52 protein-coding genes and 1 tRNA gene (1 of these 53 cut by a window edge) are annotated in these 57274 nt (G+C 68.5%); 31 read left to right on the top strand and 22 right to left on the bottom strand.

All coding sequences use genetic code 11. The features are described 5' to 3' along the window. Nucleotides 1–220, top strand: partial view of an aldehyde dehydrogenase family protein gene (locus V7053_RS01345; protein ID WP_334170459.1) — the 3' portion only. Its footprint begins 1301 nt before the window's first position; 220 of the gene's 1521 nt are visible here — the last part of the coding sequence; the start codon falls outside the window, past its left edge; its stop codon occupies nt 218–220. A gap of 53 nt (nt 221–273) precedes the next feature. On the opposite strand, the gene V7053_RS01340 is transcribed toward V7053_RS01345, so the two are convergent. The 3 genes from V7053_RS01340 to purU all read right to left on the bottom strand — a co-directional run bounded on the left by V7053_RS01340 (nt 274) and on the right by purU (nt 4678). Continuing rightward, nucleotides 274–1098, bottom strand: a complete 825-nt coding sequence (locus V7053_RS01340) for an IclR family transcriptional regulator (protein WP_334170458.1) — start codon at nt 1096–1098, stop codon at nt 274–276. A gap of 116 nt (nt 1099–1214) precedes the next feature. After that, complete coding sequence (locus tag V7053_RS01335) at nt 1215–3713, bottom strand: GcvT family protein (protein WP_334170457.1); 2499 nt, start codon at nt 3711–3713, stop codon at nt 1215–1217. Nucleotides 3714–3742: 29 nt separating this feature from the next. Next, nucleotides 3743–4678 carry a formyltetrahydrofolate deformylase gene (gene purU / locus V7053_RS01330; RefSeq protein WP_334170456.1) on the bottom strand — a complete coding sequence of 312 codons (936 nt, stop codon included), beginning with the start codon at nt 4676–4678 and terminating at the stop codon, nt 3743–3745. Nucleotides 4679–4793: 115 nt separating this feature from the next. Between purU and V7053_RS01325 the strand changes: the two genes are divergently transcribed. After that, nucleotides 4794–5483: a GntR family transcriptional regulator gene (locus tag V7053_RS01325; RefSeq protein WP_334170455.1), complete on the top strand. Its 690-nt coding sequence runs from the start codon at nt 4794–4796 to the stop codon at nt 5481–5483. A gap of 23 nt (nt 5484–5506) precedes the next feature. Next, a complete protein-coding gene (locus tag V7053_RS01320; RefSeq protein ID WP_334170454.1) occupies nt 5507–7810 on the top strand; it encodes an FdhF/YdeP family oxidoreductase in 2304 nt (767 codons plus the stop codon). On the opposite strand, the gene V7053_RS01315 is transcribed toward V7053_RS01320, so the two are convergent. Beyond that, nucleotides 7782–9095, bottom strand: coding sequence for a helix-turn-helix transcriptional regulator (locus V7053_RS01315; RefSeq protein WP_334170453.1), 1314 nt, complete (start codon nt 9093–9095; stop codon nt 7782–7784). The genes V7053_RS01320 and V7053_RS01315 overlap by 29 nt on opposite strands. Before the next feature lie 96 nt (nt 9096–9191). Between V7053_RS01315 and hxlB the strand changes: the two genes are divergently transcribed. The 3 genes from hxlB (at nt 9192) to V7053_RS01300 (ending at nt 11580) form a co-directional block, all read left to right on the top strand. Beyond that, nucleotides 9192–9788, top strand: a complete 597-nt coding sequence (gene hxlB / locus V7053_RS01310; protein ID WP_334170452.1) for a 6-phospho-3-hexuloisomerase — start codon at nt 9192–9194, stop codon at nt 9786–9788. Nucleotides 9789–9848: 60 nt separating this feature from the next. After that, a complete protein-coding gene (hxlA, locus tag V7053_RS01305) occupies nt 9849–10472 on the top strand; it encodes a 3-hexulose-6-phosphate synthase (RefSeq protein WP_334170451.1) in 624 nt (207 codons plus the stop codon). A 148-nt stretch (nt 10473–10620) separates the two neighbouring features. Beyond that, nucleotides 10621–11580 (top strand): serine/threonine-protein kinase, encoded by a 960-nt coding sequence (locus tag V7053_RS01300; RefSeq protein ID WP_334170450.1) that lies wholly within the window; start codon nt 10621–10623, stop codon nt 11578–11580. Between the two features lie 21 nt (nt 11581–11601). On the opposite strand, the gene V7053_RS01295 is transcribed toward V7053_RS01300, so the two are convergent. Continuing rightward, the gene (locus V7053_RS01295) at nt 11602–12279 is read right to left on the bottom strand and encodes an HAD family hydrolase (RefSeq protein WP_334170449.1); all 678 of its coding nucleotides are present in this window, start codon (nt 12277–12279) and stop codon (nt 11602–11604) included. 103 nt (nt 12280–12382) lie between these two features. Here V7053_RS01295 and V7053_RS01290 point away from each other — a divergent pair, with 103 nt between their 5' ends. After that, nucleotides 12383–12769, top strand: coding sequence for a hypothetical protein (locus tag V7053_RS01290; protein ID WP_334170448.1), 387 nt, complete (start codon nt 12383–12385; stop codon nt 12767–12769). A 13-nt stretch (nt 12770–12782) separates the two neighbouring features. Here V7053_RS01290 and V7053_RS01285 read toward each other — a convergent pair whose 3' ends face one another. From V7053_RS01285 to V7053_RS01275, 3 genes are read right to left on the bottom strand one after another with little or no spacing between them, the layout of a single operon-like run. Then, the gene (locus V7053_RS01285; RefSeq protein WP_334170447.1) at nt 12783–14462 is read right to left on the bottom strand and encodes an MFS transporter; all 1680 of its coding nucleotides are present in this window, start codon (nt 14460–14462) and stop codon (nt 12783–12785) included. Then, complete coding sequence (locus V7053_RS01280) at nt 14459–14938, bottom strand: MarR family winged helix-turn-helix transcriptional regulator (protein ID WP_334170446.1); 480 nt, start codon at nt 14936–14938, stop codon at nt 14459–14461. Before V7053_RS01280 ends, V7053_RS01285 begins: the two co-directional genes overlap by 4 nt. A 41-nt stretch (nt 14939–14979) precedes the next feature. Beyond that, nucleotides 14980–16290, bottom strand: a complete 1311-nt coding sequence (locus tag V7053_RS01275) for an MFS transporter (RefSeq protein ID WP_334170445.1) — start codon at nt 16288–16290, stop codon at nt 14980–14982. A gap of 133 nt (nt 16291–16423) precedes the next feature. Between V7053_RS01275 and V7053_RS01270 the strand changes: the two genes are divergently transcribed. Beyond that, on the top strand, nt 16424–17542 hold the full coding sequence (locus tag V7053_RS01270; RefSeq protein WP_334170444.1) for an FUSC family protein: 1119 nt from the start codon (nt 16424–16426) through the stop codon (nt 17540–17542). Between the two features lie 31 nt (nt 17543–17573). Here V7053_RS01270 and V7053_RS01265 read toward each other — a convergent pair whose 3' ends face one another. The 4 genes from V7053_RS01265 to V7053_RS01250 all read right to left on the bottom strand — a co-directional run bounded on the left by V7053_RS01265 (nt 17574) and on the right by V7053_RS01250 (nt 19146). Beyond that, a complete protein-coding gene (locus tag V7053_RS01265) occupies nt 17574–17906 on the bottom strand; it encodes a hypothetical protein (RefSeq protein ID WP_334170443.1) in 333 nt (110 codons plus the stop codon). A gap of 211 nt (nt 17907–18117) precedes the next feature. Beyond that, on the bottom strand, nt 18118–18318 hold the full coding sequence (locus V7053_RS01260; protein WP_231567841.1) for a hypothetical protein: 201 nt from the start codon (nt 18316–18318) through the stop codon (nt 18118–18120). Nucleotides 18319–18415: 97 nt separating this feature from the next. Beyond that, entirely contained in the window at nt 18416–18808 is a 393-nt protein-coding gene (locus tag V7053_RS01255; protein ID WP_334170442.1) for a helicase associated domain-containing protein, read from the bottom strand. After that, a complete protein-coding gene (locus V7053_RS01250) occupies nt 18808–19146 on the bottom strand; it encodes a helicase associated domain-containing protein (protein ID WP_334170441.1) in 339 nt (112 codons plus the stop codon). The genes V7053_RS01255 and V7053_RS01250 overlap by 1 nt, the downstream gene beginning before the upstream one ends. Before the next feature lie 70 nt (nt 19147–19216). On the opposite strand from V7053_RS01250, the gene V7053_RS01245 reads away from it, so the two are divergent. The 4 genes from V7053_RS01245 (at nt 19217) to V7053_RS01230 (ending at nt 23362) form a co-directional block, all read left to right on the top strand. Further along, the gene (locus V7053_RS01245) at nt 19217–20185 is read left to right on the top strand and encodes a magnesium transporter CorA family protein (protein WP_334170440.1); all 969 of its coding nucleotides are present in this window, start codon (nt 19217–19219) and stop codon (nt 20183–20185) included. Between the two features lie 91 nt (nt 20186–20276). Then, nucleotides 20277–20438, top strand: coding sequence for a hypothetical protein (locus tag V7053_RS01240; RefSeq protein ID WP_334170439.1), 162 nt, complete (start codon nt 20277–20279; stop codon nt 20436–20438). 33 nt (nt 20439–20471) lie between these two features. Continuing rightward, a complete protein-coding gene (locus V7053_RS01235) occupies nt 20472–21632 on the top strand; it encodes a permease (RefSeq protein WP_334170438.1) in 1161 nt (386 codons plus the stop codon). Nucleotides 21633–21643: 11 nt separating this feature from the next. Next, on the top strand, nt 21644–23362 hold the full coding sequence (locus tag V7053_RS01230) for an LssY C-terminal domain-containing protein (RefSeq protein ID WP_334170437.1): 1719 nt from the start codon (nt 21644–21646) through the stop codon (nt 23360–23362). On the opposite strand, the gene V7053_RS01225 is transcribed toward V7053_RS01230, so the two are convergent. Together V7053_RS01225 and V7053_RS01220 are read right to left on the bottom strand one after the other, a co-directional pair. Then, nucleotides 23356–23598, bottom strand: coding sequence for a hypothetical protein (locus V7053_RS01225; RefSeq protein ID WP_334170436.1), 243 nt, complete (start codon nt 23596–23598; stop codon nt 23356–23358). The two genes, V7053_RS01230 and V7053_RS01225, sit on opposite strands and share 7 nt — an antisense overlap. A 65-nt stretch (nt 23599–23663) precedes the next feature. Continuing rightward, nucleotides 23664–24674, bottom strand: a complete 1011-nt coding sequence (locus tag V7053_RS01220) for an adenosine deaminase (RefSeq protein WP_334170435.1) — start codon at nt 24672–24674, stop codon at nt 23664–23666. A 425-nt stretch (nt 24675–25099) separates the two neighbouring features. On the opposite strand from V7053_RS01220, the gene V7053_RS01215 reads away from it, so the two are divergent. Both V7053_RS01215 and V7053_RS01210 read left to right on the top strand, forming a co-directional pair. Further along, complete coding sequence (locus V7053_RS01215; RefSeq protein ID WP_334170434.1) at nt 25100–25405, top strand: hypothetical protein; 306 nt, start codon at nt 25100–25102, stop codon at nt 25403–25405. A 181-nt stretch (nt 25406–25586) separates the two neighbouring features. Beyond that, nucleotides 25587–26984 carry an MFS transporter gene (locus tag V7053_RS01210; RefSeq protein WP_334170433.1) on the top strand — a complete coding sequence of 466 codons (1398 nt, stop codon included), beginning with the start codon at nt 25587–25589 and terminating at the stop codon, nt 26982–26984. Between the two features lie 96 nt (nt 26985–27080). On the opposite strand, the gene V7053_RS01205 is transcribed toward V7053_RS01210, so the two are convergent. After that, nucleotides 27081–27156 (bottom strand) — tRNA-Thr (locus V7053_RS01205). Between the two features lie 77 nt (nt 27157–27233). Continuing rightward, nucleotides 27234–27503 carry a hypothetical protein gene (locus V7053_RS01200; protein WP_334170432.1) on the bottom strand — a complete coding sequence of 90 codons (270 nt, stop codon included), beginning with the start codon at nt 27501–27503 and terminating at the stop codon, nt 27234–27236. 253 nt (nt 27504–27756) lie between these two features. Here V7053_RS01200 and V7053_RS01195 point away from each other — a divergent pair, with 253 nt between their 5' ends. Continuing rightward, entirely contained in the window at nt 27757–28473 is a 717-nt protein-coding gene (locus V7053_RS01195) for an HAD-IA family hydrolase (protein WP_334170462.1), read from the top strand. Between the two features lie 13 nt (nt 28474–28486). Here V7053_RS01195 and V7053_RS01190 read toward each other — a convergent pair whose 3' ends face one another. The 3 genes from V7053_RS01190 to tmk are packed head-to-tail and all read right to left on the bottom strand — an operon-like array spanning nt 28487 to nt 31819. Beyond that, on the bottom strand, nt 28487–30043 hold the full coding sequence (locus tag V7053_RS01190) for an alpha/beta hydrolase (protein WP_334170431.1): 1557 nt from the start codon (nt 30041–30043) through the stop codon (nt 28487–28489). A 13-nt stretch (nt 30044–30056) separates the two neighbouring features. Continuing rightward, entirely contained in the window at nt 30057–31199 is a 1143-nt protein-coding gene (locus tag V7053_RS01185) for a DNA polymerase III subunit delta' (protein ID WP_334170430.1), read from the bottom strand. Then, nucleotides 31196–31819 carry a dTMP kinase gene (tmk, locus tag V7053_RS01180; RefSeq protein ID WP_334170461.1) on the bottom strand — a complete coding sequence of 208 codons (624 nt, stop codon included), beginning with the start codon at nt 31817–31819 and terminating at the stop codon, nt 31196–31198. The genes V7053_RS01185 and tmk overlap by 4 nt, the downstream gene beginning before the upstream one ends. Nucleotides 31820–31938: 119 nt before the next feature. Here tmk and V7053_RS01175 point away from each other — a divergent pair, with 119 nt between their 5' ends. The 4 genes from V7053_RS01175 to V7053_RS01160 all read left to right on the top strand — a co-directional run bounded on the left by V7053_RS01175 (nt 31939) and on the right by V7053_RS01160 (nt 35163). Next, nucleotides 31939–33135: a trans-sulfuration enzyme family protein gene (locus tag V7053_RS01175; RefSeq protein WP_334170429.1), complete on the top strand. Its 1197-nt coding sequence runs from the start codon at nt 31939–31941 to the stop codon at nt 33133–33135. Nucleotides 33136–33194: 59 nt separating this feature from the next. Continuing rightward, a complete protein-coding gene (locus tag V7053_RS01170; protein ID WP_334170428.1) occupies nt 33195–33503 on the top strand; it encodes a DUF2516 family protein in 309 nt (102 codons plus the stop codon). Nucleotides 33504–33526: 23 nt separating this feature from the next. Next, on the top strand, nt 33527–34345 hold the full coding sequence (locus V7053_RS01165; RefSeq protein WP_334170427.1) for a class I SAM-dependent methyltransferase: 819 nt from the start codon (nt 33527–33529) through the stop codon (nt 34343–34345). A gap of 71 nt (nt 34346–34416) precedes the next feature. Next, nucleotides 34417–35163, top strand: coding sequence for a phosphoglyceromutase (locus V7053_RS01160; RefSeq protein ID WP_334170426.1), 747 nt, complete (start codon nt 34417–34419; stop codon nt 35161–35163). 135 nt (nt 35164–35298) lie between these two features. Here the strand turns inward: V7053_RS01160 and phoU are convergent, their stop codons facing one another. After that, a complete protein-coding gene (phoU, locus tag V7053_RS01155; protein WP_334170425.1) occupies nt 35299–35958 on the bottom strand; it encodes a phosphate signaling complex protein PhoU in 660 nt (219 codons plus the stop codon). A gap of 172 nt (nt 35959–36130) precedes the next feature. Here phoU and V7053_RS01150 point away from each other — a divergent pair, with 172 nt between their 5' ends. Continuing rightward, entirely contained in the window at nt 36131–37402 is a 1272-nt protein-coding gene (locus V7053_RS01150) for a sensor histidine kinase (protein WP_334170424.1), read from the top strand. Beyond that, nucleotides 37399–38079: a response regulator transcription factor gene (locus V7053_RS01145; RefSeq protein ID WP_334170423.1), complete on the top strand. Its 681-nt coding sequence runs from the start codon at nt 37399–37401 to the stop codon at nt 38077–38079. The genes V7053_RS01150 and V7053_RS01145 overlap by 4 nt, the downstream gene beginning before the upstream one ends. A 123-nt stretch (nt 38080–38202) precedes the next feature. On the opposite strand, the gene V7053_RS01140 is transcribed toward V7053_RS01145, so the two are convergent. Beyond that, nucleotides 38203–38793 (bottom strand): hypothetical protein, encoded by a 591-nt coding sequence (locus V7053_RS01140; RefSeq protein WP_334170422.1) that lies wholly within the window; start codon nt 38791–38793, stop codon nt 38203–38205. 248 nt (nt 38794–39041) lie between these two features. On the opposite strand from V7053_RS01140, the gene V7053_RS01135 reads away from it, so the two are divergent. From V7053_RS01135 to glgX, 7 genes are all read left to right on the top strand, one after another. Then, on the top strand, nt 39042–39524 hold the full coding sequence (locus V7053_RS01135; protein ID WP_043124850.1) for a CarD family transcriptional regulator: 483 nt from the start codon (nt 39042–39044) through the stop codon (nt 39522–39524). Nucleotides 39525–39601: 77 nt separating this feature from the next. Beyond that, the gene (gene ispD, locus V7053_RS01130; protein ID WP_334170421.1) at nt 39602–40453 is read left to right on the top strand and encodes a 2-C-methyl-D-erythritol 4-phosphate cytidylyltransferase; all 852 of its coding nucleotides are present in this window, start codon (nt 39602–39604) and stop codon (nt 40451–40453) included. Continuing rightward, nucleotides 40450–40971, top strand: a complete 522-nt coding sequence (gene ispF / locus V7053_RS01125) for a 2-C-methyl-D-erythritol 2,4-cyclodiphosphate synthase (protein ID WP_334170420.1) — start codon at nt 40450–40452, stop codon at nt 40969–40971. Before ispD ends, ispF begins: the two co-directional genes overlap by 4 nt. Continuing rightward, complete coding sequence (gene cysS / locus V7053_RS01120) at nt 40968–42482, top strand: cysteine--tRNA ligase (protein ID WP_334170419.1); 1515 nt, start codon at nt 40968–40970, stop codon at nt 42480–42482. The genes ispF and cysS overlap by 4 nt, the downstream gene beginning before the upstream one ends. Continuing rightward, the gene (rlmB, locus tag V7053_RS01115; protein ID WP_334170418.1) at nt 42483–43481 is read left to right on the top strand and encodes a 23S rRNA (guanosine(2251)-2'-O)-methyltransferase RlmB; all 999 of its coding nucleotides are present in this window, start codon (nt 42483–42485) and stop codon (nt 43479–43481) included. A gap of 5 nt (nt 43482–43486) precedes the next feature. Further along, nucleotides 43487–44281, top strand: a complete 795-nt coding sequence (locus V7053_RS01110) for a carbon-nitrogen hydrolase family protein (protein ID WP_334170460.1) — start codon at nt 43487–43489, stop codon at nt 44279–44281. A 57-nt stretch (nt 44282–44338) separates the two neighbouring features. After that, entirely contained in the window at nt 44339–46489 is a 2151-nt protein-coding gene (glgX, locus tag V7053_RS01105; RefSeq protein ID WP_443022478.1) for a glycogen debranching protein GlgX, read from the top strand. A gap of 4 nt (nt 46490–46493) precedes the next feature. Here the strand turns inward: glgX and glgP are convergent, their stop codons facing one another. After that, the gene (gene glgP / locus V7053_RS01100; protein ID WP_334170416.1) at nt 46494–49112 is read right to left on the bottom strand and encodes an alpha-glucan family phosphorylase; all 2619 of its coding nucleotides are present in this window, start codon (nt 49110–49112) and stop codon (nt 46494–46496) included. 216 nt (nt 49113–49328) lie between these two features. Here glgP and V7053_RS01095 point away from each other — a divergent pair, with 216 nt between their 5' ends. The 3 genes from V7053_RS01095 to glgB all read left to right on the top strand — a co-directional run bounded on the left by V7053_RS01095 (nt 49329) and on the right by glgB (nt 56982). Then, nucleotides 49329–51356 (top strand): alpha-1,4-glucan--maltose-1-phosphate maltosyltransferase, encoded by a 2028-nt coding sequence (locus V7053_RS01095; protein ID WP_334170415.1) that lies wholly within the window; start codon nt 49329–49331, stop codon nt 51354–51356. A 98-nt stretch (nt 51357–51454) separates the two neighbouring features. After that, the gene (gene treS, locus V7053_RS01090) at nt 51455–53260 is read left to right on the top strand and encodes a maltose alpha-D-glucosyltransferase (RefSeq protein ID WP_334170414.1); all 1806 of its coding nucleotides are present in this window, start codon (nt 51455–51457) and stop codon (nt 53258–53260) included. Beyond that, nucleotides 53257–56982 carry a 1,4-alpha-glucan branching protein GlgB gene (glgB, locus tag V7053_RS01085; RefSeq protein WP_334170413.1) on the top strand — a complete coding sequence of 1242 codons (3726 nt, stop codon included), beginning with the start codon at nt 53257–53259 and terminating at the stop codon, nt 56980–56982. The genes treS and glgB overlap by 4 nt, the downstream gene beginning before the upstream one ends. Nucleotides 56983–57274 lie beyond the last annotated feature (292 nt).

Below are 57274 nucleotides of genomic sequence, written 5' to 3'. Positions count from 1 at the left end.
GGACGCCTCGAAGGCGCAGCGGGTCGCCGGAGCAATGCGCCACGGCACGGTCTGGATCAACGACTACCACCCCTACGTCCCCCAGGCCGAGTGGGGCGGGTTCGGCAAATCGGGAATCGGGCGCGAGCTGGGCCGGGCGGGCTTGGACGAATACCGCGAGGCGAAGCACATCTGGCAGAACATCGCCCCCGCGCCGAGCGGGTGGTTCGGCGCGGGCTAGGCCGATCCTGTCAGGCCGATACTTCTAGGCCAATACGCTGGCGGCCCGGCGGCTCACGAGCGATCGTGAGCGGCCGGGCCGCCCATGCGTTCCGTGATCTCCTCGCCCGCGGCGATGACGGACTTGACGACGTCGTCCGCCAGGGGGTCGAAGCGGAAGGCCGGCCCGGAGAGGCTCACGGCACCCACGACGTCGCCCATGTGCCCGAACACGGGCGCGGCGATCGCGTTGAGACCGTCTTCGAGCTCGCCCCGCGTCGTGGCGTAGCCCCTCTCGACGATGCCGGGGAGCTCCCGCTCAAGCTGCTGCCGCTCGAGCGTGCGGGGCGTGAAGCCCTTGAGATTGGCCCTGTCGAGCAGTTCGTCCCGTTCGCTCGCGTGCAGGTAGGCGAGGAAGACCTTCCCGCTCGACGTGGCATGCAGGGGCGTGAGGTTGCCGATCCAGTCGTACGTCGCGAGATTCGCGGCGCCCATCGCCTGATCCACGTTGACGGCGTAGACGTCGCGGCGCACGGCCAGGTTCACCGTCTCGCCGTACTGCTGGGCGAGGTCTTCGAGCACGGGCCGGGCCGTGTGGACGAGGCTCAGGCGGCGGGGGATTGAGCTCGCGACGCGGAGGAGCCCGACACCGAGCTGGTACTTGCCGCGCCGGCTGCTCTGCTGGACAAATCCGTGCGTCTCAAGCGCGCCGAGGATCCGGGACGCCGTCGACTTGTGGACGCCCATGCGCTCCGCCACGTCACCCACGGCGGCGCTTCCCTCCTTGGCGAGGATCTCGAGGGCCTGGACGACGCGCTCTACCGCCTGGACGCCGTTGGCGGAACGTCCCTCGTCGGGCTGAACCTCGTCTGGCTCGTCGGACACGGATGTGTTCCCCATGGCCCGATTCTGCCAGAACGATGGTGTAAATGAGGGCGAGATCACATCTGGTTCGCCAGAAGAGGAACGGCCCAGCCCCTTTCGCAGGGACTGGGCCGCTCGTGTCCTGGACTTGCTCAGCCGCGAAGACGCTTCATCTCGGGATCGTAGAGTGGCTCCGGGGTCACCGTCGCGCGGATCCGGCTGCCGAAGTAGGCGATCTCGACGGCGTCGCCCTCGGCGACGTGGCTCGGGAGGTAGGCGTAGGCGATCGGCTTGCCGACCGTGTAGCCGTAGGCGGCGCTCGTGACATAGCCGACCGGCTCGTCCTTGTAGAACACCGGCTCCTTGCCCAGCACCATGGACCGCCCGTCGTCGACCGTCAGGCAGCGAAGCCGCCGTGGCGAGCCGTCCTCCGAGAAGCCCTCGAGCGCGGCCTTGCCCACGAAGTCGTCCTTTGAGAGCTTCACGGCGAAGGAGAGCCCAGCCTCGAACGGGTCGTGTTCCGTGGTCATGTCGGTGCCCCACGAGCGGTAGCCCTTCTCGAGGCGGAGGGCGCTGAACGCAGCGCGGCCGGCGGCGATGATGCCGTGCGGCTGGCCGGCCGCCCACAGCACGTCCCACAGGCGCTGGCCGTTGTCCGCGCTCGTGTAGATCTCCCACCCGAGCTCGCCGACGTAGGAGAGCCGCATGACGGTCACGGGCACGCCGCCGATCGTGGCGTGCTTCGCGCGGAAGTAGCGCAGGCCGTCGTTCGTGAAGTCGTCGTCGCTGATCGCTGAGACGACCTCGCGGGCGAGCGGCCCCCACAGCCCGATGCAGCACGTGCCGCCGGTGATGTCCCGCACCTGGGCCCACTGCGCGGGGTCCTCGGCCCGTTGGCGGCGGGCCTCCCGCGTGAAGTAGGCGAGGTCGATGTTGCCGTTGGCGCCGACCTGGAACGTCTCCTCGTCGAGCCGCGCGACCGTGATGTCGCTGCGGATGCCGCCGTGCTCGTCGAGGAGGAGGCAGTACGTGACCGCTCCCGGCTTCTTCGACACGTCGCCGGTCGTGAGCCGCTGCAGGAGGGTGACGGCGCCCGGGCCCGAGACTTCGAGGCGCTTGAGGGGCGTCATGTCGTACATGGCGACGGCGGTGCGCGTCTTCCACGCCTCGGCCGCGGCGATGGGCGAGCTGTACTGGGCGGACCAGGCGTCCCGGGGCGCCGGCTGCCACTCGGCCGGCAGCTCGTCGAGGAGGTGCGCGTTCGACTCGAACCAGTACGGGCGCTCCCAGCCGGCTCCTTCAAGGAAGTAGGCGCCGAGCTCGCGGTGGCGCGCGTTGAAGGGGCTCACCCGCAGATTGCGCGGGGACTCCTTGGGCTGGAGCGGGTGCAGGACGTCGTAGATCTCGACGAAGTTCTGCTGCGAGGTCTCGCTCACGTAGGCGCGGGACAGCTGGACGTCCTCGAAGCGGGCGACGTCGCACTCGCCGAGGTCGATCTGCGAGCGTCCGTCCGTGAGCAGTTCTGCGACGGCGCGGGCGACGCCGGCCGAGTGGGTCACCCACACGGCCTCGGCGACGTAGAACCCGTCAAGGTCCCTGTGCTGCCCCACGATCGGGCCGCCGTCGGGCGTGAACGAGAAGATGCCGTTGAAGCCATCCTCGATCTCGGCCTCGCGGAGGGCCGGGAGGATCTCCTTCGAGTCCTCCCAGGACGGGGCGAAGTCCTCGGGTGTGAAGTCGAGGCGAGAGGGCATGCTGTGCTCATCGACGTGCTTCGGCGTGAGGCCGAGGTCGGCGGCGACAACCGGCATGGGGCGGTGGGCGTAGGAACCGATCCCATAACGCTCGCCGTGCTCGCGGTAGTACAGGTCGCGGTCCTGATGGCGCAGGATCGGCAGGCCAGCGCCATTCGGGAGTTCGTTGCGGCCCTTGAGCGCGGGGACGGGCCCTGTCTTGACGTACTGGTGCGCCAGCGGGAGCAGCGGGATCGACATCCCGACCATCGCCCCGACCTCGACGCCCCAGAAGCCCGCGCAGGAGACGACGATGTCCGCGGGGATCACGCCGTCGGGCGTCTCCACCCCCGTGACGCGACCGCCCGAGCGCTCGATGCCTGTCACCGGGGTCGAGCCCCGGTAGACGACACCGGCCTCGCGGGTGCGCTCGATGAGCAGCTGGACGCAACGCGCCGCGAGGGCGAGGCCGTCGCTCGGGATGTGGAGGCCGCCGAGCACGATCTCCTCGTTGAGGAACGGGTAGATCCGCTTGCACTCGGCAGCGTCGACGAGGCGCGCCTCGACGCCCCACGACTGCGCGTAGCCGAGCTTGCGCTTGAGGTCCTCATAACGAGACGGCGTCGTTGCCACCTCGAGGCCGCCGACCTGGTTGAAGCAGTTCTCGCCGTCCTTGGCGAGGCCGAGGAGCTTCTCAACCGTGTACTTGGCGAAGAGCGTCATCGTCTTCGACGCGTTCGTCTGGAAGACGAGGCCGGGGGCATGGGAGGTTGATCCGCCGGGCATCTCGAGCGGGCCCTGATCCACGACGGTGATGTTGTTCCACCCGCGGGAGACCAGTTCGTCCGCGAGGTTGGTGCCGACGATGCCGGCGCCGATGATGACTACCTTCTGGGACAGGGCTTGGGATGAAGTCATTGGTGGTTCCTTTGCTCTGGGGCGGGAGGTCAGCGGAAGACGACGGTGCTGGCGCCGTCGAGGAGGACTCGGTGTTCGCAATGCCAGCGGACGGCGCGCGAGAGGGCGAGGCACTCGGCATCCTGACCGACGGTGGCGAGGTCCTGTGGGTGGTGCGTGTGGTCCACCCGGATGACCTCCTGCTCGATGATCGGCCCCTCGTCGAGGTCGGCGGTGACGTAGTGGGCCGTCGCGCCGACGAGCTTGACGCCCCGCGCGTAGGCCTGGTGGTAGGGCTTAGCCCCCTTGAAGCCGGGCAGGAACGAGTGGTGGATGTTGATCGCCCGGCCCTCGAGGGAGGAGGTCAGCTCGTCCGAGAGGATCTGCATGTAGCGAGCCAAGACCACGAGATCGATCCCGTGTTCCTCCACGAGGGCCAGGAGGCGGGCCTCGGCCTCTCCCTTCGTGGAGGGCGTGACGGGGATATGCACGAACGGCAGGCCGGCTGCCTCGGCCATGGGGCGCAGGTCTTCGTGATTCGAGACCACGAGGGCGATGTCGCCGCCGAGGGTGCCCGCGCGCCAGCGGAAGATCAGGTCGTTGAGGCAATGGCCGAACTTGGACACCATGACGAGCATCCGGAGCTTCGTCTCGTCATGGAACGAATAGCTCATCTCGAAGTGGTCCGCGGTCGCGCGGAACTCGGCGGTGAGTTCGTCGGCGTCGACCGGGCTGCCCATCGTTGAATCGCCTGAGAACGCGGTCCGGAGGAAGAAGCTCGCGCGCTCGCGGTCGTCGAACTGCTGGTGCTCGACGATGTCGAAGCCGTGCTCGTACAGGAAGCTCGTGACGGCTTGGACGATGCCCGGACGCTCGGGGCACGAAAGGGTCAGGACAGACATGCGCCCGGGCTCCCGGCCTTTCCCTCGGAGGGGCGACGAAGCAGCGGTCTCGGCCAGTGGGGTGGCGGTCTCACTAGTGGTCATCGGAACTCCTGGTAGGAAGAGTCATATTCTTCTGATACAACTCTGATATATTAGAGATGTGACTCAGGTTATACTGCCTTCGACGGGCAGGTCAACCAGAAAAGGAGAGCGGCGCATGGCCCAGCCAATCGACATCGACCCGCATGAGCGGCCCTCCCTCGCCGAGATCGCGTACCGCGTGGTCCAGGACCGTCTTCTCACTCTTGAGATCCGTCCCGGTGACCCGATCAATGACGAGGCTTTGGCGAGGGAGCTCGGTTGCGGGCGCACTCCCGTCCGCGAAGCGCTCAAACGCCTCGAGCTCGACCGCCTCGTGGTGACCTATCCCCGCCGAGGGACCTTCGCGACCCCGGTCGAGGTCACGGATCTCGCGTACATCTCGGAGATCCGGGCCCAGCTGGAACCGCTCGCCGCCACGCGGGCTGCCCGCCTGGCCTCGCCCGCCGCACGCAAGCAGCTTCTGTCCCTCATCCACAGGGTGCGGGAATTCGACGTCGTTTCGGCGACAGTCGCGGAGACGCTCGCGTTCGACGCCGCGATGCACCGGGCCATCTATGCTGCAGGAGGCAATCCTCACCTCGAGGATGCCCTCGTCCGGTATGACAACCTTGCGACGCGCATCTGGTGTCTCGTCATGGACAGGCTCCCGGGCCTTGCCGGCCATCTGCACGAGCACGTCGCGCTCCTGCAGGCGGTGGTCGACGGTGATGAGCGGCAGGCCGCGGAGCTCGCGCGCGAGCACGTCGAAGGGTTTGAGGTTGCCGTCCGCACGGCGCTCTTTGCCCCGCATGTTTCAGTTGTCTAGTTTGAACACGGAAGGATGGGCCTGTGTTTGCACAGAAGCCTGAAGCCGAGGACATCGACGAGGATGCCCTCGAGGTGCATGCACCCAAGACCGCTGCGGCGGGGGTGAAGGCCGTCACGGTGGCCCTGGAGCGGGGGTTCGCGCAGGCGGGGGTGGCCCGGACGGTGCGGGGGATGCTGCGGATCAACCAGCGGGACGGGTTCGACTGTCCCGGGTGCGCGTGGCCGGAGTCGATCACGGGGAAGCGGAAGCCGGCGGAGTTCTGCGAGAACGGCGCGAAGGCGATCGCGGAGGAGTCCACACTGCGCACGGTGGGCCCGGAGTTCTGGGCGCAGCATCCGGTCTCCGAGCTGGAGGCCAGGAGCGAGTTCTGGCTCGGGTCCCGGGGGCGGATCACGGAGCCGGTGGTGATCCGGCCGGGGGAGACGCACTATTCGCCGATCTCGTGGGGGGACGCGTTCGAGCTGATCGCCGAGCACGTCGGGGCCACGACCCCGGATCGGTGCGTGTTCTACACCTCGGGGCGGACGGCGAACGAGACCGCGTTCCTTTACCAGCTCTTCGCCCGCTCGCTCGGGACGAACAACCTCCCGGACTGCTCGAACATGTGCCACGAGTCCTCCGGATTCGCCCTCAACCCCACGATCGGGGTGGGAAAGGGCACCGTGTCCCTGGAGGACATCCACCATTCCGAGCTCGTGCTGGTGGTGGGGCAGAACCCGGGCACGAACCACCCGCGGATGCTCTCGGCGCTGGCCGAGTGCAAGGCCAACGGCGGGAAGGTCGTCGCGGTGAACCCGCTGCCGGAGGCCGGGCTGCTGAACTTCAAGGACCCGCAGACCGTCGCCGGGGTGGTCGGGGACGGGGTGGCGATTGCGGACGAGTTCCTCAAGATCCGGGTCGGCGGGGACCTGGCCCTGTTCCAGGCCCTGGGCCACCTGCTCCTGGCGGCGGAGGAGCGGGAGCCGGGCTCCGTCGTCGACCGCGCGTTCGTCGAGGCCCAGACGACAGGGTTCGCCGCCTACCGCGAGGCGCGCCGTAGCCTGGACTGGGCCGAGACCGAGGCCGCCACCGGGCTCACCCGGGCCGAGATCGAGACGGTCGCGGAGATGATGATCGCCTCGAAGGCCACGATCGTGTGCTGGGCGCTGGGGCTGACGCAGCAGCCGCACTCGGTGAACACGCTCAAGGAGATCGTGAACCTGCTGCTCGTGCAGGGGAACTTCGGCAAGCCCGGGGCCGGGGCGTGCCCGGTGCGCGGGCACTCCAACGTCCAGGGCGACCGGACGATGGGGATCTGGGAGAAGCCCACCGAGAAGTTCATCGCCGCCCTGGAGGCCGAGTTCGGGCTCCCGTTCCCCAGGGAGCACGGCTACGAGTCGGTGGAGACCCAGCACGCCCTGGAGGCCGGGGAGGTGGACGTGTTCGTCTCGATGGGCGGGAACTTCCTCTCGGCCGCCTCAGACACGGAGAACACCAGGGCCGGGCTGAAGCGCACCGGTCTGACCGTGCACGTCTCGACCAAGCCGAACCTCTCGCACGTCGCGCACGGGCGCACCTCGCTCATCCTGCCCACCCTGGGTCGGACCGACGTGGACGACAAGCACCCCGGCGGGCGGCAGTTCGTCTCGATCGAGGACTCCATGTCCGTGGTGCACTCCTCCCAGGGCCGGCTGCGCCCGGTCTCAGAGCACCTGCTGGCCGAGCCGGTCATCGTGGCCCGGATGGCCCAGGCAGTCCTGGGCGAGGACCACCCGGTCGACTGGCGCGCGATGGCCGAGGACTACGACGTGATCCGCGACCACATCTCCCGCGTCATCCCCGGCTTCGAGGACTACAACACCCGGGTGCGCGGCAAGGACGGCTTCGTCCTGCCCTCCCCGCCCCGGGACACCCGCACCTTCGCAACCGACATCGCCAAGGCCAGGTTCACGGTGTCCCCGCTGGAGTACCTCACGGTCCCGGAGGGCCACCTGATCCTGCAGACCCTGCGCTCCCACGACCAGTACAACACCACGATCTACGGCCTCGACGACCGCTACCGCGGCATCTCCAACGCCCGCAGGGTCGTCCTGGTCAACCCCGAGGACCTCGACGAGCTCGGCTTCGAGGACCGCGAGCTCGTGGACGTCGTATCGGTGTTCAACGGCGACAAGCGCCGCGCCGAGTCGTTCAGGCTCGTCGCCTACCCCACCGCGAAGGGCTGCGCCGCCGCCTACTACCCCGAGGCCAACGTCCTGGTCCACAAGGACCTCGTCGCCCGCGAATCCAACACCCCCGGCTACAAGGCCGTCACCATCAGATTCGAGAGGCGGTCCGAGGGCTAGCAGTCCGAGGGCTGGCAAGGGCGCTTGCCAGCGCGATGGCCTCGGCGCGCGAGGTCACGCCGAGTTTGCGGAAGATGTTCCGCAGGTGGAACTTGACAGTGTTCTCACTGATGTGGAGCGTCGCGGCAATCGCGCGGTTGCGCAGCCCGCTCACGAGCAGGTGGAGGATCTCCTCCTCGCGCTGCCCGAGGTGCCACTTCGCGGCCTCCGGGGAGGGCGGCGCAGGAGGGTCCAGGGGGAGGGAGATGAAGGCATCGGCTCCCCAGCCGGCCATCACCTCCGTGCGGAACCTGCCATCGAGGGCCTCCACGCGCTGCTCTACGCGCCTCAGGCTGTCTCCGCTGAGCGCGAGTTGACCCTGACCGTCGTCCCGGATGTTAACGAGCAGGTTCGTGCCGTCGCAGTCCCATTGAACGCGGATGCGGCTCACGCCGTCCTGCTCCACCATCGCGAGAACGAGGGCGCGCACGATCGCCCGGGCCGCGTGCGCCACTTCGCCGGGCAGCGCGCGGCCGTCGGCTGGCGGCTCAACGAACTGAAGACCGATTCCGCCGAACCGCTCGAGCGGGCGGAGATCGTCCCGGAGCCGTTCGAAGGCGCTCGCGACCGGCTCCTCGAGCAGCGAGGCGGTTCGCTCCGCGCTGGCCCGCAGGCGGACGAGGGCGGCGGCGGCGATATCGGTGGCGGCGCGCCGGGCGGAAGCGTCGGATTGGTGCGGCGAGCGCAGTGCGGAGAGCACGGATTCGAGCGTGGTGGAATGCTCGTCGGTGAGTTCCGCCGTCAGCCGGGCCCGCTCCGCGGAGGCAGCGCGGGATTCACGCAAGTACGACGGCGGTGCTTCCGCCACCTTGTCCCGGATCCGGACCGCGGCGAGGTGCCAGAGGCGGACGACGATGGGCAGCACCTGCTCATCCGTTTGGGTGGCCTGGAGCACGGGGTCCGTGAGCACGAGAAGCGCGTTCGTGGTGGATCGGAGCGCCATGACAGGGCGCGGCAGGCCGGCGATCTGCTCCGTTGCCCGATGGGGCGAGAGGTCAGGGAGGGGCGCGCGGATCCGTTCCAGCTCCTCGAGCGTCACCCGGCTGATGATCTCTTCGGCTCCGGCCTTCTTCTGGGGTCGGCCCGTGCAGTCCTCGGTGAAGATCACGAGCGACGTGCACCTGATGTAGGGGCTGAGGAGGCGGCGGAGCCGCTCGGCGATCTGGAGGAGCGGGGCATCCGCGAGCTCGGCGGCCGCGTCCAGGAGGGCGAGCGCCTCGCGACCTGTTGTCGGGCCGGTCGTCATCCCCTGAGGATACAGGCATGCCCCCACCTGAATGGGTAGGTCCGGCCGCCCTGGCGGGCGGTTCCCTCACCGTCTTCGGTGGCCGAGCCTTGAAGCATGAGCGTTGACATCGCATCCGGATCGGGCATCGCAAGCGCATCCGGAATCCACCAGAACCTTGGCCTCATCCAAAGCGAGGTCTTCGCCGCCGCGAATGCCCTCGACCGCGAGGAGTTGGCGGACATCGCCCGACTGGTCCGGGACGCGCCCCGTGTCTTCCTCGTCGGGGCGGGCCGGAGCGGACTGGTCCTCAGGATGGCGGCGATGCGCCTCATGCACCTCGGACTCGAGGTGCACGTCGTCGGGGACACGACGACCCCCGCGATCCGGTCCGGCGATCTCCTCATTGCTGCCTCCGGTTCCGGGACCACCGCGGGCGTTGTGAAGGCCGCGAGCACGGCTGCTGCGGTTGGCGCGCGCCTCGCCGTCTACACGACCGATCGGGACTCCCCCCTCGCGGCCCGGGCGGATGCCGTCGTCGTCATTCCCGCCGCACGCAAGACGGACCATGAGGGGACGGTCTCTCGCCAGTACTCCGGAAGCCTCTTCGAGCAGGTGCTGCTCCTCGCCTCTGAGGCCGTGTTCCAAAGCCTCTGGGACGCGGACGGCAGCCCGGCCGAGGAGCTGTGGCTCCGGCACGCCAACCTCGAATAGCCGTCTTCGGAACCCAAGCCACCCAGAAGACCGAAACCACTCAAAAGAGAAGAGACAAGAATGAAACTGCAGGTCGCCATGGATGTCCTGACCGTCGACGAGGCTCTGGCCTTGGCAGGCAAGGTCGCCGAACACGTGGACATCATCGAACTCGGCACGCCGCTCGTGAAGAACGCCGGCCTCTCCGCGGTTACGGCCGTCAAGCAGGCCCATCCGGACAAGGTCGTCTTCGCGGATCTCAAGACGATGGACGCGGGCGAGCTCGAAGCCGAGCTCGCCTTCGCTGCCGGAGCCGACCTCGTCTCGGTGCTCGGCAGTGCAGACGATTCCACCATTGCCGGGGCGGTCAAGGCGGCCCGAGCCCACAACAAGGGCGTTGTCGTGGACCTCATCGGCGTTGCCGACAAGGTCAAGCGCGCGAAGGAGGCCCGCGAGCTCGGCGCGAAGTACGTCGAGTTCCACGCGGGCCTGGACGAGCAGGCGAAGCCGGGGTACGACCTCAGCGTTCTCTTGACCGCCGGCGAGCGCGCCCGTGTGCCGTTCTCGGTCGCGGGGGGCATCAACGCGTCGACGATCGCCTCGGTCCAACGCTCGGGGGCCGACGTCGCCGTTGCAGGCGGTTCCATCTACGGGGCGGCCGATCCTGAGGCCGCCGCACGGGAGCTCAAGCAGGCGATCATCTGACCCCTCCCGGGGGACCCGATACTCTCTCCGGGACCCGATATTACCGCTCAGTTTCGCCGGCGCCACGCGGGGGTAGTGATGCAGGGAGACGCCTGACTACCCCGTGTGGCCGTCCGGCCGTCCGCAGGGGCGATGAAAGCGGGTAAGGGTGGCAAGACACGTGCGGGGCGCTGATTCGCTCGGCGCCGATTCACTCAGTGCCGATTCACTGGGCGGCAGGTACAGCCTGCTCGAGCGAATCGGCGTCGGCTCGATGGCGGTCGTCCACCGGGCCTTCGACGAGTTCCTCGAGCGTGAGGTCGCGGTGAAGCTCATCCACTCGACGGCCGTCACCGAGGCCGAACTGCGCCGCAGCGACATCGAGGTCAAGCTCCTCGCCCGGCTCAACCACCCGGGGCTTGTGACGCTGCTCGACGCCGGCACCGAGTGGACGTCCGACGGCGTGCCGCGCATCTTCCTCGTCATGGAGCTCGTCTCCGGCCCCGACCTCAGGGCGAGGCTCAAGGAGGGCCCGCTTCCACCTGCCCGCGTGGCCGAGATCGGCCACGACCTTGCCGAGGCGCTCGACTACATCCACGGAAGGGGTGTGGTGCATCGGGACGTCAAGCCCGCGAACATCCTCCTGCTCGACGATGCCGTCAAGGGGAGTGGCTCCCTCAAGGGGAATGGCTCTATCAAGGGAACGAGGGCTCACGCGAAGCTCACGGACTTCGGTATCGCGTGCATGACCGAGTCGGTCATGACCCTCGAAGACGCCGTCTCGGGGACCCCGGCCTATCTGAGCCCCGAGCAGGTGAGGGGGGAATCGGTGAGCCCCGCAAGCGATATCTACTCGCTCGGGCTCGTCATTCTGCAGTCCCTGACCGGAGAACTGGCCTTCCCCGGGGCGCCGCTCGAGAGTGCCGTCCGCCGCCTCACGCAAGGTCCCCCTATCCCTGAAACAGTCGATCCGCTCTGGCGCGAGCTCGTCCTCGGGATGACGGCCTTGGAGCCGTCCCAGCGCCTTACGGCCGCTGACGCGGCGGCGGCCCTCTACCGCCTGGCCGCGCTCGGCGCCGTCGGGGGCCTCGTGCCGTTGGACGTCCACTCGGCGATTCTGGCCACCTAGCCCTGCCGGGCGCGCGGTGAGCTAGGCGCCGAGGCGCCCCAAGGCGCTCGACGCGAAGGCCTCGAGGAGCTCGTCCGGACCCGCGTACACCTCTGCCGCACCAGCCTCCCGCAGCTCGCCCTCGCTGGTCCCACCGCACGTGACGCCGACCGTCGGGATGCCCAGCTTCGAGGCCGCGTAGACGTCCCAGACCGCGTCGCCCACGAAGACGGCGTCCTCGGCCCGAAGGCCGCCCGCGTCGAGCGCGGCGGCGAGGATGTCGGGCGCCGGCTTGCTCTCCTCTGCGTCCGAGGAGCTCGTGGCCGCTGCAATCGCCTCGTCGGCGTCAAGCGCCCTTCGCAGGACGCGGAGCTCTCGGTCCCGCGCGGAAGATGCGAGAACCACGGTGAGCCCCTCCTCCGCGCACCGCTTGAGGAGGGACCGCGCGCCGTCGAACGCTACGAGGGACGGCCAATACGTGCCGAACACGGCGTCATGGGTGGCCTTGAGCTCGTCGTCCTGGCTCTCGTCACGGCTTTCGCCCAGGAGATGGGCGACGAGCTTGTCGCCGCCCATGCCGACCGCGCGGTGGATCGCGGACATCGGGACGGTGTGCTCGAACTGGCGGAAGGCTTCCCACCAGGCGAGGGCGTGGAAGTAGCTCGAGTCCACGAGGGTGCCGTCGACGTCGAAGAGTACCCCTCGGGTGCGCGCGTCCATCGTTCCGCCTTTCGTCGTTTGCGGGGGTGATTGCCAGCCCCGCCCACCGGGGTAATGCTCCAGTGGCCCCACCTCAAACGCAACTGAACGCAAGGAGGATGTCATGGCAGAGCAGGAAAGCGGCGGCGTGCGCAAGGGGAGCGAAAGCTCGGACTCGCTCAAGTACTCGCAGGAGATCACCTCGCCCGAGGACAAGCCCGAGCGTGAGGGTCGCAGCCTCGTCACGACGAATCACGACGTGATCCGCCAATGGGCCGAGGCGCGCAACGGCTCGCCGGCCACCGTGGAGGGAACGGAGCACGGCGACCACCTCGGCGTCCTCCGGATCGACTTCGGCGCGAAGAACGACAAGCTGCGTCACCTCGACTGGGACGAGTGGTTCAAGACGTTCGACGAGCGCGGGCTCAACTTCATCTACCAAGAGCAGCGCAGCGACGGGAGCCAGTCGAATTTCTTCCAGCTTGAGAATCCCAACCGGGAAGACGCCTAGACCGGGAAGAGGCTCAGCCTTCGAGCGCAGCGTCCGGCGCCGCAACCAGGACGATTTCCGGGCGGGGCGACTCGGCCGAAAACGCCCAGCCGAGGCTCGGCTCAAGGTGGTTCGCCACGGCGCCCCGGGCAGAGTCGCGGAGCACGATGGCGCGTGCGCCCACGTCGGCGGCGTGCCGGGCGAGGGTCTCGGCCGCCGCCGCCCGGTCGCCGACGCTGTGAAGGACCAGGCCGCGGACCGCGAGCCCATCGCCCGCAAGCCGGTCGAGGTGAGCCGCCACGGCGGCGCGTGCCTCATCCTCGCTCTCGGGGGCGATCGCGAGCTCCTCGAGCACGTCGGTCTCCCGGACGTGCACGATCTCGAGGGGCGCACACTGGGCGCGGGCGAGCGCCGCAGCGTGCTCGACGATGGCGGCAGCGGCGGCGTTTGCGCTGACCGCGGCGACGACGGGCTGAGCGCCGTCGAGGGGCGGCCCGAGCGGCTCGAGGCTGGGCGTGACGAGTTCGGGCTGGGCCTCGCGCTCGGCCGCGGTGACCAGCCGGTGGCCTGCCGCGAGGACGGGGATCGCGAGGAGGAACGCCACGGCGCCGACGAGGAACGCAACGCTCTGGTTCGAGGCTTCGGCGATCTTGCCCGCGGCGAACGGGGCGAGGCCGCCGCCGATGAACCGGACGAAGCCGTAGGCGGACGAGGCGACCGAGCGGTCCACGGGGGCTACGAGCATGACGGCTTGGGTCGTGAGGGTGTTGTTGATGCCGATGAACGCGCCGCTCACAATCACGGCGACGATCACGACGGAGGGTGTTGCGACCCCGAACGCGATGACGGCCATGACGATGCCGAGGCAGAGCATGTTGGCGTAGAGCACAGGTGCTGTGCCGAAGCGTCGCTGCAGCCGCGGGGCGAAGACGACGGCGAACAGGGCCACGAGGACGCCCCAGCCGGTGAAGACGAGGCCGAGTTCGTGGGCATTGAGCTTCATCGGGTACGGCGCATAGCCGAGCATGGTGAAGAAGCCCCAGTTGTAGAGGAGTGCCATGAGGCCCATGATCAGCAGCCCGCGGTGGCGCAGCGCGAGCAGTGGGGCCGCGAGCGAGGTCTTCTTCGCCGGCTTGGGCTGCTTCGGCACGAACAGCAGCGTCGCGACGAGTGCGATGCCCATGAGCACGGCGACGCCGTAGAAGGGGCCGCGCCAGCTGATGCTGCCCAGTTCGCCTCCGAGAAGGGGACCGACGGCGATGCCGATGCCGAGCGCTGTCTCGTAGAGGATGATGGCGCCCGAGAAGCCGCCCTTGGCCGAGGCGACGATCACTGCGAGGCTCGTCGCGATGAACAGGGCGTTGCCGAGCCCCCAGCCGGCACGGAATCCGACGATTCCGCCGATGGAACCGGACGTGCCGGCGAGTGCCGCGAAGACGACGATGAGGAAGAGGCCCAGGACGAGGGTCAGCTTGGAGCCGATGCGGCTCGAGACCCAGCCGACGACGAGCATGGCGACGGCGGTCACCACGAGATAGCTCGTGAAGAGGAGGGAGACGTCGCTCGGGGTGGCGTGCAGGCTCGAGGCGAGGGCGGGCAGTATCGGGTCGACGAGGCCGATGCCCATGAAGGAGATGACGCAGGCGAAGGCGACCGCCCACACCGCGCCCGGCTGCTTGAACGGGTTGGTCTTCGTGCCGTGCTGGGCGCTCATCGCGTCGCTGTTCCTCTCGGGGGTAGGGACGGCTGCTGTGCTGCGGCCAATACGAGGCGTTCGAGGGCCGGAAGCGCGTTCTCGATCGCGCCGCGGTCAGCGGGGCCGAGGGTTTCGAGGAGCTCGTGGAGGTAGGCAGATCGCCGTGCGCGCCGCAGTGAGAGGATGTCCCGACCCCGTGCTGTCGTGGTGATCAGGACGCTGCGCCGGTCGTCGTCGGGCGTCTCCCGTTCCACGAGACCGTCGCTCTCCATCCGGCCCACGAGCTGGGTCATGGCGGGCTGGGAAACCCCCTCGGCGCGGGCGAGTTCGGTGATGCGCAGGGGGCCCTCGCTCTCGAGGCGCCCCAGGGCCGAGGCCATAGAGGGCGAGATGCCCCCGACGGACGCGACGGTGCGGAGGCTGCGTACGAGCTGCTCGATGATGCGGGAGAAGCGCTCGACCGAGCCGCCGAGCGCTGCCTGAGCTCCATCCATCATTCGGTTATAACATAAGCTGCTTATGAAAATGGGGCCCTCTACCGCGCGGCCCTCGCGTCCGCCCCGGCGCTGACGAACTCCTTGCCACGCGTCTCGGGACCGAAGGCGATGAGCACGGCGATGAAGATCGCGATGATCCCCGCCACGAGCGCCATCGCGAGCGCGTAGTTCCCTCCGGCCGACTGGGCGATGAGGGCCTGGATCGTCGCGTTCGCTGCCGCGATGACGTTGCCGACCTGGTAGACGAAACCGGGCAGGACGGCGCGCGTCCCCTCGGGCACGAGCTCATTGAGGTAGGCGGGGACGACGCCCCACGCCCCCTGGACCATGAACTGGATGAGGAACGCGCCGACGCCGAGGGCGATCGAACCCGTCGAGAAGGCCCACAGCGGGATGCAGGGGAGGGCGAGGAGCGCAAAGACGATGATGGTCCGCTTCCGCCCGAAGCGCTCGGAGAGCGAACCCGCGACGAGGCCACCGATGATCGCGGCAATGTTGTAGAAGACCGCGATGAGACTTACCGTCCCCGCGGTGAAGTGCTGCTGGACCGTGAGGAATGTCGGGTAGAGGTCCTGCGTCCCGTGGCTGAAGAAGTTGAAGCCGGCCATGAGGAACACGGCGAAGACCAGGACCGGCCAGTTCGCCGCGACCGCCGGCCAGAACGCCGGCTTGCGCTCGTCGGTGCCTGCTGTCCGGGAACCTGAGGCTGCCCGGGAACCGGAGGCGGTCTGCGCTGCGACGCGCGTCGCGGTCCAGACGGGCGATTCCTCGACCCGGAAGAAGATGTACGCGGCCAGGAGGATCGGGACGACGCCGATCGCAAACATCCCGCGCCACCCGACGGCGCCGATGAGCAGCCCGTAGATCACCGACGCAATGAGATAGCCAAGCGGATACCCGGCCTGGAAGACGCCCGAGACGAGCCCCCGAGAGCGGGTCGGGATGGACTCCATGGTGAGGGCGGAAGCGACGCCCCAGATGCCGCCCATCGCAACTCCATAGAGGACGCGCAACGCGAAGAACGTCTCGAAATTGGGGGAGAGCGCGGACGCCAGCTCGATGAGTGAGAACACGACGATGTTGATCACGAGGATCGGCTTGCGGCCGAACCGTTCGGCGAGCGGGCCGAAGACGAGCGCTCCGACCGGGCGGAGGATCAGGGTGAACGTGATGGCGAGCGTCGCTGTAACGATCGTGATGTGAAAGTCCTTCGCCATCGTCGACAGGACGAAGACGAGAACGAAGTAGTCGAACGCGTCGAGGGTCCAACTCCCCGCCCCAGCGAACAGCGCCTTGCGCTGAGCCGGGGTCCACGCGTCCTTGGGCTGGGTCCTGCTGCTGCTTGGCATCGGCTTGGCCTTCCTCCCCTTCTCCTCCCGACCTTTCCCACCTTCGCGCCGTTTCACACAGCTTGACGCCGGCAGCGCTCGACGGCGCGTCCCGACTTGCGCTGGCGGGGCGCCCCAATGCGAGTCTTGGGGGATGGCGGTCAGCAATCGGTCCCAAAGGCTCCGACCGGGGAGAGCCCTCGTCAAGGCTCGCGACACGGCGCTTTCCGGGCTGCGGAGGGCTGCTTCTCGAGGCCGGCTCGAACTCGCGGGGAAGACCGCCCTCGCGACGGGGCTCGCGTGGCTCGTCGGGCCGCTCATGCCGGGTCCTGCCGCCCACTACCCCTACTACGCGCCGCTCGGAGCGCTGGTCACGATGTACCCGACTGTGGCCGATTCCGCGCGGAAGGGACTCCAAAGCCTTCTGGGCCTCGGCCTGGGCATCGGCGTCGCCATGGCCGTTGCGGCGTTCACGAGCGCCAACGCGCTCGCGGTCGGGGCCGTCGTCGGCCTCGGCGTCCTCGTCGGCGGCCTCCCACGCATGGGGGCCGCGAGCGACTGGGTGCCCATGGCCGGGCTGTTCGTCCTGGTCATCGGCGGCCCGCGCGCCGATGCGTTCTCGGCCGCCTACCTGCTCCAGATGGTCGTCGGCGTCGCGATCGGCTTCGCCGTCAATTGGCTCATCCTGCCCCCGCTCCACTTCAAGGCCATCAGCTCGGCATTCTCCCGGCAGCGCCATGCGCTCGCGGGGCAGCTCGAGGACATGGCGGAGGCCATGAACGAGGCGTGGCCCCCGGACCACAGCGATTGGGCCCAGCGGGACGAGCAGCTGGCGCGGACCGCCGGTGAGGTCCGGCAGGCCGTGCACCGCGCCGAGGTGAGTGCGCGCGCCAACCCGCGGCGCCGTCGTCATCCGCGAGACCTCGGCGAGGACCTCAAGGACCTGCGCGCGATAGAACGCCTCACGTTCCAGGTGCAGGACATCACCGACGTGCTTGCGAGCGTCATCTGGGAGGAGCGCGCCGGGACCACCGTTCCCCCCGAGCTGACCCGAGAGCTCGGGGCCGCGCTGCGGGCGGCGGCGAGCGTCGTCCGGGCCTGGGGAGAGGACGACGTCGAAGGCCCCATCGAAGCGGCGCAGGAGGCCTTGGCTGTGCTCAGCACCGGGTTCGCCGACGTCATTTCGCGGGATGCCTCGGTCAATGCCACCGCGTCGGTGGCAATGAGCCTGCGCCGCACCGTCCAGATCGTGAGGACCCGCGCCGCACGCTGACGGCAGGTCGCCGACGGGGAGTGACCGGCCGCTACGAGGCGCGGGGCTGTGCTGTCGGCGGCTGAGGCCGGTACACCCGCGAGCGCCGCCGGGCGGTCGCCGCGACCAGATCGGGGACACTGATCTCTATGCCTTGCCACGGGTTCTGCGCGCTCGGCAGGACGAGCTCGGCGAGCGGCACGTCACGGCGTTGCGTCCGGCCCGTGCCGCAGACCCACAACACCTTGGCCCGTGCTTCATGGAGGGCGACGAGGTAGCCGTGGACCTCCGCCTTTCCCTTCCGGACGATGACCTTCCGGTTTCCGGCCATGGCAAGCGCCAGCTCGTCGGGGCTCGGACCGTTCGCATCGGTAGGTTCCACCACAGCACCCCCTGAGCAGAGGCTCCTACACAGGTACAGGATGGACCGTCCGCGGACCGGACGCCAGAGACCTTTTGGACCTGTTTCGGCCTGTGTCCGAGGCGAGCAAGACTCCACGGACAGGGGGGACCGAAGGGCTGCTCCGGCCCTTCGGTCCCCCCTGTCCGCTTGCGGGGTTGGCTGTCCGGTTGTGAGGTTGACCTGACGGCTGGCGTCAGAGCAGCTTCTTCTCCTCGAGTCTCAGGGCGATGCCGATCGCAAAGAACGTCGGCGCCCAGTGCCCAACGAAGATGCCCCATCTGTCGGACTGGGCGCGGTCGTGCCGGGGGTTGATCCGGCTGAAGGTCCAGGAGAGGACCGAAAGCCCGATGGACCCGAACCCCGCCATGTAGGCGTATTCGCTCTTCATTCCCATGTCATGCAGTTTCTCCAGCATGACACCTCACTCCCCACTGCCGGCCGTTTGAATCCGTGCTGGAGGTTTGAATCCGTGCCCGAGGTTTGAATCCGTATTACGCGGCCCTGCCGAATGCGGTCCTCCCGAAGGGACCCCTCACGGGCGAGGCGGCCACGCCCGAATCCCCGGGCGGCCCCTCGTCCTGGCTCTGCTGCCGCCAATCCCTCCCCAATGCGCGAGCGGCGAACGCGTCGAGGGCGTGCGGCAGTTCGCCCCGCGTCACAGCGTCGCGCTGGGCGGTGAACCATCGACCGAGCGTGGATTCGACCCAGTCTCCGGACGCCGCGTTCGGCATTCTGCCGTGGGCCTCGCGGAAGGCCTTCACGTGCTGGAGCATCGAAATGAAGGGCAGGTGCCGCTCGCTTCCGTTCCGCCGCCCCGGGCCGACGAGCTGGCGCTCGAGCTCCCTTCGGAGCCGTTCGCGGCCCCCCTCGTCGAGCGGGCCCATCACTTCGACCCGATCGAATCGACCGACCACTCGTGGCCGAGGACTTCCTCGAGCAGCGAGCGGCGCTGTTCGCACAGCGTCCCCCGTTGAGCGTGTCCTCGCTGCGCCTCAAGCCACCGGGCCAGACGCGCTTCCAAGGCGCCGGGGGCGCCCGGCGCCGGCTCCCTGCCCTCGGTTTTGCAGAAGTCCCTCAGGCTTTCAACGGCAGTGCGAAACAGCTCGTCGTTGGGCTGCTCCACCTCACGGACGTCGGTGATCTGGCGCGAAAGCTCCCGCCTCATGAACTCATCCACGAAATCCCCCCATCGTTTTACATGTCTGATGGCGGGATTATTCATGCTCAAGCTGGGAGTCGGCTGTCAGTTGGAGGCCAGCTGCGGCGGCCTGCTCCGCCGATAGGATTGCGGGATGGTTCGTTCCCGGCTGTACCGCGATGGAAAGCTCGAGCGAGAGAATCTCGCCCTCGGGGAGTTCGAAGGCCTCCTTGCCCAGGATGGCGTGACCGTGTGGATTGACTACGAGTCTCCCAGCGAGGAAGATCTCGGCGCCATGGAGACGATCTTCGGCCTTCACCCGCTCGCCATCGAGGACGCCGTCCACGATCATCAGCGCCCCAAACTCGACCGCTATCGGACGCACCTCTTCCTTGCCGCCTATGAAGCGGCCCTCGTTCCGGGCGGGAACGAGTTGACCGTGAGCGAAGTGAAGGCCTTCATCACGCGGAAGGCCCTTGTCACCGTGCACGGGGCGGATTTTGCCGTCGAACGCCTGACCGAGAAATGGGACCAGGAGAACGATCTCGCGGGCCATGGCGTGGCCTTCCTGCTCTGGGGGCTGGTCGACCTCCTCGTGGATGGCCATTTCGACGTCGTCCAGGACCTCGACGAGCGCATCGAAGGACTCGAGGAGGCCCTCTTCGACGACCACTCGTCCGATCATGACCTCCAGCGCCGTTCCTTCGAGCTGCGCAAGAGCCTCGTTCGCCTGCGCCGCATCGTGCTCCCCATGCGGGAGGTGCTCAACACCGTCCTGCGCCGGGACCTGGACATCGCGGACCAGTCGATGCAGCCGTTCTTCCAGGACGTGTACGACCACGTGCTGAGGGCCTCGGACTGGACCGAGTCTCTGCGCGATCTGGTCGGCAGCATCCTCGAGACCCACATCAGCATCCAGGGCAACCGGATGAACCTCGTGATGAAGAAGCTCACCAGCTGGGCGGCCATCATCGCGGTTCCCACGGCTGTGACCGGCTTCTTCGGGCAGAATGTCCCCTTCCTTGGGTTCCAGAGCACCCTCGGCCTGATCCTGTCTCTGAGCTTGATCGTGATCGGCGCATCCGGGCTGTACTGGCTCTTCCGGCGCAAGGAATGGATCTGAGCCGCGGGGTGTGCAACCGGCTTACCGTCCGGTAACATAGCTGGCTGTGGGTGACGGGGATCACACTTCTCGACGATGGATTGGGGCATCAATGGACGTGAGCACAATGCGCGAACTCGCGCTGCAGATCAGTGGGATCGACACGATCGTCGCCCTCTCCGCGGCATCCGGCACTGCGGCGGCGACGCCGTCTGCCGCAGCGTCTTCCGGCCCTGACGCCGATTCCCCGGCACCCCAGTCCCTGACACCCTAGGTCCCGCACGGAAGGGCGGTAGCGGCCACGAACGTGATTCATGCCATCCTGGATGCCCTGGCCATGGCCGGCTCCATGGCTTGGGAGATCCTCTGGCCGCTCGTCCTCGGCTTCGCGCTCTCCGGAATCGTCCAGGCCCTCGTTCGGCGCGAGAGAGTCACGGCCCTTCTCTCCGGAGACTCGCCGCGTGCCCTGGGTGCAGCCACGGCGCTCGGCGCGGCGTCGTCGTCGTGCTCCTATGCCGCCGTCGCGTTGGCGAGGTCGCTCTTCCGGAAGGGGGCGAGCTTCGCCTCGGCGATGGCGTTCGAGATCGCCTCGACGAACCTCGTGATCGAGCTCGGGCTCATCCTGGCCCTGCTGATGGGGTGGCAGTTCACCCTGGCCGAGTTCGTCGGCGGCCCGATCATGATCGTCCTGGTCGCACTGTTCTTCCGGCTCTGGATGCGCGGGAAGATCGTCGACGCCGCGCGGGCCCAGGCCGAGAAGGGCCTCGCCGGGTCCATGGAGGGCCACGCGGCAATGGACATGTCGGTTCACGGTGAAGAGGGCTTCTGGAAGCGGCTCTTCTCGCGGCAGGGCCTCGACGCGGTCGCGGCGTACTTCGTCATGGACTGGGCTTCCGTGTGGCGCGACATCGTCGGCGGCCTGCTGATAGCGGGGGCCTTCGCCGCGTGGGTTCCCTCAGCGTGGCTCCGAGCCTTCTTCGTGGAGGGGAACCCGCTCCTGGCCGCGCTGTGGGGGCCGCTCGTCGGGCCGCTCATCGCGATGGTGAGCTTCGTCTGCTCTGTGGGGAACGTCCCGCTCGCGGCGGTCCTGTGGAATGGCGGCATCAGCTTCGGTGGGGTCGCGAGCTTCATCTTCGCGGACCTGATCGTGATCCCGGTGATCCTGATCTACCGCAAGTACTACGGCCTTCGGGCGGCTCTCCGGGTCACCAGCACGTTCTATCTCGCGATGGTGCTGGCCGGCTACGCCGTCGAGGCCCTCTTCGCCCTCACTGGTCTGACCCCCACGAGCCGGAACGCCGCCGTCGTCGGAGCCTCCGTCTCCTGGAACTACACGACGTGGCTCAACGTCGTCTTCCTCGCCCTTGCCGCCGTCCTCCTCGTGCGATTCTTCGCCAACGGAGGCGCGGACATGCTCAAGATGATGGGCGGCGGACCGGACAGCTCTTCGGCCGAGCAGCGGCATTGAAGGGCCAGGGTATGGCAGCGAGACCAGAGGCGGGGCCCGAGGCGAGACCGAGGAGGAAGAGGGGCGCGGGCACGTACCTGTTGCTGGCCCTGGTCTCGCTCATCCTGCTCGTCGCCTGCTTCTATGCGGTCAGGACCCTGTCCCTCTTCGTCTCACCGATGCTGTTCCTCGCTGCCGTGTTCTTCGAGGTCACCTCCGTCACGCTGCTGGTCTTCTGGCTCCTCCGCGCCATGGCTGCGCCTTCCGAGGTGATCCGATCCCTCTCGGCTTCGGCTTGGGCCGGACTGGGCTCGAACCCCTACATCGTCAGAGTCCGCGAGTCCGATTCGCGGCTGGTCAGCTGGACCCGGGACCGTTTGAGGAGAGACCGGGCCAGCGGGCTTTGGCTCACTGCAACCGTGGTGGTCGCGTTGATCCCGTTCGTGAACTTCCTCGGGCTGTGCTGGACGGTGGCCACGCATGGATCCCTGACCCAAGTCGACGAACGGATCGCGAACCTCATGCCGATGGTCCGCACGCCGGGGGAGACGGAGTTCTTCTCGACCATCACCGCGCTCGCGAACTTCCAGACAGTGCTTGTCCTGACGGTCCTCGCCGTCGCGCTGCTGTGGTGGCGCCGGCAGCGCTTCTGTGCGGTCTTCTTCGTGGCGGCGGTCGCAGGCCAGGAACTGCTGGCCGCCATCGCGAAGGGTCTGATCGGGCGGCCACGCCCCGCCCTCTCGCTGGCCCTGCTCGACGAGGGTTCCTTCAGCTTCCCGAGCGGGCATGTCCTGCGCGCCGCTGTTGTCTTCGGTGTGGTCGCCTACCTCCTGTTCAGGGTCTATCGGACGACGGCGGCGAAGGCCTTGACTGCCATCGCTTACCTTCTCGTCGTTCTGCTGGTCGCCATGAGCCGCGTCTACCTCGGTGTCCACTACCTCACCGACGTCTGGGGCAGCATGCTGCTGGGAAGCTCGTTCGTCGTCGTCCTCGTTGGCGTGCTCGAGATCGCGGCACGCTACCCCGTGATCAGAGGGCGGCGACGGCGCAGCACCCCCGGCCGCAGGCTGCTGGCCGCACCTGCTGGGGCGGTGGTGTTCGCGGTGGTCGCCGCCCCGCTGCTGATCCACCCTCAGAGCCACCCCGTGCAGCAGCACACGCAGTCCTTGGCGGCCCTGGACGCGTCCTCCTTGGCGCGGCTGCCCATCTACAGCGAGACCCTCACCGGGGACAGGATGGAACCCGTCAGCTTCGTCTTCGTCGGTTCCGAGGACCAGCTTGTTCGGACGTTTGAATCCCATGGGTGGGACCGGGCGGACCCCTCCACGTTCGCCAATACCCTTCGGGCGTTCGCCGTGGGGTTCCAAGGAGGGCAGTACCCGACCGCCCCCGTGACCCCGTCCTTCCTGGCCTCCCAGCCCGAAGCGATCGCGTTCCAGAAGGCGACCGCGGCCCAATCCCTCCGCCAGCGCCACCACACCCGCATCTGGCGCACCGGCTACACGGCACCGGATGGTCGTCCCATCTGGGAGGCGACCGCGAGCTTCGATGACGGGATCGAATTCGCGGGGACGGCCAAACTGCCGACTCACCACATCGACCCCAACATCGATGCCGAACGCACCTACATCATCGGTTCTCTGGGGTACCCCGACAGGTTCTTGGCGCTGACCGGGCCCCAGATGGGCCACAACGCCAGCGGAGACGAGTTCTTCACCGACGGCAGGTCCGAGCTCGTCATTCTTCAGTGAGGGCGCTCGGATGCCCCGACCCTACGGAGCAGGTCGCCAGGGTCGACGTCGAGACCCTCGCAGATGGCGAGGAAGCTCATGAGCGGCATGTCGCGGATGCCTGCGAGGTATTGGAAGAGGGTCTCCACGGGGACGCCGGAACGGTCGGCGAGGAGTTCCATGGGGACCTGCCGAGCCGCCTTCTCAACCCGGAGCTCTGCGGCAACAGCCGAGACGCGAGCATCCCCGTAACCCATAGGCAGAAGCTACCCCGGCGCCGGGCGCGCTAACGCGGCCGATACAACCCACGCTCCCAGTTCAATCAGGCACGCGAAGCCCATTCGTCAATGAGGGCATGGAGCTCGGCCTTGCGCTCACCGCTCGCGAAGGATGCGTCGACAGAGTTGCGGGCCAGCCGTTCGAGGGCCCCGTCGAGAGCCGGGAACGCGTCGGCAAGTCCCGCCATGTTGTCGGCGAGATAGCCTCCGAAATACGCGGGGTCGTCCGAGTTGACCGTCGCGACGATCCCGTGGTCGAGCAGGTCGAGGATGGGATGCTCCGCGAGGCGTGGAATGACGGCAAGCTTCACGTTGGAGAACGGGCACACGGTCAACGGGATGCGTTCGCGACGCAGCCGTTCGATGAGCCCCGGGTCTTCCAGCGAGCGGATGCCGTGGTCGATTCGTTCGGCGCCGAGGAGATCCAGAGCCTCCCGGACATAGGAGGCAGGGCCTTCTTCTCCGGCGTGGGCGACCAGACGCAGTCCAAGTTCCTTGGCGCGTGCAAAGACGGGCGTGAAGAGTCGGGGCGGATAGCCTACCTCCGCCGAGTCCAGGCCGACGCCGAGCAGGTCGCCGGCGCGATGGGCCAGGGACTCGAGGGTCTGCAGCGCCTCGGGTACTGGCCTGTCGCGGAGGAACGAGAGGATGAGGCCGCCGGTGATCCCTCGTTGTGTGCCGGATCCGAGTGCATCCAGCAGCCCATCGAGGACATCCTCCGGGTCCACCCCGCGGGTCGCATGTGCTTGGGCGTCGAAGAAGATCTCGGCGTGCCGGACCCCTTGTTCGTACGCCCGGTCCAGATACCGCTCCCCGAGGGTTCGAAAGTCCTCTCGGGTCCTCAAGACGGCCATGCAGTCGTAGTACAGATCGAGGAAGGACTGCAGACTTGTGAAGTGGTAGCGCTCGCGGAGCGCCTCGACCGACTCGAAGGGCAGCGCCACGCCGTTGCGCTCGGCGAGCTCGAAGACCAGGTCCGGTTCGAGGGTTCCCTCGATGTGCAGGTGCAATTCTGCCGTGGGCAGTGAAAAGATGCGCGCCGTCGATGTTGCCACAGCATGGAACCTAGCACGGGGTTTGCCCGACGAAATCGCGGGTATGAGGTGGTCAGGCGCTGCTGAGCTGGGAGAGCAGGCGGCGTCGGTGAGTGGTGTTTCATGGGTGGATGCCAGGGGAAGATGGCGGGCCGGATTCCGGTCCGCCATCTCTGCTGATGCCAAGCATTTTGCTCGTGTCGAGCAGGTCTGCTCGTGTCGAGCAGGTCTGCTCATGTCAAGAAATGGCACAGCCGATTATCCGGCGCCGCCCGGGGGGCGCTTGCCGCCACCCTCCTGCCCCGCCTTGGCGGTACGCTGCTGGCATCGGGGGCAGTGGGACGTCACGCGGAGCGGAAAAAGAGCCGGGGACACGCCGCATCGGTCGAAGAAGCGCCGCGGGTGCGGTGCGTGCACCAATTCAATCCCTAAAAGAGGTCATCACAATGTCCGTTATCGTTGCGGTCAAGGTTTTCGGCGACACGAGCGTCTTCACCAAGTCGCTCACAGAACGTGGGGACGAGTTTCGCAAGATCGCAGAACAGGGGCGGCAGCAAGGGGCCGTTCACCACCAATTTGCTGTCGGGGACGGATTCGTTCTCGTCAACGACGAATGGGAAACCGTGGAAGCGTTCCAGAAGTTCTTCGGAAATCCCGAAATGCGGACGTTCATGGGCTCTGTCGGTGCCGATCTCAGCAAGGCGCCGGAGTTCACGGTAGGGGAGTCTGTCGATTCCCCTGACAAGTTCTAAGCCGCTGCGACCGTTCTGACGCCGAAGGTTGCCGGGCCCTCGCCCTCAGGGCGAGGGGGTTCTGCCAGTACCCGTTCCATCGGGGACTCCCGCTCGTGCCGGTGGCGGGGTTGGATGGGGGCACGAGGGACGCGCAGGCGCGTCCCGGACACCAGTCCCGCACCTTCACGAGAGGAACGCTGTGCCCGACCGCCACGCCGAGACGGCCCCCGGCACCCGCGCCGCCGCGACGGAGGCGCCGGGGGCACGGACCACGCTCCTTCTGTGCTCGCTGGGGTTCTTCCTGATCACCTTGGACATCCTGATCGTCAACGTCTCCCTGACCCGCATCAGGAACGAGCTCGGCGGCGGCACCTCGGGGCAGCAGTGGGTCATCGACGGGTACACCCTCGCGTTCGCCTCGCTGCTGCTGTTCGCCGGGAACCTCTCGGACCGCATCGGCGCGAAGCGGGCCTTCGCGGCCGGGATCGCGCTGTTCCTGCTGGCCTCGCTCGGGTGCGCCGCCGCACCGACGCTGGGGGTCCTGATCGCCTCCCGCGTCCTCCAGGGCTCCGGCGCGGCGATCATGCTTCCGGCGTCGATGGCGCTGATCCGGGAGGCATTCCCGGACGCGAGGCGCCGCACCCACGCCCTGGGCATCTGGGCCGTCGGGGGCGCCGTCGCGGGCGCGGTGGGGCCGCTGCTCGGCGGCCTGCTCACCACCTGGAACTGGCGCCTCGTCTTCGGGATCAACCTCCCCGTGTGCATCGCCATGCTGGTCCTGCTGGCCCAGGTCGCCAGGTCCCCGCGGCGCCCCACGCCGTTCGACTGGGCCGGCCAGGCCGCAGCGGTGACCGCGCTCACCGCGCTGATGTACGGGCTCATCGCCGGAGGAGCGCACGGCTTCGGCCCCGGGCCCGTCGCGGCCCTGGCCCTCGCCGCCGCGAGCCTGGCGGTGTTCCTCCTGGTCCAGTCCCGGACGCGGCACCCCATGATGCCCCTCGGACTCTTCTCCTCCACCGGGATGCGGATCTCGCTCGCGGCCGGGTTCGCGTTCATGGTCGGCAACTTCGGCAGCGTCTTCACCGTCAGCCTCTTCCTCCAGCAGCACCTCGGCCTCTCACCGCTCCTGGCGGGCCTGGTGTTCCTGCCCTCGGCGGCGTTCAGCATCACGGGGAACATCGTCAGCGGCAGGCTCGCGAACCGCTACGGCGCCAGGGTCCCGATCGTCCTGGGGCTGACGACCATGGCGGCGGGGCTCGGCGCGATGCTCCTCACGGCCCCACTGGGCTCGCCGCTCCTCGTCGGGGCGTTCCTGGTCCTGACCGGCCTGGGCGGATCGACCGCCATGCCCCCGGTCACCTCGGTGGTCCTGGCCAGCGTCCCCAGCGAACGGGCCGGCACGGCCAGTGCGGTGTTCAACACGTTCCGCCAGGTCGGCGGCGCCGTGGCGATCGCGGTGTTCGGCAGCCTCCTGGCCTCACCCGCCGGGTTCGTCCACGGCCTGCAGGCCAGCTTCGCCATCGCCGCCTCCGTCCTGCTCCTCGCCGCCCTCGCCGGCCTGTTCATCCGCACCCCCCAGACACCCATCCACGGCTAGGAGCCGCTTCGGCGGTACTGGGAAACGCATAAAAATCACTGGGAAACGCAAGAAACCCCTCTCGAATCCGCATGCGCGGAGGTCAGAGAGGGGTTGTGGAGCCTCCTAGCAGGATCGAACTGCTGACCTTCTCATTACGAGTGAGACGCTCTACCGTCTGAGCTAAGGAGGCAATCAGGCCGTCCGCCGTAGCGGAACCACCGAGTGAATACTCTAGTGGAGCGGGCTGTCCGCGGTCAAAACGACCGGTCAGGCCATCTTCCCCAGATACTCGACGGCGCACGCGACTGCTGCGGAGAAGAGGCGCCACGACCGGTAGTGCGCCGAGTCGACGTAGGCGCTCCCCCCTTGGCTTCGCAGGCACGCGAGGGTGCTCTGCCGTCCGCCGGGCCGTTGGGGGTAGACGACGATGTCCACCGCCCCGATGGTCCCCAGCGCAAGCCGCGCTCCCGTACCCTTCAACGCAGCCCGGAGCTGCCTGCTGACCTGCAGTCTTTCCAGTGCGGTGGTCCCCGTCACCCTGCGCTCCCCATGTAGTCTGGCCGCCCGGGCGGTGGCCGCCACCCCCAGCGTGGCGGCCACCGATGGGGGAGAACAAGCGCACCGCGCCGTATGACGCAATATTCCCCAAAGATTTATTTCCGAATCTTCTCCGCAGCTGTTAACCCGGCGTACGCGGCGAATTCAGTGCCGGGTCGCGAGTCGATGCCAGCGTGTTGATTCAATCGCCGGACCTGCTGGCGCGAGAGAGATTTGGGGAGCTTCATTGTCTGTGCCGAACCTGCCGCCCGCCGTGGCCGGCCGCATCCGTCTCGCCGTGCTCGACTTGAACGGAACGACGGTCGTCGACGGGGGCGCCGCCGAGCGCGCCGTCGCCGAGGCCTTGGGCCTGTTCGGCGTCGCGGGGGAGCGGCTCGAAGCAGCGCTTGCAGTGTCCCGGCGCAGCGCCGGGCTGGACCGCGCCCAGGTCTTCGATCGGCTGTTCCCGCACGACACCGAGAGCGCCAAGGCCGCGAGCCGCGCCTTCGCTGTTGCCTACGACCGCATGATTGCGGCGGGGTGCCTCAGCCCGGTGCCCGGAGCGGAGGAGACGGTTCACCTTCTCCGGGACCACGGCGTCAGGGTGTGCCTCGCGACCGGATTCGGCAGGCACACGCAGAACAGTGTGCTCGAGGCCCTCGGTTGGATGGGGCTCGCCGACCTGTCACTCTGCTCGGAGGACGCCGGCCGTGGGCGTCCTTACCCCGACATGGTGCTCACCGCGGTCCTGGCGCTCGATGTCGACGACGTGCGCGAGGTGCTCGTCGCAGGGGACACGACGGCGGACATCGCGTCGGCCCTGCGGGCGGGGGCGGGAGCTGCCGTCGGGGTCCTCACAGGCGCCCAGACGGCGGGCGAGCTCCGCGCGGCGGGAGCATCCGCCGTCGTCGGCTCGGTCGCTGACCTGCCAGGCCTGCTCTGGGGCCGGGAGGCGACCGCCGCGGGCTAGGGCCAGCGGCCTCTCAGCAGCGGGCCCCGTCCTTCGGTGCCGACCCGTCCACGAGGTAGCCGTCGACGGCGTCGTCGATGCAGGTCGACCCGCGGCCGTAGGCGGTGTGGCCTTGGCCGTTCCACGTGAGCAAGTCTGCGTTCCCGAGTTCGCTCCGAAGCGACTGCGCCCACGGGTACGGCGTCGCAGGGTCGCCGGTGGTGCCCACGACCACGATCGGACTGCTGCCCGTGTAGTGCGCCGGGGCAGGCGTGCGCACCGGCTTGTACGGCCAGTCGCGGCAGTTGACGCCCCCGTAGGCGAAGAACTGGCCGAACGTCGGCGAAGCCTGGGCGAGCTGGGTGGCCTCGGCGGCCATCCCCGCGGGATCCGACGGCTCGGAGTAGTCGAGGCAGTTGTAGGCCATGAAGGCGAAGTTGCTGTTGGAGGAGTACGTCCCGTCCGAGTCCCGGTCGGCGGCGAGGTCGGAGAGACGGAGCATCGCCGATCCGTCGCCCCTGAGCGCGCTCGTGAGGGCCCCGGTGAGCACGCTCCAGTTCTGGTCGTTGTAGAGCGGGATGATCATGCCGTTCACGAAGTCGGTGATCGGCAGAATGCGCCCGTCGGTCGTCGACATCGGGTGCTTCGCGACCGACTGCAGCAGGTCCCGCACCTGGGCGACCGCGTCATCCTCGGTGCCGTGCAGCGGGCACCCAGAACCGGCCAAGCATGAGCGGATGTAGGCGTGGAGGGCATCCTCGAAGCCCTTCGCCTGCCCGACCGTGATCTGGGTCGCGGTGAGCGCCGGATCGAGTGCGCCGTCAAGGACGAAGCGTCCCACCCGGTCGGAGAAGAGGCTCGCGTAGGTCGCTCCGAGGAACGTCCCGTAGGAGAACCCGAGGTAGTTGAGCTTCGATTGCCCTGCAGCCACGGCGCGGATGATGTCCATGTCGCGGGCGGAGCTCACGGTGTCGGTGTGCGCGAGGATCGGCCCGGTGTTCGCCTTGCAGGCATCGATCACCGTCTTCTGCTCCGCGAAGGCCTGCTCGAGACCGGCGGGCGTTGACGGGTCGATGTTCATCTGTCGCGCTGCGTCCTCTTGCGGGGCGCTGAGGCACGTGACGGGCGCCGAACGCTTCACGCCGCGCGGATCCCAGCCGATGATGTTGTACGCGTCCCTCAGCTTCTGCGAGAACATCTGGGTCCCCGAGTCGCGGACGAGGTCGATTCCGGACGCACCGGGGCCGCCGGGGTTCACGAGGAGGCTCGCAGACGTGTTCTTGCCCCGGAGCCGGGCGACGGCGAGCTGGATCGTGTCGCCGTCGGGCTTCGAGTAGTCGACGGGCACGGTGACCTTCGCGCACTCCAGACCGTTCTCGCACGACGACCACTGGATCTGCTGCTGATAGAACTTCGCGAGCTCGGGCGCGGCCCCGGCGGTGGCAGAAGGATCGAGCCCGGGTGTCGCCCCCTGGCTCGGGCTCAGGAGAGGCGTGCACGCGGTGAGGGCAAGCACGATCACCGCGAGCCCCGCAACGAAGGCGAGGACGGCGCGGAGGGACGACCCCTGGCTCGGGGCAGGCGTGCTCACAGGGGCTGTCTCCTCAGATCAGGCTTACTGCCATGGCCTCGACCGCGAGGAGCGGGGCCACATTGGTGGTGGTGATGCGTTGTCTCGTGGTGTTAACCGCATCCATGCGGCTCAGGGTTACGTCGGCGGTGGAGGCGGCTGCGAACTCGACGATCTCGGCCGCAAGCTCAGTATTCACCGGTTCGACCCCGCCTCCGAGTTGCACCATGAGCACGTCTCGGTAGAACGAGAGGAGGTCCGTGAGGGTCCGATCGAGGGAATCCGTGACCGAACGCTTCGCCCGGCGCTTCTGATCCTCTTCGAGCTGGCGGACCTGGGCGCGGAGGCTCGGCGGCAGTTTCTCGTCGCCAGCGACGCCGAGCGTTTCAAGGAGAAGGGCGCGCTCCTGTGCGTCCCGCTCCTCATTCGAACTCGCGGCCTCGTCGGTCGCGATCCTGACGAGTTGTTCGGCGAGGTTCACGGCCTGCGAGACAGTCGAGAGGGTCAGGGGGAGCCGCACGGTGGCAGCGCGCCGCTCGCGCGCCGACTCGTCGTGGACCAGTCGGCGGGCGATCCCGATGTGGCTCTGCGCGGCGCGAGCCGCCTGCTGCGCGAGCTCGGGGTCTGCACCATCGCGCTCCACGAGCAGCGCCGCGACGTCGTCGACGGGTGGAAGGCGCAGATTGACAGCCCGGCAGCGCGAACGGATGGTGACGAGGACGTCGGCGGGCGACGGCGCGCAGAGCATCCAGATCGTCCTGGGTGTGGGCTCCTCGATTGCCTTGAGCAGCACGTTCGTCGTGCGTTCGGCCATCCTGTCGGCGTCCTCGACGACGACGATGCGCCACCGCCCGGTGGACGGGCGGTCGCCCGACTTGGCCACGAGCTCACGGGCTTCGTCGATCGTGATGGTGATCTTCTCGGTCCGAACGAACGTCACGTCACTGTGGGATTCGGCGAGCACCGCGCGGCACCCTGCGCACACGCCGCAACCGCGGCCCATGACGTCGTCGACCTCGCAATTGAGCGCGGCAGCGAACGCCTTCGCCGCCGTCGAGCGCCCCGAGCCAGGGGGGCCTGTGAAGAGCCACGCGTGCGTGAGCCCCTCGCCAGCGGCCGCGCGACGCAACTGCTCGACGACGGACTCCTGCCCGACGAGCTGGTCCCACACGGTCATGTGCCCGCCTCGAGCGCCCGAGTGACCGCCGTGAGGATGCGTCCCGAGAGCTCCTCGAGGCTGCGGCGCCCGTCCAGCACCAGATACGAGTCGGGGCGGGCCTCGGCGAGGTCGAGGAAGGCGGTGCGGACCTCGCGGTGGAAGTCGTCTGACTCGGACTCGAGCCGGTCCTCGACGGCGTCGTCTGCGGTCCGGCGGGCGCGGCCCTCTGTCTCGTCGACGTCGAGGAGCACTGTGAGATCGGGCCAGAGGCCGTCCGTGGCCCAGACGTTGAGATCGCGGACGGCCTCCGCGCCGAGACCGCGCGCGACGCCCTGGTAGACGATGGAGGACCCGATGTAGCGATCCGTGATGACGACGACCCCGCGATCGAGCGCGGGCCGGATCGTCTGGGCGACGTGGGCCGCGCGGGCAGCCGCGAAGATGAGGGCTTCGGCCCGCGCGTCGACCTCGCCTTGGCCGTGCTCGAGCACGAGCGACCTCAGCTTCTCGCCGATCGGGGTTCCGCCCGGCTCTCGCGTGAGCAGGACCTCGTGGCCGGCTGCGAGGAGCGAGCCCGCGAGGAGACGCGCCTGAGTCGACTTCCCGGCCCCGTCTCCGCCCTCGAACGCGACAAACAGCCCACGGGCGAGCCGACTGTCGAGCCGACCGTCGGGCCGACTGTCGGGGGCGGCGGGGGAGGAAGTCACCGTCCAAGCCTACCGACTCCGGGACACTGAGAGGGGCATAACCTAGGGGCATGACCGACGCCCCCGAAGCCGACGCAGCCCTGCCCGAGTACACCTTCCCGCATCTGGACGCCGCCGCGCTCTCTGCGCTCTCGGCGGAAACACTTGCCGTGGCGGCAGGCCGTCCTGCCCGCGGGCACGATACGCCGGTCAACCCGAGCGTCGTGTTCTCGTCGACGTTCGTCGGGCTCGGTTCAGTGGGCGAGGGCGCGCGCGGCTACGCACGGTTCTCGAACCCCACGTGGGAACCGTTCGAGGAGGCGGTGGCGCGGCTCGAGGGCAGTGACATCCCCGCGCTCCTCTTCTCCTCGGGCATGGCAGCCGTCGCGGCGGCCCTGAGCCTCGTTCCGGTGGGCGGCGTGCTCGTCGCGCCCGCCCATGCCTACTCCGGGACGCTGGGACTCGCCCAGGCCAAGGGCGCCCGGGGCGAACTCGAGCTCCGCTCGGTGGACATCGCCGACACCGACGCGACCATCGCGGCCCTCGCCGGAGCCGACGTCCTGTGGGTCGAGAGCCCGACGAACCCGATGATGGAGGTCGCCGACCTGCCCGCCCTCACGGCCGCCGCCCACGCTGCGGGCGCGCTCGTCGTCGTCGACAACACGTTCAGCACCCCGCTGGGGCAGCGCCCTCTCACGGTGGGCGCGGACGTCGTCGTCCATTCGGCGACGAAATACCTTGCGGGGCACTCCGACGTGCTCCTGGGCCTGGCCGTCACGGCCGACGACGAACTCCGCGCTCGGCTCCTCGGCCACCGCACGCTGCATGGGGCGATCGCGGGCCCCATGGAGGCCTGGCTCGGCCTCCGCGGCCTCCGCACCCTCGCGCTGCGGGTCGAGCGCTCGCAGGCGACGGCGGCAGAGCTCGCCCGCCGTCTCGAGGGCCACCCGGCGGTGCGGCGCACGCGCTACCCCGGGCTCGTCTCCGATCCGGGGCACGATCGCGCCGCGGCCCAGTTCGATGGCTTCGGTTCGATCATCAGCATCGAGCTCGACGACGCTGCGGCGGCGGACGCGCTCGTCGCGGGGCTTGCGCTGTGGCTCCCCGCGACGTCGCTCGGCGGCGTCGAGTCGACGATTGAGCGCCGCCGCCGCCACACGGCCGAACCGGCCACCGTGCCCGAGGGCCTCGTGCGGCTGAGCGTGGGGATCGAGAACGTCGACGACCTGTGGAGCGATCTCGCCCAAGGCCTCGACGCGCTCGCCTGAGCCGCGTGGCCGTTGCCTGCATTCGCGCTGATCGCCCCTGTTCTCTGTAGGCTGGGGGAGTGATCGGCAGCTACATCATCGGCTACAGCGACCTCATCGTGGGCTACGCGGTCTCGCTGCTGTGCCTCGTCATCTCGCTCTGGGCCTTCATCGACTGCGCAACGCGCAAGGGCGCGGCCTTCGAAGCGGGCTTCAAGCGCACGAAGGGCTTCTGGCTGGGCATCACCGGCGGTGCGACGCTGGTCGGAATCCTTGCTGCGGTGAGCCCCATCAGCCCCCTCTTCGGCCCAAGCCTCTTCACGCTTGCCGCCGTGACGGCTGCCGGCGTGTACCTCGCTGACGTCCGTCCGGCCGTCTCGTCGCGCTGACCTGAGTCCGGTCGGCTGACCGAGTGGTCCAGAAGGCGAGCCCGATCAGGGCCGTGCGCGGGGGGCCGGTCGGGAACGTGACTCGGGGGACCACGAACCCGAACCGCATGCGCCGCGTCGACCGTTGGATCACGGGGGTCTACGCGCGTCAGTTCCGGGCCCTGCCGCCAGCGCCCCTCGCGGTCGACCTGGGCTACGGCGCGTCCCCGGCGACCGCCGTCGAGCTCTTCGAGCGGCTGCGCGCCGTGCGGGACGACTTCCGCCTCACGGGAGTCGAGATCGAGCCGGGCCGGGTTGCCGCGGCGAAGCCGCTTGAGCGTGAGGGCCTCGACTTCCAGCTGGGCGGCTTCGAACTGCCGGTCAAGGGCGACCCCGCGCTCGTCCGGGCGTTCAACGTGCTCCGCCAGTACGAGGAGGCCGACGTCGCAGCGATCTGGGAGCTCGTGTGCTCTCGCCTTGCGCCGGGCGGCCTGTTCGTCGAGGGCACGTGCGACGAGGTCGGGCGCCGGGCCGCGTGGGTAGCGCTCGACGGCGGCGGCCCCCGCACCCTGTCCGTGGCCCTGCGCTTCGGCTCGTTCGAGCGGCCGTCGGACGTCGCGGAGCGGCTCCCCAAGGCGCTCATCCACCGCAACGTGCCGGGCGAGAGGATCCATGGCTTCCTCGCCGCCCTCGATGCCGCGTGGGCCGCGGCTGCGCCGCTCGCCCCCTTCGGGAACCGTCAACGGTGGATCGCGACGGCGCGCTCCCTCAGGGACGAGGGATGGCCGGTCCTCCACGGACCGGCCCGCTGGCGGCTCGGGGAACTGACGGTCGGGTGGGAGGCCGTCGCACCGACGGGCTGAGCGCTTCCGCAGCGGCGTCACGGAAGGAAGGGCAACGGGTCCGCCGGATCCGCCCCCGCTAGCATGAGTCCATGACTTACACGCTGATCCTGCTGCGCCATGGGCACAGCGACTGGAACGCCAAGAACCTCTTCACGGGCTGGGTGGACGTCGACCTGAACGATCAGGGCCGCGAGGAGGCGCAGCGCGGTGGCGAGCTGCTCGCCGAGAAGGGTCTCCTCCCGGACATCCTGTTCACGTCCCGGCTCAAGCGCGCGATCAACACGGCGAACATCGCCCTCGCCGCCGCAGACCGCGGGTGGATCGACGTGAAGCGATCGTGGCGGCTCAACGAGCGCCACTACGGTGCCCTGCAGGGCAAGGACAAGGCCCAGACGCTCGCCGAGTTCGGCGAGGCGCAGTTCATGGAGTGGCGCCGCTCGTACGACGTTCCGCCGCCGCCCCTCCCTGACGACTCCGAGTACTCCCAGGTCGGCGACCCGCGCTACGCGGACCTCGGCGACGACATCCCCCGGACCGAGTGCCTCAAGGACGTCCTTGAGCGCCTCATGCCGTACTGGGAATCCGAGATCAAGGCGGAGCTCCGGGCCGGCAAGACGGTGCTCATCACGGCGCACGGCAACTCGCTCCGCGCCCTCGTGAAGCACCTCGACGGGATCAGCGACGAGGACATCGCCGGTCTCAACATCCCCACGGGCATCCCGCTCGTGTACGAGCTCGACGAGGACTTCAAGCCGACGAGCCCGGGTGGCACGTATCTGGATCCGGCGGCCGCAGCGGCCTCGATCGAGGCCGTGAAGAACCAGGGCAAGAAGTAGCCAGCAGACCGACGACGGCGGCCGCTCACCGAGAGGTGGGCGGCCGTCGTGTTGTCGAGCCCCTTCTCGTTGCGCCGTCACGTTTGCGGGGTGCTCCGCACCCGGCAAACGTGACGGCGCTACCCAGGGGGCGCGTCAGTTGGAGGTCATGTCCCCGTCCCACTCGCCCGTGACGAGGTAGGAGACCTTGCGGGCCACCGAGACGCCGTGGTCCGCGAAACGCTCGAAGTAGCGGCTCGCGAGGGCGGCGTCGACGGCGAGTGCGGGCGAACCGGTCCATGACGAGTCGGCGATGGCGCGGAAGACGCCCGCGTGGAGGTCGTCGATCTCCGCATTCGTGCCCTGGATCTTTGCGACGAGTGCGAGGTCGTGGGTTTCCAGGAGCTGTGCGACGTCCTCGATGAGCGACTTGTCGAGCTCGGCCATCCGCTCGAACGTCCGCGCGAGCGGCGCCGGGACGGCGTTCTCCGGGTAGCGGAGGCGCGTGAGCTGGGCGACGTGCCTCGCAAGGTCGCCCATGCGCTCGAGCGACGCGCTCATGCGGAGCGAGCCGACGATCGTGCGCAGGTCGCTCGCGACGGGGCCCTGAAGGGCGAGGATGTCGATGGCCCGCTCGTCGAGCGCCGTCTGGCGGAAGTCGATGCGCGCGTCCTCTGCAATGACCTCCTGGGCGAGATCGACGTCCGTGTTCTGGAAGGACTCGACCGCCTTGTCCAGTGCCACCGCGACGAGCTTCGCGATCTCGACGAGATCGTCGTGGACCAACTTGAGTTCTTCCTGGAATACCTTGCGCACGGCGGTGTCCTTCCCGTCCCGTCCCCACCCTGGCCCTTTCGGGCACTCCGACTCGTCAGACTCTCAGCGGCAGATGAATACTTGCGAGCCCTCAAATGAACGATACGTGAACCGCGCCTCCAACGGGCCGATCTCGGGCGGCGGCCCTCGCTGGGGCCTCTAAGCTAAAGGAGTGGATCCTCTCGTCGTCGGCATCGTGGCGGGTCTTCTCGGCCTGTCCTTCGGCGCTTTCGGCGTCCTCGCGTTCCGTGCGAGCGAGCGCCAACGCGCACTGCTCGAGGAGGGGCCGGGCGAGGCGTCGTTCCCGGAAGGCGCAGCCGATGTGCTGTCCGTCCTCGGCAAGGCCTTCGTCGTCGTCGATGCCATCGACAGCGTGGTCCGGGCGAGCCCTGCTGCCTACGCCTACGGCCTCGTGCGCGGGCACACGGTGGTCCATCGAGAGCTCCTCGAGATGACAGCCAAGGTGCGGGGCAACGGCGTCGTCATCGAAAAGCAGCTCGAACTCCCCCGCGGTCCCCTCGGACAGGGGACCATCATCATCCAAGTCCGGGCAGCCATGCTCGGCGAGGAGTACATCCTCCTCCTCGCAGACGACCGCACGGAGATCACGCGCACCGAGCGGATCCGCAACGACTTCGTCGCCAACGTCTCGCACGAGCTCAAGACCCCGGTCGGCGCGATCTCCCTCCTCGCGGAGGCCCTCGAAGCGAGCCCGGACGACGAGGACGCCGTCCGCCGCTTCGCCCAGCGCATGCGCAAGGAATCCGTGCGCCTCGCGGCCCTCGTCCAGGACATCATCGAGCTCTCGCGGCTCCAAGGGGCGGACATCGTCCATCAGGGCAAGGTCGTCGACATCAACGAGGTCGTCGCCGACGCCGTGGACCGCTCGCGGCTCGCTGCGGAGGCGAAGCACATCTCCGTCGTCGTGGGGGGATCGAGTCAGGGCAAGGTCTATGGCGACCCGGATCTGCTCGTGAACGCCCTGCGGAACCTCATCGACAACGCGATCCGGTATTCCCCGGAGAACACCAAGGTCGGTGTCGGCGTCCGCGACAAGGACGGACTCGTGTCCGTCTCGGTCGCGGATCAGGGGGAGGGCCTCCGGCCGGAGGACCAGGAGCGCGTGTTCGAGCGCTTCTACAGGGTGGACGCCGCCAGATCCCGGCAGACCGGCGGCACGGGCCTCGGCCTGAGCATCGTCAAGCACGTCGTGGAGAACCACGGCGGCGAGGTCACAGTGTGGTCGCAGCTCGGGAAGGGGTCCACCTTCACCATCCGACTGCCCGAGATGGAAGACGACCAGAATGCGGAGGACCCGCAGACGCCGGCCCAGCGCAAGGAGGCCTCCCGGAAAGAGGCCTCCCGCAAAGAGGGCCGCGGCAAGGACGGGCAAGAACGCCAAGAAGGGGCCGCACGGCCCCCCGAGCAAGGAGCAATGGCTTGAGCAGGATCCTGATCGTGGAGGACGAAGAGTCGTTCAGCGACCCCCTTTCCTTCCTCCTCGGCAAGGAGGGCTACGAGGTCGAGGTCGTGGACAACGGAACTGACGCCCTCGTCGAGTTCGACCGCAACGGGGCCGACCTCGTGCTGCTCGACCTCCAGCTTCCCGGCACCCCCGGAACCGAGGTGTGCCGCCAGCTGCGCCAGCGCTCCAACGTCCCGGTCATCATGCTCACGGCCAAGGACTCGGAGATCGACAAGGTCGTGGGGCTCGAACTCGGCGCCGACGACTACGTCACGAAGCCGTACTCGTCCAGGGAGCTCGTGGCCCGCGTGCGCGCCGTCCTCCGTCGCCACGGCGAGCCGGAGGAGCTCATCTCCTCGACCGTCCAGGCTGGGCCCGTCCGCATGGACGTCGAGCGCCATGTGGTGAGTGTCGACGGCGAGCAGGTGTCGCTTCCGCTCAAGGAGTTCGAACTCCTCGAGATGCTCCTGCGGAATTCGGGCCGCGTGCTCACACGGGGGCAGCTCATCGACCGAGTGTGGGGTTCCGACTACGTAGGGGACACGAAGACCCTCGATGTCCACGTCAAGCGGCTGCGGAGCAAGATCGAACCCGATCCCTCGAGCCCGCGCTACCTCGTCACAGTCCGGGGCCTCGGCTACAAGTTCGAACCGTAGGCACGGATTCCAACCGTAGGCACGGAACCGGACGCCCGCAGACGACGACGGCCGCCCACCCCGCGCGGGGTGGGCGGCCGTCGTCGTTGGTTCAGTCGGTGCGGCGCAGCGCGGAGGGCGCGACTAGTGGCTCGCGGTGGCCGACGGCGTCGCGGAGCCGGACGCGGTGGCCGAGGAGCTCGGGGAGGCCGAGGTCGAAGCGCTCGACGACGGCGTCGGCAGGTACTGGCGGTACTGCGAGAGGGTTCCGTCCAGAACCGGGATCTGAACATCCTGGGTCGACGTTCCGTCGGAGACCTTGACGCTCACGAGCGAGCCGGGGACTCCGCCCACGTTGGTGAAGTCGACCGGCGACGGATCGGTCTCGAGCCGAATCGTGCCGTTGCTCGGAATGGTCAGGCTGACGGTGCTCTGGCCCGGGGTCGTCAGCGTGACGGAGAGGTCGTTCGACGACGTGTTGTAGAGGCTGCCGAGCATCCGGCCGGGCGCGTCAGCGCTCGGTGTCGGCGAGGAGCCCTCTTTGCCCGAGGAAGCGATGAGTGCGTTGCGCAGCTGAAGCGATCCGACGTTGGCATCGATGCCGTCAGACGCCGCGTATGGTGAGGCGGTCTGCTGCGGGTTGATGTATCCGCAGCCGGTGGCCGTCAGCAGGCCCACGCCAATCGCGGCCGCGAGGGCAACGCGCTTTGCGGGGGTCGAAGCAGTGAAACGCACAGCTCGCTCCTGTTGGATGGGTGTAAGAGGTCTGGTCGCCCCCTAGCGTAGCCCGAATTTCGACAGACCGTAGATTCCACGACGTGGCATGCCGTGACGTGAAGCACTTTGTTGAAGATTCGTCAACCCCCCGCAGGGGTGGTCCAGCAAGCGCTCTCCCGCGTGATTCCGCCGATCGCGGGCCCTCCCGGGCCGGGATCGGACTATCGGACGTGATAGACTGGCTAGCGGGAAAGGGGAATGTCCACATGGTTTTTGAGGTTGGCGAGACGGTTGTTTACCCCCACCACGGTGCAGCCAAGATCGAAGAGATCAAAATGCGCACCATCAAGGGCGAAGAGAAGATGTACCTCAAGCTCAAAGTGGCCCAGGGTGACCTGACGATTGAAGTACCAGCTGAAAACGTGGATCTCGTAGGGGTCCGCGATGTTGTGGGCAAGGAAGGACTCGAGCACGTATTCGACGTCCTTCGTGCCGAATTCACCGAAGAGCCGACCAACTGGTCGCGCCGTTACAAGGCAAATCTTGAGAAGCTCGCCTCGGGCGATGTGATCAAGGTTGCCGAGGTCGTCCGTGACCTCTGGCGTCGCGATCAGGACCGGGGTCTCTCTGCCGGTGAGAAGCGGATGTTGGCCAAGGCCCGTCAGATCCTCATCTCCGAGCTCGCGCTCGCGGAGAAGACGGATGAGGAGCAGGCGGCGAGCGTCCTCGACGAGGTCCTCGCTTCCTGAATTCCAGGCTCTCGACAGCCCCTGCAGCCAACGCTGCGGGGGCTTTCGTGTAGGTGGAGTTCGTTAGGCTTTCTCCCGTGACTTCGACCGCGAGCGCCCCCTCCTCCACCCCGTCGGTCGCCGTCGTCATCGTTGCGGCCGGCGCAGGCACCCGCCTGGGGTACGGAATGCCCAAGGCGCTGGTGCCGGTGGGCGGCGAAGCGATGCTCGTCCATGCGCTCCGTGGGGTCGTCGCTGCGGGCGTAGCGCGTCAGATCTGCGTCTCGGTCCCCGCGGGCGACGGCGAGCTGACGGCCGTGTGCCGCCGGTTCGCCGCCGAGCTGGGTGCTGACCCGAAGACGACCCCCGGGGCGCGCGAGGCGAACGTGCCCGGGATCACTGTCGTGGAGGGCGGTGCAACGAGGCCGGAGTCGGTCCGGGCGGCGCTCGCCGCCCTCTGGCCCGGCACGAGGCACGTCCTCGTGCATGACGCCGCCCGTCCGCTCACGCCGCCCGAGGTCTTCCAGCGGGTGGTCGCGGCACTCGGGCACAAGGCGGCAGCTGTCATCCCCGCAATCCCCGTCGTCGACACGGTGAAGAGCGTCGCGCCCACGGTCGACGACGAGGCGTCGATCGCAGGCGAGGTCGTGACCGGGACGCCGGCGCGGGAGACGCTGCGCGCGGTCCAGACACCGCAGGGCTTCGACGCCGAGACGCTTCTCCGCGCGCACCGGACGTCGGACGGCTGGCCCCTCGACCGCGCCGCGGCGATCACCGACGACGCGATGCTCGTCGAGTCCCTCGGCGTGCCCGTGTACGTCGTCCCCGGCGATGCGCGCTCGCTGAAGGTCACGACACCGCTCGACCTGCAGCTCGCCGAGACGCTGGTGGCGGCTTCCAGCCCCCGGCAGCGCGCCGCCCAGCCACCCAGAGCCCAGGAGGCCTCATGATCGTGCCCCGCACCGGCGTCGGCGTCGACGTCCACGCGTACGCCCCCGAGGACGAGCCCCAACCGCTGTGGCTCGGGGGTCTCCTGTGGGAGGGGGAGAGGGGCCTCGCCGGCCACTCCGACGGTGACGCCGTGGCGCACGCCGCGGCGGATGCGCTGTTCTCGGCGGCCGGCGTCGGCGATCTCGGCACGCACTTCGGTACAGCTCGCCCCGAGTACGCGGGTGCGTCGGGGACGACGCTGCTCGCCGAGGCGGCCAGGATCGTCCGGGCGGCCGGCTTCGAGATCGGCAACGTCGCGGTTCAGTTCGTCGCACAGCGGCCCGTCTTCGCCCCTCGGCGTGAGGAGTCGCAGCGAGTCCTGTCCGAGGCCGCCGGTGCGCAGGTGACCGTCTCGGCCACGACAAGCGACCACCTCGGCTTCACGGGGCGGCGGGAGGGGGTCGCCGCGATCGCGACTGCGCTCGTGTACCCGGTGCCGACGCCTGACGCACTCCCGACCGATACGCTTGTCGAGTGACCCTTCGCTTCTACGACTCCGCCACCCGGGAAGTCCGCGACTTCGTTCCGCTCGTGCCCGGTCAGGCGACCGTGTACTACTGCGGCGCGACCGTGCAGGGTTCGCCCCACGTGGGGCACGTCCGGTCGGCGATCGTGTTCGACCAGCTCACCCGGTGGCTTTCGTACCGGGGCTACGAGACGACCGTGGTCCGCAACGTGACCGATATCGACGACAAGATCCTGGCCAAGAGCGAGGCGTCCTTCGAGCCGGACTTCGTGCCTGAGGGCACCTACCGCCCGCGCGAGCCGTGGTTCGCGCTCGCCTACCGGTACGAGCAGGAGTTCGAGACCGCCTACGAGACGCTCGGCGTCCAGCGCCCCACCTACGAGCCGCGCGCCACGGGCCACATGACCGAGATGCACGAGCTCATCGCCCGGCTCGTCGAGCGGGGTCATGCGTACCCCGCCCAGGATGGTTCGGGGGACGTCTACTTCGACGTCCGCTCCTGGCCCGAGTACGGGGCCCTGACCCGCCAGAGCATCGACGACATGCAGGCGGCGACCGACGCCGATCCGAGGGGCAAGCGGGATCCCCGTGACTTCGCGCTGTGGAAGGGCCACAAGGCCGGCGAGCCCGAGACGGCGAGCTGGCCGAGCCCGTGGGGACGCGGGCGGCCGGGCTGGCACCTCGAATGCTCCGCGATGGCCACGAAGTACCTCGGCCCGCGCTTCGACATCCACGGTGGGGGCCTCGACCTGCGCTTCCCGCACCACGAGAACGAGCTGGCCCAGTCGACCGCGGCCGGCGACGGGTTCGCCAACTTCTGGATGCACAACGGCATGGTGACGTTCGAGGGCGAGAAGATGTCGAAGTCCATCGGGAACGTCGTGTCACCGGCGGAGATGCTCGCGCTCGCGAGCCCGCGCGTGGTCCGCTACTACCTCGGGCAGGCCCACTACCGTTCGGTCCTCGACTACCGCCCGACCTCCCTTCAGGAGGCCGCGGCCGCGGTCGAGCGCATCGACGGCTTCATCGAGAAGGCACGCGCGAAGGCGGGAGCCGGGGGAACGAGGGCAGCGGACGACGGCGCGAGCCCGGCCCGCGACGTGACGGCGGCTTCGGTGCCGCCAGCGTTCGCCGCGGCGATGGACGATGACCTCAACATCCCGCAAGCGCTCGCCGTCCTCCACGAGACCGTGCGGCGAGGCAACAGCGCGCTCGCCGAGGGAGACGTGGAGACCGTGGGCCAAGCCCTCGGCGAGGTCCTCGCGATGACCTTCGTGCTCGGCCTGGATGCTGCGGGCCTCGTAGGCCAAACGTCCGACGACGTCGCGCACCACGCGCTGGGCAGGCTCGTCGCCGCGCAGCTCGAGGCCCGCGCGGAGGCCCGCGCGGCGAAGGACTGGGCGGCCGCTGACGCGATCCGGGAGTCCCTCTCCGCGGCAGGGATCCTTGTCGAAGATTCGAGCGACGGGGCCACCTGGAGCCTCGCGCAACCTCAGACCAGCACAACCGGAACGGGAGCATAGATGGCCGGCAACGGGCGCCCCGGCGCGCGCAAGACCAACAAGAAGGGTGCGACCGTCGGCACCGGCGGCCACGGGCGCAAGGCCCTCGAAGGCAAGGGCCCGACACCGAAGGCCGAGGATCGCGTGTACCACAAGGCCCATCGGGCCAAGGAACTCGCGGCCCGTTCGGCGTCGAAGCGCCAGGGGCAGCCCGGCCGCCTCGCCGAGGGGCGCGGCGGCGGCCGGCCCAAGGGCATGGAGGAGATGGTCACGGGACGCAACTCCGTCGTCGAGGCGCTCCGCGCGGGCGTCCCCGCGAAGACGCTCTACGTTGCCGTGCGGATCGAGATGGACGATCGCGTCCGCGAGTCCATGAAGCTCGCGGCCGAGGCCGGGATCCCACTGCTCGAGGCCCAGAAGCCCGAGCTCGACCGCATGACCGGCGACGCGATCCATCAAGGTCTCGCCCTCCAGGTCCCGCAGTACGAGTATCCCGACGCGTTCGAGCTCGTCGAGGCGACGATGGAGAAATGGCGAAAGGGCCACATTCCCTCGATGCCGCTGTTCGTCGCACTCGACGGGATCACCGATCCGCGCAACCTCGGCGCCATCATCCGCTCTGTCTCGGCCTTCTCCGGCCACGGGGTGATTGTGCCCGAGCGTCGCAGCGTAGGGATGACAGCCGCGGCCTGGAAGACGAGCGCAGGGGCGGCCGTCCGCGTCCCCGTCGCGAAGGCGGCCAACCTCAACACCGTGCTGCGTCAGGCCAAGGAGGCCGGGTACTTCGTGCTCGGCCTCGACGGAGAAGGCGACGTGAAGCTTCCCGGACTCGAGCTGGCGACCGAGCCGATCGTCCTCGTCGTCGGCTCGGAGGGCAAGGGGCTCTCGCGCCTCACCCGTGAGCTGTGCGACCAGATCGTCTCGATCCCCATCGATTCCACCATGGAGTCCCTCAACGCGGGGATGGCGGTGGCGATCTCCCTCTACGAGGTCTCCACCCGGCGGGCAGGGACCCGCTGATGAGCGTGCGTGTAGCCCTCGTACAGCTCACCACCGGGCGCGACCTCGAGGCCAACCTCGACCTCGTCCGAGCCGGCATCCGCGAGGCGGCAGCGCGCCACTCGAGCGTCGTCGTCTTCCCCGAGGCCAGCATGCGGGCCTTCGGCAACCCGCTCGTCGACGTCGCCGAGCCGCTCGACGGCCCGTGGGCGACGGCGGTGCGCGCCGCGGCGGACGAGGCAGGCGTCGTCGTCGTGGTCGGGATGTTCACCCCGGGGGAGCCGGGGACGGTGCGCAACACGCTGCTCGTCCACGGGCGCGGCATCGATGCGCACTACGACAAGATCCACCTGTACGACGCGTTCGGCTTCAAGGAGTCGGAGACGGTCACGGCGGGCACTGAGCCCCGCCGCTTCACGCTGGACGGCGTCACCTTCGGCCTGGCGACGTGCTACGACGTGCGCTTCCCGGCCCTCTTCACCGCCAACGCCGCAGCCGGAGCACAGGTTCAGATCGTCTGTGCGTCGTGGGGGGCGGGGCCGGGTAAGGCGGAACAATGGGACCTCCTCGTGCGAGCCCGGGCCGCGGATACGACCAGCTACGTGCTCGCGTGCGGGCAGTCGGATCCCTCCGCCGCGGGCGTCGAGGCGCGCCGGGGTGCCCCGACGGGCATCGGCCGGAGCGCCGTCGTCGGCCCCTATGGCAAGCTCATCGAACGGGCGGGCGACGGCCCCGAGATCCTCTATGCGGACATTGACCCTGAGAGCGTCGACGAGGCGCGGCGGATCCTTCCGGTGCTCGCGAACCGGGTCAGCCTCTAGGCACTCGCAACCTCGTGGTCAGCCGACGACAGTAGGATGGGCGCGATGAGCAGCAACATGACGATGCCGTTGGCCTTCGTGGTCACCCCATCGCAGCCGTTCCCGCTCGGCCTCACGCCGGCACGCAGCGCCGAACAGCAGGCGAGCCAGACCGTCAACTTGGCCGTCTACGCGCCGGCGCTCGACGCCGTCGACGTGCACTTCATCGACCAGGCCGGAACGTGGCACAAGGAGCCGTTGCCCGAGCTCACCGACGGCGTGCACCACGGCCTCGTGGCCGGAATGCCTGAGGGGACCCGCTACGCGTTCGCCGCGCGCACGGGCGGGAATGGCAAAGTGCCGGGACCCGGCAAGACCAAGCTGCTCCTCGACCCGTACGCCAGGGCTGTCGTGGGGGTCGAACTCCCGGACGGGGCCGGCGAGGCGGACCGCGAGCAGCTCATGGGCCTACGTGTGCACGACCACTTCGACTGGGGAGGCGTCGGCAAGCCTGGCATTCCGTGGCGCGACTCGATCATCTACGAGGCCCACGTACGCGGTCAGAGCATGCGCCATCCGGACATCCCCGAGGAACTGCGCGGGACCTACGCGGGCATGGCACACCCGGTGATGATCGCGCACCTGCACCAGCTCGGGATCACGGCCGTCGAGCTCCTTCCCATCCACGTCCACCTCGACGAGTCGCACCTCCAAGACCTCGGCCTCGAGAACTACTGGGGCTACAACACCGCGGCCTTCTTCGCCCCCCACCCCGCGTACGCAACTGCTGCGGCCCAGGCAGCCGGCCCCCAGGCGGTGCAGGACGAGGTCAAGGGCATGGTCAAACTCCTGCACGCCGCGGGCATCGAGGTGATCCTCGACGTCGTCTACAACCACACCGCCGAGGAGGGGCCGAACGGCCCGCTCGTGAACTTCCGCGGGCTCGGGGACGCGAACTACTACCGTACCGATCCCGAGGGCCGGTACATCGACACGACGGGCTGCGGGAACGCCCTCGACTTCGGCAATCCGCGCGTCGTCCAGCTGGCGCTCGACTCCCTGCGCTATTGGGCCGAGGACTATCAGATCGATGGCTTCCGCTTCGACCTTGCGGTGACCCTCTGCCGGGACGCCCAGCACCAGTTCACGCCCCTGCATCCCTTCCTCGTGGCTTCGGCCGCGGACCCCGTCGTGTCGCGGACCAAGCTCATCGCCGAGCCGTGGGACGTGGGCATGGGCGGCTGGCAGACCGGCCGTTTCCCTCAGGGCTGGGCGGACTGGAACGACCACTACCGCGACACCGTCCGCGACTTCTGGCTCTCCGACCGGGGTGCGATCGAGAGCGGAGGCCTCGGCGGACCGACGGCGCGCCTCGCCGACGTCCTCTCCGGCTCGCACGGGCTCTTCGCCGGATCCGGGCGCACCGCGATTGCGTCGATCAACTTCGTCACCGCCCACGACGGCTTCACGCTCGCTGACCTCACCGCGTACCACCGGAAGCACAACGAGGCGAACGGCGAGCAGAATCGCGACGGCGCAACCCACAACCGGAGCTACAACCACGGCTTCGAGGGTCGAACGGAAGTCGAGTCGATCATCGCCGCGCGCACCCAGTCGGCCAAGAACATGATGGCCACCCTCATGGTGTCCCTCGGCGTTCCCATGATCACGGCGGGCGACGAGTTCGGCCGGACGCAGCAGGGCAACAACAACGCCTACTGCCAGGACAACGAGACGACGTGGCTCAATTGGAACCTCGACTCGGCGGGGCAAGAGCTCCTCGACCACACCCGGTGGCTGATCCGGATCCGCCGTGACTTCCTCGAGCGGCAGCCGCCGAGCTACCCCGCGCGGGAGGAGAGCAACTACTTCCACTGGTTCGGCTCCGACGGGCGGACCATGGACCCCGATCGCTGGCAGGACCCGCGCCAGCGCGTCCTGCAGTTCCTGCTCGGCTCGCGCGAGGGGTACCTCGACGGACTTGTCGTGATCAACGGGAGCCCCGAGGAGAAGACTCTCGTGTTCCCCGAGCCCTTCGGGAACGAGTACGCGTTCGAACTGCGGTACTCGACCGCGCCGCGCGGTGAGCAGCGCATCGGCACCGTGTTCGCAAGCGGTCAGGCGGATGTCGCCGAGCCGTGGTCGCTCACGATCTACCGGGCGCGCCTCGGCGCTTCCGCACAGCAGGTGAGGCCTGCTGTGCGGACGCCGTACGGGAAGACGCCGTAGAGGCCTAGCCTGCGTTGACCACGAGCCCGAGCTCGGCCTTCGAGGCCAGGCCCTCGTGCTTCGGCATGACCCGCACGGTGTAGCCGAACGGGCCCGAGTGCTCGATCATGGCCTTCCCGGTGAACATGTACCGGCCGTTGCCCAGGTTCTGCGCTGCCTCGAGCTCCTCGATGCGCGTGTGCGTCAGCTCGTCGCTGTCGTCGACCCGACCGTAGCCGAGCTCGACGAGGACGTCCGCCGGGTTGAGCACCCCGAGGTTGAGGTAGGCGTTGACGTGCAGCGTGTCGCCGATCTGAGGCACCTCGGAGAGCCCGCTCGAGTCGATGTGCTCGACGTGCACCTGGGACCAGTTCGTCCGAACGTGCTTCGTCCAGGCCGCGAGCTCGCGGGCCTGGCGGAAGTCGTCGGAGCGGGCGGAGCGGCCGGAGGTCGCCGCCGGCGTGTAGAGCTCGCGGACGTAGTCCCCGAGCATGCGGTCGGCGGAAACGGCGGGTCCGAGGTGCGAGAGCGTGTGCTTGATCATGGAGATCCAGCTCTTCGGCACGCCGAGCGGCCCGTCGAAGGACGGCCCGGCCGCGCCCGCCGAGTCCGCGCCCGCGGCGCGGTTGGGGACGCCATAGAAGCGGGGCGCGATCTGGTTCTCGAGGAGGTCGTAGAGTGCCGCGGCCTCGACGTCATCGCGTTCCTGGGCGCTCGCCTTGTCTCCCGCGGTCGGGATGGCCCAGCCATTCTGACCGTCGTACATCTCGTCCCACCAGCCGTCCAGCACGGAGAGGTTGAGGGAGCCGTTGATGGCAGCCTTCATCCCGGAGGTTCCGCAGGCCTCGAGCGGGCGCAACGGGTTGTTGAGCCACACGTCGCAGCCCGGGAAGAGGGTGCGGGCCATCGCGATGTCGTAGTTCGGGAGGAACGCGATGCGATGCCGGACCTCTGGGTCGTCCGTGAACCTGACGAGGTCCTGGATCATCCGCTTGCCCGCGTCGTCGGCCGGATGCGACTTTCCCGCCACCACGATCTGGACCGGATGCTCCGGGTCGAGCAGGAGCCGCTTGAGCCGGACGGGGTCGCGCAGCATGAGCGTGAGCCGCTTGTACGTCGGAACGCGGCGGGCGAAGCCGATCGTGAGCACGTCGGGATCCAGCACGGTGTCGGTCCACTGGAGCTCGGCGTCAGCGGCGCCGCGCTTCTTCCACGAGGCGCGCAGCCGCCGTCGGACGTCCTCGATGAGGCGACCGCGGAGCTTGCGGCGGACCGCCCAGATCTCCTCGTCGCTCACGTTGAACACGAGGTCCCAGCGCCCGCCCACGGCTGCGCCGGGCTCCATGAGCTCGGCCATCGTCGTGACGCTCGGGTCGATCCACGTGGGGACGTGCACGCCGTTCGTCACGGACGTGATGGGTACCTCGGAATGGTCGAAGCCAGGCCAGAGCCCGGAGAACATGGCGCGCGAGACCTCGCCGTGGAGCTTGGCGACACCGTTGGCGCGCTGGGCGAGCCGGAGTCCCATGACGGCCATGTTGAACACGGAGGGGTCGCCGCCGTCGTAGCTCTCGCGGCCCAGTTCGAGGATCTTGCCCGTGGGCACATCGGGGGCGAGGCCGGCGTCGAAGAAGTACTTGATCTGAGCGGCATCGAAGCGGTCGATGCCGGCCGCGACGGGGGTGTGGGTCGTGAAGACGGTCGACGCGCGGCCCGCAACGAGCGCCTCGTCCCAGCTGAGCGGGTCCGCGGCAGCCATGAGCTCCTGGATCCGCTCGATCCCGAGGAAGCCCGCGTGGCCCTCGTTCGTGTGGAAGACCTCGGGCTGGGGGCAGCCGGTGAGACGCTCGAAGATGCGGAGGGCCTTGACCCCGCCCATCCCGAGGAGGAGTTCCTGCTGGAGGCGGTGGTCCCCGCCCCCTCCGTAGAGCCGGTCCGTGACGGCGCGTGCGCCGTCGTCGTTCGTCGGCACGTTCGAGTCGAGCAGGAGGAGGGGTACCCGGCCGACGTCGGCGCGCCAGATGTACGCGTGCAGCTTGCGGCCGTTGGGCAGCGGGAGGGTGACGACGGCGGGGGTCCCGTCTTCCTCCTTCACGAGCGTGAGGGGGAGCGCGTCAGGGTCGAGCACGGGATACGTCTCCTGCTGCCACGCGTCGCGGGAGAGGGCCTGCTTGAAGTAGCCCGACTGGTAGAGCAGGCCGACACCGATGAGCGGCACGCCAAGGTCCGAGGCGGCCTTGAGGTGGTCGCCCGCGAGGATCCCGAGGCCGCCGGAGTACTGCGGCAGCACCTCGGTAATGCCGAACTCGGGGGAGAAGTACGCGACGCACCGAGGGGCATCACCTCCGAGGGTCTGGTACCAGCGCGGATCCTCGAGGTAGCGGCGCAGATCTTCGCCGGCCTCGTCAACGCGCGCGACGACGTCCGGATCGGCCGCGAGGGCGGCGAGCTTCTCGCGGGTGACTGATCCCAGGAAGCCAATCGGATCGTGCCGGCTCTCGGCCCACAGGTCCGGATCGAGGCTCTCGAAGAGATCGCGCGTGGGCTGATGCCATGACCACCGCAGATTCGTGGCGAGGGGTGCCAGAGCCTTGATGGGTTCGGGGAGGACGGTGCGGACGGTGAATCGACGGATGGCCTTCACGTGCGCCACCCTATCCGAGCGCGAGACGATGCTGAATACCCTCAGGTAACGAGCCGGCTAATGACGCGCATCCGGCCTCATTACCCGACTCGCTCGCGTGTCAACCCCTTCGCTTTCGTCAGCGGGTCCGGCTATCGTGGCGCATGAATCGGCCCTCGCGGATCGGCGGTTGCGCGTCGACCCCTGGGGCTGTGTCCGCCGCGAAAGGATTCCGCAGTGCCTGGACTCGAGACCGCGCTTCCCAACAAGCTCCGCTTCGGACGGTTCCCCATCACGGACGTCTCGCCTCTCGTCGAGGGAGGCCGGTTCCCAGCGAAGGCGCTGCCGGGCGAGCAGATCCTGGTCACGGCGACCGCCACCCGCGAAGGGCACGACGCGCTCGGGGTCACCGCTGTCCTCTACAGCCCGCGCGGCAAGGAGAAGCAGCGGGTTCGGCTCGAGTCGTTGGGCCCGGGGCTCGATCGCTGGGGAGGGGTGCTGACCCCGGGCAAGCCCGGCCTCTGGACGTTCACGATCGAGGCGTGGCACGACAGGTACGGCACGTGGCACCACAACGCCGACATCAAGGTCGCTGCCGGAGTGGACGTTGAGCTCATGCTCGCCGAAGGCGCCCAGCTCTTGGGCGACGCGGCCGGCGACGACGATCGCCCCGATGCCGATCGCGACATTCTGCGGGCGGCGGCTGGGATTCTCGCTGATGCGAATCGGCCTGTCGAGGAGCGGCTCGCGGCCGGGGAAACTCCCGAGATTCTTGGTGTCATCGAGCGCATGCCGATCCGCGAGCTTGTGACCGAGACGGAGCATTTTCCGATTCTGGTCGAGCGCGATCGGGCCGGGCGCGGCGCCTGGTACGAGTTCTTCCCCCGCTCCGAGGGGGCTTACCGCAATCTCGAGACGGGCGAGTGGACCTCCGGCAATTTCCGGACGGCGGCTGAACGCCTCCCCGGCGTGGCCGCCATGGGCTTCGACGTCATCTACCTCCCGCCGGTGCACCCGATCGGGCGGGCGTTCCGCAAGGGGCCCAACAATTCGCTGAACGCCGGCCCCGGCGACCCGGGCTCCCCCTGGGCCATCGGCTCGCCGGAGGGCGGCCACGACGCGATCCACCCCGACCTCGGCACGTTCGACGACTTCGACGCGTTCGTGGCACGTGCGCACGAGGTCGGCCTCGAGGTGGCGCTCGACCTCGCGCTCCAGGCGTCGCCCGACCACCCGTGGGTCGAGTCTCACCCCGAGTGGTTCACGACGCGCGTGGACGGCTCCATTGCGTACGCTGAGAACCCGCCCAAGAAGTACCAGGACATCTACCCGCTCAATTTCGACAACGATCCGGAGGGCCTCAGCAAGGAGGTGCTGCGGATCGTCAACCTGTGGATCGACCACGGGGTGAGGATCTTCCGAGTCGACAACCCGCACACCAAGCCCGTGTGGTTCTGGGAATGGCTCATCGGCAAGGTCAACGAGGAGCACGGCGACATCGTCTTCCTCGCGGAGGCGTTCACCCGCCCGGCGATGATGAAGGCCCTCGGGCGGGCAGGCTTCCAGCAGTCCTACACATATTTCACGTGGCGGAACACGCGGACTGAACTCGAAGAGTTCTTCACGATGATCTCGAAGGACTGGGCGCCCTTCTACCGGCCGAACCTCTTCGTCAACACGCCGGACATCCTCACGGAGTACCTGCAGTACGGCGGGATTCCGGCGTTCAAGGCCCGTGCGGTGCTCGCGTCCATGGCCGCGCCGACGTGGGGTGTCTATGCCGGGTTCGAGCTCTTCGAGCATGTGGCGCGCCCCGGCGCCGAGGAGTACATCGACAACGAGAAGTACGAGTACAAGCAGCGCGACTGGGCGCAGGCCGAGGCCGAGGGCCGTTCGCTCGCTCCCTACATCACGCGGCTCAATGAGATCCGTCGCGCCCACCCGGCGCTCGAGGACCTCCAGAACCTCACGCTGCACTGGAGCACGGACGACGCCACGATCGTGTTCTCGAAGCACAAGGTCCTCGAGGACGGAACCAAGGACACGCTCATCGTCGTCGTCAACGTCGACCCGCACAGCGCGCGCGAATCGTCGGTGCATCTCGACCTCGAATCGCTCGACCTCGACCCCGAGCTTTTCGACAGCGAGGGCAAGTTCCGTGTTGACGACCTCATTTCGGGGCAAAGCTGGCAGTGGGGAGCAGACAACTACGTCCGGCTCGACGCCTATGTCGAGCCCGCGCACATCCTGCACGTGCGGCGCTAGGCGGCGGGATGGTGCGCTAGCCGACCGCAGCGGCTGGCGCTACCGTAGCCTCACTGCCCGGACACGTCGGCAAGACCGTCGGAAGGAGCACACGCCAGATGAACCTAGGCCAGCAGGCGAAGCAGAACTTCAATGTGAACGCGCCAGGTCTCCAACACGATCCGTACTGGTATCGCAAGGCGGTGTTCTACGAGGTTCTCGTCAGGGCTTTTGCGGACGCGAACGGCGACGGATCTGGCGATATCCAAGGCCTCATCGACAAGCTCGACTATCTTCAATGGCTCGGCGTCGACTGCCTCTGGCTGCCCCCCTTCTTCGAGTCGCCGCTCCGTGACGGAGGCTACGACGTCTCGGACTACGAGTCGGTGCTGCCCGAATTCGGCTCGATCAGCGACTTCCAGCGCCTCGTCGCGGAGGCCCACGCCCGGGGCGTGCGGATCATCATCGACCTTCCGCTCAACCACACTTCCGATCAGCACCGTTGGTTCCAGGAGTCGAGGCGAAACCCGGACGGGCCCTACGGCGACTTCTATGTATGGAGCGATACGGACCAGAAGTACACCGACGCTCGCATCATCTTCATCGACACGGAGGAGTCGAACTGGACGTTCGACCCCATCCGACGCCAGTTCTTCTGGCACCGCTTCTTCAGCCACCAGCCGGACCTCAACTTCGAGAACCCAGCCGTCGTCGATGCTGTCTTCGACGTCTTCAAGTTCTGGCTGGACCAGGGCGTCGACGGGATCCGGGCGGACGCGATCCCCTACCTCTTCGAGGAGGAGGGCACCAACTGCGAGAACCTGCCCGCGACCCACGAGTTCCTGGTCAAGCTCCGCGCAATGATGGACCAGAAATACCCGGGCCGCATCATCATCGCCGAGGCGAACCAGCCCCCGCATGAGGTGGTCGAGTACTTCGGCTCCGAGGAGGCACCGGAGTGCCATATGGCCTTCCACTTCCCGATCATGCCTCGTCTGTACTACGCCCTCCGCGACCAGCGGGCCAAGCCGATCATCGACACGATGGTCGACACCCCGGATATCCCCTCGGGCGCCCAGTGGGGCACGTTCCTCCGGAACCACGACGAGCTCACGCTCGAGATGGTCACGATCGAGGAGCGCGAGGCGATGCTCGGGTGGTACGCATCGGACCCGCGGATGCGGGCCAATATCGGCATCCGGCGTCGTCTCGCGCCGCTCCTCGACAACTCCCGGCATGAGATCGAGCTCATCAACGCGCTCCTGCTCTCGCTTCCGGGCAGCCCCTTCCTCTACTACGGGGACGAGGTGGGCATGGGCGACAACATCTGGCTCCAGGACCGCGACGCCGTCCGCACCCCGATGCAGTGGAACCCCGACCGCAACGCCGGGTTCTCGGTCGCGGACCCCGGCAAGCTCTACCTGCCGACCATCCAATCGCTTGTCTACAACTACTCGATGGCGAACGTGGAAGCCGAGATGGCGCACTCGGGCTCGCTCCTGCGCTGGACGAGGAACATCCTCGGCGTCCGTCGGGGGCATCCGGTGTTCGGGCTCGGCTCGTACCGGAACATCGACGCCGATGCCGAGCAGGTGCTCGCATTCGTCCGCGAGCTCAAGCCGAACGCGGTCCCCGGCGAACCCGGCGAGACCGTCCTGTGCGTCTTCAATCTCTCCGGTCACCCCGTCGCTTCGCACCTTGACCTCGCGGGCTTCGAGGGACGCGGACTCCGTGACCTCTTCGGCGGCGAGCCGTTCTCGCAGGTCGGGCCCGATGGCCGGTTCCATGTGACCTTGGGCCCGCACGGGTACTACTGGCTCCGGATCCGCAGCGCCGGGAGCGTCCCGAGCAGTCCGTTCACGCAGGCGATGCCGATCATCACCGCGAGTGGTGCCGTCACTCACGAGGGGGAACTGGTCGAATGACGCATACCGAAGAAGAGCCCATCCTCACCCCACCGCTCGCCGAGCTTCTCGAACGCTGGCTTCCGTCTCAGCGGTGGTACCCCGCCAAGGGCCGTCAGGCCGAGTTTGCCCGCACCGGAAGCGTCCGGCTCGAGGACCCCGAGGGGAAGGTGGACATCGAGATCCACCTCGTCAGGGTCAAGGCCGGCCGCCTCGAGGTCGTGCTGAACGTTCCCGTGACCTATCGGGACGTGCCCCTCCCTGACGCCGGGCACGCTCTCATCGGGCGGAGCGAGCATTCGGCGTTCGGTCCGCGATGGATCTACGACGGCGTGCACGACCCCGCGTTCGTCCGCGCACTCCTGGCCCTGATTTCGTCGGGCGGCCCCGCGAAAGCAGGGACGGCGTGGGGCCGTACGAGCGGTGCCGGCCGCATCCCGGATGGCGACGTCACCTGCCGAGTCCTGGCGAGCGAACAGTCCAACACGTCGATCATCGTTCGATCGCCCGACGCCGAGGCGATGGTCAAGGTGCTGCGTCAGCCGGCCGACGGACTCAACCCCGAGGTCGAGCTGGGCGCGGCACTCGCCCGCGCCGGCGCCGCCGACGTTCCCGCGACTCTCGGATGGGTCGACGGCGCGTGGCGCCTCCACGGGAACGGGTCAGCGCGCGGTCAGCTCGCCGTCGTCCATGAATTCCTCCCCGGGGGGAAGGACCTGTGGCAGCTCGCGCTCGACGCCGCTGCGGCGGGTGAGGACTTCTCCGGGCATGCGCGTGGGCTCGGAGGGGCGACGGCGCGGGTCCACCAGGCGCTCGAGGCGAGCTTGGGCAGCGAGGAACTCGACAACGACGCCGCGATCGAGTTCGTGGGCGTCCTCGCCGAGCGACTCCGGACGGCGTGGCGCGAAGTGCGTGAAAGCGTCGGCCTCCCTGATGAGGCGCTCGAGCGCCTCTTGGAGACGTTGGCCGGTGAGGCGGGCGGGCTGAGGGTCCAAAGGGTCCACGGCGACCTTCACCTGGGGCAGATCCTGCACTTTCCCGACCACGCCGAGCGCCCCTACGCGATCCTCGACTTCGAGGGCGAACCCCTGCGCCCCGTCGCGGAACGCAGTCGGCCGGACGTGCCGCTGCGCGACGTCGTCGGAATGCTGCGCTCCTTCGACTACGCGGCCGGCGCCGCCGAGCGCACGGTTCCAGCGGCCCGCGTTCCCGTCGGCTGGGCGGACGCCGCGGGCCATGCGTTCTGGGAGGGCTACGCCGAGGTACTGCCTCAGCCGGACCCGTTCGGGGGGCCGCTCTTTGCGGCCCTCTGGCTCGACAAGGCGCTCTACGAGGTCGCGTATGAGGAGCGTAACCGGCCGGCCTGGGCCGAGATCCCGCTCCGCGCGGTGCGCACAGCGCTGAGCGCCTACGTTCCCGAGGGCGGCGCTGCCGAAGCCCTCGCCCCCAGCAGACTTGCAGAACCGACGGTGACAGGCCGTCCAGGAGAGGAGAATGACGTGTCGGAGCACACTGAGCAGGAGGGTGCCGAGGCTCGGGGGAGGGTGGATTCGGTCGCGCCGATCCCGATCCCACAGGATGTCCTGAGCCGCGTCGCGTCCGGATCGTTCCACGCACCGCATGCAGTCCTCGGCCCCCATCTCAGCGAAGACGGGTCGGTGACCATCCGGACGGTCAAGCACCTCGCGACCGGAGTCACCGTGATCACCCCGGAAGGTCGCGTTCCGCTCCACCACGAGTCGCACGGGGTCTGGGTCGTCGTGCTCCCCCCAAGGGAAGACGGCGGCGTCCCGGACTATCGGCTCGAGGTCGAGTACGGCGACGGCCACATGGTGAACGTCGACGAGCCGTACCGGTTCATGCCGACGCTCGGCGAGCTGGACCTCTACCTCATCGGAGAGGGCCGCCACGAGCAGCTGTGGAAGGCGCTGGGCGCCCGGGTCCAGCATTTCCACTCGGTCATGGGGGACATCGAGGGAACGGCGTTCGCCGTCTGGGCCCCCAATGCCCAGGCGGTCCAGGTGAAGGGCGACTTCAACGGCTGGGACGGACGCGAGCACGCGATGCGGAGCCTGGGCTCCTCGGGGGTCTGGGAGATCTTCATCCCCGGCGTTGTAGCAGGGGCGTGCTACAAGTTCGGCATCCTCACCAAGGCTGGCCACTGGATCGAGCGCGCGGATCCGATGGCGTTCGGGACCGAGGTCCCGCCACGCACCGCCTCGCGCGTCGTCGAGTCGCGGTACGCGTTCAAGGATGAGGAGTGGATGCGGGCGCGCGCTGTGCGAGACCCCCACAACCTCCCCATGAGCGTCTACGAGGTGCACCTCGGCTCCTGGCGGCCAGGGCTCAGCTACCGCGAACTCGCGACGGAACTCGTCGAGTACGTCAAGGAGATGGGCTTCACGCACGTCGAGTTCATGCCGGTTGCCGAGCACCCGTTCGGCGGATCGTGGGGCTATCAGGTGACGTCCTACTATGCGCCGACCTCGCGATTCGGCCATCCCGACGATTTCCGCTACCTCGTCGACCAACTCCACCAGGCCGGCATCGGAGTGATCGTCGACTGGGTGCCCGCCCACTTCCCCAAGGACGAGTGGGCCCTCGCCCGCTTCGACGGGGAGCCGCTCTATGAGCATGCCGACCCGATGCAGGGCGAGCACCCGGATTGGGGCACCTACATCTTCAACTTCGGGCGCACCGAGGTCCGGAACTTCCTCGTCGCCAATGCCCTGTTCTGGTTCGAGGAGTACCACATCGACGGCCTCCGGGTGGATGCGGTCGCGTCGATGCTCTACCTGGACTACTCGCGCGAGGAAGGCCAGTGGAGGCCCAACCAGTTCGGTGGCCGCGAGAATCTCGAGGCGATCTCCTTCCTCCAGGAGGCGAACGCGACGGCGTACAAGCGGAGCCCTGGCATCGTCATGATTGCGGAAGAATCCACGGCCTTCCCGGGCGTCACGAAGCCGACCTCGATGAACGGGCTCGGCTTCGGGCTCAAATGGAACATGGGGTGGATGCACGACTCGCTCCAGTACATGCACGAGAACCCGGTCAACCGCCGCTGGCACCACAACCAGATCACCTTCTCGATCATGTACGCGTTCAGCGAGAACTTCCTGCTGCCCATCAGCCATGACGAGGTGGTCCACGGGAAGGGCTCGATGCTGCGCAAGATGCCGGGGGACCGGTGGCAGCAGCTGGCCAACCTTCGTGCCTTCTACGCATACCAGTGGGCGCACCCCGGCAAGCAGCTCATCTTCATGGGCTGCGAGTTCGGGCAGGAAGGAGAGTGGAACCAGGAGCACGGCCTCGACTGGTGGCTCGCCGACACCGAGCCGCACAAGGGCCTTCAGCGACTGCTCCGCGACCTCAACGCGGTGTACCGGGAGACGCCGGCCCTCTACAGCCAGGACAATGACCCGGCTGGGTTCGAATGGATCCGGGGGGACGACGGCGACCACAACGTCCTCTCGTTCATCCGCTGGTCCGCCGACGGCCAGCCCCTCGTCTGCCTCGTCAATTTCGCCGGCAACCCGCACCTCGACTACACGGCGGGGGTTCCCCTGAGTGGGGCCTGGCGCGAGGTCGTCAACACGGACGCGACGGAGTACGGAGGCTCGGGGGTCACGAACGGCGGCCTGGTCATGGCCGAAGCGCGCGAGTGGGACGGAAAGCCAGCGGCCGTGACCCTGACGCTCCCCCCGCTCGGCGCCGTGTACCTCGTGCCAGACTCGCAGGAGTGAGGCGTTCCGTCAGCGCCATGACGTGACGCAACGTGATGGCTGAAGCAGCGCGCGGGAGGGCCCGGGATCCGCGGATTCCGGGCCCTCGGCCTGTGCTGGCTGGACGGTTGGCACCGTCGCCCGGAGGGTGGTATAGTCATATCCCGCGCCACCGAGAAGGGCGGCGCGAAGACTCCCTTGCTCAACAGCACAGCGTCCGCTGGCCAACCGGCCGGTTTGACTCCGTGAGGCTGAGCGGGTAGGTTTGGAAAGTTGCTTCGGAGCGGGCCAGAGTGTTCTGGTGGGGTTCCGG

It is taken from the genome of Sinomonas sp. (assembly GCF_036848755.1).
GTDB lineage: Bacteria > Actinomycetota > Actinomycetes > Actinomycetales > Micrococcaceae > Sinomonas.
Note: the sequence above shows the minus strand (reverse complement) of the source record. Positions and strands in the feature narration are given on the sequence as shown.

What these genes read in the sequence shown, in the direction of transcription:
- V7053_RS01270 (WP_334170444.1), top strand. Translation starts at nt 16,424, where the DNA reads ATGGCGGTCAGCAATCGGTCCCAAAGGCTCCGACCGGGGAGAGCCCTC.
- V7053_RS01335 (WP_334170457.1), bottom strand. Translation starts at nt 3,713, where the DNA reads ATGACTTCATCCCAAGCCCTGTCCCAGAAGGTAGTCATCATCGGCGCC.
- V7053_RS01295 (WP_334170449.1), bottom strand. Translation starts at nt 12,279, where the DNA reads ATGGACGCGCGCACCCGAGGGGTACTCTTCGACGTCGACGGCACCCTC.
- V7053_RS01285 (WP_334170447.1), bottom strand. Translation starts at nt 14,462, where the DNA reads ATGAGCGCCCAGCACGGCACGAAGACCAACCCGTTCAAGCAGCCGGGC.
- V7053_RS01275 (WP_334170445.1), bottom strand. Translation starts at nt 16,290, where the DNA reads ATGCCAAGCAGCAGCAGGACCCAGCCCAAGGACGCGTGGACCCCGGCT.
- V7053_RS01160 (WP_334170426.1), top strand. Translation starts at nt 34,417, where the DNA reads ATGACTTACACGCTGATCCTGCTGCGCCATGGGCACAGCGACTGGAAC.
- treS (WP_334170414.1), top strand. Translation starts at nt 51,455, where the DNA reads ATGAACCTAGGCCAGCAGGCGAAGCAGAACTTCAATGTGAACGCGCCA.
- V7053_RS01230 (WP_334170437.1), top strand. Translation starts at nt 21,644, where the DNA reads ATGGCAGCGAGACCAGAGGCGGGGCCCGAGGCGAGACCGAGGAGGAAG.
- V7053_RS01255 (WP_334170442.1), bottom strand. Translation starts at nt 18,808, where the DNA reads ATGGGCCCGCTCGACGAGGGGGGCCGCGAACGGCTCCGAAGGGAGCTC.
- V7053_RS01240 (WP_334170439.1), top strand. Translation starts at nt 20,277, where the DNA reads ATGGACGTGAGCACAATGCGCGAACTCGCGCTGCAGATCAGTGGGATC.
- V7053_RS01340 (WP_334170458.1), bottom strand. Translation starts at nt 1,098, where the DNA reads ATGGGGAACACATCCGTGTCCGACGAGCCAGACGAGGTTCAGCCCGAC.
- rlmB (WP_334170418.1), top strand. Translation starts at nt 42,483, where the DNA reads ATGGCCGGCAACGGGCGCCCCGGCGCGCGCAAGACCAACAAGAAGGGT.
- V7053_RS01245 (WP_334170440.1), top strand. Translation starts at nt 19,217, where the DNA reads ATGGTTCGTTCCCGGCTGTACCGCGATGGAAAGCTCGAGCGAGAGAAT.
- purU (WP_334170456.1), bottom strand. Translation starts at nt 4,678, where the DNA reads ATGACCACTAGTGAGACCGCCACCCCACTGGCCGAGACCGCTGCTTCG.
- V7053_RS01225 (WP_334170436.1), bottom strand. Translation starts at nt 23,598, where the DNA reads ATGGGTTACGGGGATGCTCGCGTCTCGGCTGTTGCCGCAGAGCTCCGG.
- V7053_RS01175 (WP_334170429.1), top strand. Translation starts at nt 31,939, where the DNA reads ATGACCGACGCCCCCGAAGCCGACGCAGCCCTGCCCGAGTACACCTTC.
- hxlB (WP_334170452.1), top strand. Translation starts at nt 9,192, where the DNA reads ATGAGCGTTGACATCGCATCCGGATCGGGCATCGCAAGCGCATCCGGA.
- V7053_RS01325 (WP_334170455.1), top strand. Translation starts at nt 4,794, where the DNA reads ATGGCCCAGCCAATCGACATCGACCCGCATGAGCGGCCCTCCCTCGCC.
- V7053_RS01135 (WP_043124850.1), top strand. Translation starts at nt 39,042, where the DNA reads ATGGTTTTTGAGGTTGGCGAGACGGTTGTTTACCCCCACCACGGTGCA.
- ispF (WP_334170420.1), top strand. Translation starts at nt 40,450, where the DNA reads ATGATCGTGCCCCGCACCGGCGTCGGCGTCGACGTCCACGCGTACGCC.
- V7053_RS01315 (WP_334170453.1), bottom strand. Translation starts at nt 9,095, where the DNA reads ATGACGACCGGCCCGACAACAGGTCGCGAGGCGCTCGCCCTCCTGGAC.
- V7053_RS01290 (WP_334170448.1), top strand. Translation starts at nt 12,383, where the DNA reads ATGGCAGAGCAGGAAAGCGGCGGCGTGCGCAAGGGGAGCGAAAGCTCG.
- V7053_RS01280 (WP_334170446.1), bottom strand. Translation starts at nt 14,938, where the DNA reads ATGGATGGAGCTCAGGCAGCGCTCGGCGGCTCGGTCGAGCGCTTCTCC.
- V7053_RS01250 (WP_334170441.1), bottom strand. Translation starts at nt 19,146, where the DNA reads ATGAATAATCCCGCCATCAGACATGTAAAACGATGGGGGGATTTCGTG.
- glgB (WP_334170413.1), top strand. Translation starts at nt 53,257, where the DNA reads ATGACGCATACCGAAGAAGAGCCCATCCTCACCCCACCGCTCGCCGAG.
- V7053_RS01260 (WP_231567841.1), bottom strand. Translation starts at nt 18,318, where the DNA reads ATGGGAATGAAGAGCGAATACGCCTACATGGCGGGGTTCGGGTCCATC.
- V7053_RS01215 (WP_334170434.1), top strand. Translation starts at nt 25,100, where the DNA reads ATGTCCGTTATCGTTGCGGTCAAGGTTTTCGGCGACACGAGCGTCTTC.
- hxlA (WP_334170451.1), top strand. Translation starts at nt 9,849, where the DNA reads ATGAAACTGCAGGTCGCCATGGATGTCCTGACCGTCGACGAGGCTCTG.
- V7053_RS01185 (WP_334170430.1), bottom strand. Translation starts at nt 31,199, where the DNA reads ATGACCGTGTGGGACCAGCTCGTCGGGCAGGAGTCCGTCGTCGAGCAG.
- glgX (WP_443022478.1), top strand. Translation starts at nt 44,339, where the DNA reads ATGACGATGCCGTTGGCCTTCGTGGTCACCCCATCGCAGCCGTTCCCG.